Raw genomic sequence first — 57,671 nt, 5'->3', positions numbered from 1 at the left:
ACTTCACCCCGACCTGGTACCAGGTGTTCCCCGGCGTGGACATGAACCTGCCGATGTCGGTCAACGTCGGTCTCGACGGTGTTTCGCCGGTCTCCGGCGGCGGTGCCAAGGACACCGGTAACTATGCCGTCGGCGTCGGCGCCATCGTTTACAACAAGTACTTCGTCGACCTCAAGTACGTCGATTCCTTCGGCAAGGCTGACAAGTGCAACGTCAGCGGCAACAGCACCGGCGCAGCGAACGCCGGAAGCGGCGACGGCTCCACGCCGAACGCCTTCAGCGGTAACGAAAACTATGCGTGCTTCGCCGGTGGCTACTCAGCCTTCTCGGGCGGCGGTGCGACCACCGAAGACCGTGGCGCGCTGTACCTGACGCTGAAAACCACCTTTTGATTCATCCAATACCCAGCCACCAGGCAGGAGTAGAAACCATGAAATTCGTGAAAACCTTGTTGGCCGCATCACTGGCCATGACCCTCGCGGCCCATGCGCAGGCCGCCGTATCGACTCAAGAAGCCGGCAAGCTCGGCAGCAGCCTGACTCTGGTGGGCGCCGAAAAAGCCGCCAGTGCCGATGGCTCCATTCCGGCCTATGCCGGTGGCCTGACCACCGCCCCGGCCAGTTTCAAGGCCGGCGACAGCATGCGCCCGGACCCCTTTGCCAGCGAAAAACCGGTGCTGGTGATCGATGGCAAAAACGTCGATCAATACAAAGCCCTGCTCTCGGCCACCACCGTTGAGCTGGCCAAGCGCTTCCCGAGCTTTCGCGTCGATGTTTACCCGACCCACCGCACCGTGGCACTGCCGCAGACCGTGCTGGACAACAGCGTGAAAAACGCCACCGGCGCCAAGTCTCTGGAAGGCGGCCTGGCCATCGACAACGTCTTGCCCGGCGTGCCGTTCCCGATTCCGCAATCGGGCAGCGAGGCGATGTGGAACTTCCTGCTGCGTTACCAGGGGGTCAACATCAATTCCAAGTACGACTCCTGGAACGTCGACTCGGCCGGCGTGCCCAGTCTCGCCACTACCGGGCAGGCGTTCATCACCTATCCGATCTACGAGAACATGTCGCAGCCGATCACCAGCTCCGACGTGTACTACCAGATGAAGTTGTACTACACCGGCCCCGCGCGCCGCGCCGGTGAGTCGATCATGCTCAAGGACGCCGCGAACCCGCTGGAACAACCACGCCGCGCCTGGCAATACCTGCCGGGTCAGCGTCGGGTCAAACTGGCACCGAACCTGGCTTACGACACACCTAACCCGGGTACTGCGGGCGCCGGTACCTACGACGATGTGTTCGTGTTCAACGGCGCGCTGGATCGCTACGACTGGAAACTGGTCGGCAAGCAGGAAATGATCGTGCCGTACAACACCTACAAGTTGACCTACGTCCAGGACCCGAAAAGCATTACCACCGCCAATCACATCGCGCCGGATTTCGTGCGCTGGGAAAAACACCGCGTGTGGGTGGTAGAGGGCAACCTCAAGGCCGGCGCGCGCCACGTTTACCAGAAGCGTCGCTTCTACCTGGATGAAGACAGCTGGGCCGCTCTGGCGTCCGACCAGTACGACGCACGTGGTCAGCTCTATCGCGGTTCCTTCGCGTTCCTCAGCCAGAGCTACGACAAGCAGGTGCCGGACTCCACGCCGTTCATGATCTACGACCTGGTCGGCGGCTCCTACAACATCAACGGTGTGGTAGGCCCGTACGGCGGCATCCGCTACATCGACTCGCTGTCCAAGGCGCAGTGGTCGCCGGAGTCCCTGGCGGGCGCCGGTATTCGCTGAGTCGGGTTTCAACGCCGGGTCGCCTGCGGGCACCCGGCGCAGTTTTCTCATGAGGACGCCGTATGTATTCGTTCAAGAAGTGCGTGCCGCTGCTGATGGGCGCCGCGCTGGCTCTGTTGCAAGGATTCGCTCAGGCTGCCGCCTACGTCGACGTGCTTGATCTGCCCGCCAAGCCCAGTGCCCTGGCCGTGCGCAGCCCCTTGCTGGACGCGACCCGTGCCGGTGACCGTTTGGTTGCCGTGGGCCAGCGAGGCCACATTCTTTTTTCCGATGACGCCGGCCAGCAATGGCGCCAGGCCACCGTGCCGGTCAGTGCCGACCTCAATGCCGTGTACTTTCCCTCGCCGAGGAACGGCTGGGCCGTCGGCGGCGATGGTGTGGTGCTGCACAGCAGCGATGGCGGCGAGACCTGGAACAAACAACTCGATGGGCGCCAGATCGGTGACTTGCTGGTCAAGCATTACTCGGCATTGGCCCAGGCCGAGCCGGGCAACGAGCAATGGCCAGTATTGGCCGCCGAAGGTCAGCGACTGGTCGAGGAGGGTGCTGACAAGCCCCTGCTGGACGTCTGGTTCGCCGACGACAACATCGGCTACGTGGTCGGTGTCTTCAACCTGATCCTGCGCACCGAAGACGGTGGCAAGCACTGGACGCCATTCCAGGACCGTACCGAAAACCCCCAGGGCTTTCACCTCAATGCCATTGCCTCCACCGGTGATGGGCTCTACATCGCCGGCGAACAAGGCCTGCTGCTGAAATGGGATGACGCCGGGCAGCGCTTCGTGGCCTTGCAGACCCCCTACCAGGGCAGTTTTTTCGGGGTGATCGGTAAACCAGGCGAAGTGTTGGTCTACGGGTTGCGCGGGCATGTGTTGCGCAGCACCGATGGCGGTGCCAACTGGACGCTTCTGGAGACCGGCCTGCAAGTCAGCGTCACTGCCGCGGCGCAGGGCGATGACGGCCGCTTCCGGCTGTTCACCCAGGCCGGGCACGAATTGCTCAGCCAGTCTGCCGAGACTCGACTGCAACTGATCGCCCAGCAAAACCAGTCACCCGTCGCGGGTGCCGTGCAGGCAGCCGATGGCTCGCTGATCGTGGTGGGCAGTCGCGGTGCGCGGTCGCTTTCCAAAGAATAAGAACCGATAAAATCAGAGCGGGTACCGTCCTATGGGCAATATTCAGCAAGACACCATGCCGGTGATTGGCGACTTGCGCGACTTCGATCACCGTTCCGGCAATCGCCTGGAACGGTGGGTGTTCAACCACCGTCCGCTGTTCATGCTGCTGATGGCGATGATCACCCTGTTACTGGGCTACATGATGGCAACCCGCCTGGAGTTGCGCCCGAGTTTCGAGAAGATGATCCCGCAGAGTCAGCCGTACATTAAGAACTTCCTCGAGAACCGCCAATCGCTGCGCGGCCTGGGGAGTTCGGTACGGGTCGTGGTGGAGAACACCCAGGGTGATATTTTCGACCCCGAGTATCTGAACGTACTCAAGCAGGTCAATGATGAGTTGTTCCTCGCCGAAGGCGTCGACCGCGCCTGGATGAAGTCGCTGTGGAGCCCGGCGGTCCGCTGGACTGAAGCCACTGAAGAGGGTTTCCAGGGCGGCCCGGTGATGCCCGATGCCTACACGGGCACCCCCAAAGACATCGAGCAGCTGCGGCAGAACATCAACCGCGCCGGTATTGTCGGCAGCCTGGTGGCCAGCGACTTCAAGTCAACCATGTTGATCGTGCCGCTGCTGGACAAGACCTCGGCCACCGGCCATGGCATCGACTATCACACGTTTTCGCGGATGCTCGAAGAGCGCCTGCGCGACAAGATCGAGTACGCAGGCTCCGGGCACAAGGCCGGGGAAGAGGGCAAGGGCCATTACAAGGTCCGGGTGATCGGCTTCGCCAAACTGGTGGGCGACCTGATCGACGGGCTGATCCAGGTCATGATGTTTTTCGGCCTGGCGGTGATCACCTCGCTGGTCATCATTTACCTCTATACCCGTTGTGTGCGCAGTACCTTGTTGGTGGTCGGCTGTTCATTGATCGCCGTGGTCTGGCAATTGGGCATCGTCGCCTGGCTGGGCTATGCCATCGATCCTTACTCGGTGCTGGTGCCATTCCTGATTTTCGCCATCGGCGTGTCCCACGCCGCGCAGAAAATGAACGGCATCATGCAGGACATCGCCCGTGGCACCCACAAGCTGGTGGCGGCGCGTTACACCTTCCGTCGCCTGTTCATCGCCGGCGTCACCGCGCTGTTGGCCGATGCCGTGGGCTTCGCGGTACTGATGCTGATCGACATTCCGGTGATCCAGGACCTGGCCATTACCGCCAGCATCGGTGTCGCAGTGCTGATCTTTACTTCGCTGTTGTTGATGCCGGTGGCACTGTCATACGTCGGCGTTGGCAGCAAGGCCGCTACCCGTGCGTTGAAAATCGACACCCGGGTGCCGAGCATCGCGGGTTCGGCAAACTGTGGGACATGCTCGACCGCTTCACCACACCCAAGTGGGCGATGGGCACTGTGTTGGCCGCCCTGGTGCTGGGCATTGCCGGCTTCACGGTCAGCCTGAACCTGCAGATCGGCGACCTCGACAGTGGTGCGCCGGAGCTTCGCGCCGACTCGCGCTACAACCGCGACAACGCCTACATCACCAGTCACTATGCGCTGTCCAGCGATCTGTTCGCGGTGATGATCAAGACGGCCCCCGAGGGTTGCCTGAACTATCAGACACTGGTCCAGGCCGACCGCCTGGCGTGGGAGTTGCAGCAGTTGCCGGGCGTGCAGGCCACGTCATCGCTGGTCAACGCGGTGCGCCAGATCACTGCCGGTACCTTCGAGGGCAACCCCAAGCTCAACAGCATTCAGCGCAACCAGAACGTATTGAACTACGCCGCGCAACAGGCCTCGGTCAACGCCCCGGAGTTGTTCAATACCGATTGCTCACTGATGCCGGTGATCGCCTTCCTCAAGGACCACAAGGCGCAAACCCTTGATGCCGTGGTGGCCGTTGCCGATCGATTCGCCAAGGAAAACAGCAGCGCCGATCGCCAGTTCCTGCTGGCCGCCGGCAGCGCCGGGATCGAAGCCGCCACCAACATCGTGGTGCGCGAAGCCAACCACACCATGTTGTTGTACGTGTACGCAGCGGTGACCCTGTTCTGCCTGATCACCTTCCGTAGCTGGCGTGCAACCGTTGTGGCGCTGCTGCCGCTGGTCCTGACGTCGATCCTGTGCGAAGCGCTGATGGTGGTCATGGGCATTGGCGTGAAAGTGGCGACGCTGCCGGTGATCGCGCTGGGGGTCGGAATTGGCGTGGATTACGCACTGTACCTGCTCAGCGTGCAACTGCAATACCAGCGCCAGGGCATGCCGTTGGCGCAGGCCTACCGCAACGCGGTGTCGTTCACCGGGCGGGTCGTGGGGCTGGTGGGCATTACCCTGGCCGCGGGCGTGGTGTGCTGGGCCTGGTCGCCCATCAAGTTCCAGGCCGACATGGGCATCCTGCTGACCTTCATGTTCCTGTGGAACATGCTCGGTGCACTGATCCTGATCCCGGCGCTGTCCTTTTTCCTGCTGCGAAAAGTCACACCGGCTGCAGCAAAATCCACCGAACCTGTGGTGGAGCGTGTTGGCGTCCACTCCTGAGGGTGGCACTTCCATTGACCAGGGCCTGTTCAAAGGCCCTGACATTGCCTGAGTCTTTCAAACATGTCTGATTACAAAGCGCCCCTGCGCGACATTCGATTCGTACTCAACGAAGTTTTCAACGTTTCCGAGCTGTGGGCCGCCATGCCGGCGCTGGCCGAGGTGGTGGATCAAGACACCGCCAATGCGATCCTCGAAGAGGCTGGCAAGATCTCCGCAGAACTGATTGCACCGCTCAATCGCAGTGGCGACGAGCAAGGTTGTTCGTGGCGCGACGGTGAAGTCACGACGCCAGCGGGCTTTGCCGATGCCTACCGTGCCTTTGCCGAGGGTGGTTGGGCCGGCGTGGGCGGTAATCCGGCGTACGGCGGCATGGGCATGCCCAAGGTCATCGGCGCCCAGGTCGAAGAGATGGTCAACGGCGCCAATCTTTCGTTCGGCCTGTACCCGATGCTGACCGCCGGCGCTTGCCTTGCGCTCAACGCCCATGCCAGTGAAGAACTGAAGGCGGCGTACCTGCCGAACATGTACGCCGGCACCTGGACGGGCTCCATGTGCCTGACCGAGCCACACGCCGGTACCGACCTGGGGATCATCCGCACCAAGGCCGAACCTCAGGCCGACGGTGCCTACAAGGTCAGCGGCACCAAGATCTTCATCACCGCTGGCGAGCACGACCTCACCGAAAACATCATTCACCTGGTGCTGGCCAAACTGCCGGACGCCCCGGAGGGGCCGAAAGGCATTTCGCTGTTCCTGGTGCCCAAGTTCCTGGTCAACGCCGACGGCAGCCTGGGTGCGCGCAACCCGGCGAACTGCGGTTCGATCGAACACAAGATGGGCATCCAGGCCTCCGCCACCTGTGTGATGAACTTCGACGAAGCCGTGGGTTACCTGGTCGGCGAGCCGAACAAGGGTCTGGCGGCGATGTTCACCATGATGAACTACGAGCGTCTGGGCGTCGGCATCCAGGGCCTGGCCACGGGCGAGCGCTCCTACCAGAACGCCGTCGAATACGCCCGTGACCGCCTGCAAAGCCGTTCGCCGACCGGCGCGCAGAACAAGGACAAAGTGGCCGACCCGATCATCGTCCACCCGGACGTGCGTCGCATGTTGCTGACCATGAAAGCCTCGAACGAAGGTGGCCGGGCGTTCTCGACGTACGTGGCAATGCAACTGGACACCGCCAAGTTCAGCGAAGACACCGCGACGCGCAAGCGCGCCGGAGACCTGGTGGCATTGCTGACTCCGGTGGCCAAGGCCTTCCTGACCGACCTCGGCCTGGAAACCACGATCCACGGCCAGCAGGTATTCGGCGGTCACGGCTACATCCGCGAATGGGGCCAGGAGCAACTGGTGCGCGACGTGCGCATCACCCAGATCTACGAAGGCACCAACGGCATTCAGGCGCTGGACCTGGTGGGGCGCAAGATCGTCGGCAGCGGCGGGGCGTTCTACAAGCTGTTCGCCGACGAGATTCGTCACTTCACCGCGACCGCCAGCGCTGACCTGGCGGAGTTCACCAAGCCGCTCAACGATGCCGTGGATAACCTCGACGAGTTGACGGCCTGGGTACTGGACCGTTGCAAGACCAACCCGCAGGAGATCGGCGCTGCGTCGGTCGAGTACCTGCAAACCTTCGGTTACGTGGCCTACGCCTACATGTGGGCGCTGATGGCCAAGGCGGCTTCGGGCAAGGAAGCGCAGGACGATTTCTACGCCAGCAAACTGGGCACGGCGCGGTTCTATTTCGCCCGCCTGTTGCCGCGAATTCACTCGCTGAGCGCGTCGGTCAAAGCCGGTAGCGACTCGCTGTTTCTGCTCGACGCAGCGCAGTTCTAACAACCAACAGCATCAGGAAGATCTCACTGTGGTGACCACAAAAATAATCGCGCCTGCGCAAGGCGCCTACAGCTATCCCTTGTTGATCAAGAGCCTGTTGCTTTCGGGCAAGCGCTACGCACCCGATCAGGAAATCGTCTACGCGGACAAGCTGCGCTATAGCTACCAAACGCTGAACGAGCGCATAAAACGCCTGGCCAATACGCTGACGAACGCTGGCGTCAAGGCAGGGGACACCGTGGCGCTGCTGGATTGGGACAGCCATCGTTATCTGGAGTGTTTTTTTGCCGTGCCGATGATCGGTGCCGTATTGCACACGGTGAACATTCGGCTCTCTGCGGAGCAGGTCTTGTACACCATGAACCACGCCGAGGATGACCTGGTGCTGGTGCATGACGATTTCCTGCCCCTGGTCGAGCAGATCAAGGATCAGTTGACCACCGTCAAAGGCTTCATCCAGCTCTGCGACGACGAAGAACCTTCGACCACGCTGCCGGTGCTGGGTGAGTACGAACACCTGCTGGCCAGCGCCGCGCCGCATTTCGACTTCCCGGACTTCGACGAGCAGTCAGTTGCCACCCTGTTCTATACCACAGGCACCACCGGCGACCCGAAGGGCGTTTACTTCACTCATCGCCAGTTGGTACTGCATACGCTGAATGCCGTGGGCACGCTCGGTGTGTATCAAGGTCGGCCGCTGCTGCGCTCCGACGATGTGTACATGCCCATCACCCCGATGTTTCACGTCCATGCCTGGGGCGTGCCCTATGTCGCAACCTTGATGGGCATCAAGCAGGTGTACCCCGGTCGTTATGAACCCAATGCCCTGGTCAGGTTGTTTCGCGAAGAGAAGGTGAGCTTCTCCCATTGCGTGCCAACGATTCTGCAAATGATCCTGGGCTGCGACGAAGCCTCTCGGACTGACTTCCAGGGCTGGAAAATGCTCCTGGGCGGCAGTGCCTTGACCCATGGTCTGGCTGACCTGGCGACCGAGCGGGGTATGCATGTGTACAGTGGATACGGGATGTCCGAAACCTGTCCGCTGTTGTGCCTGGCGCACTTGAGCGACGCCGAACTCGATGAGCCGGCCCACGAGCAGGTCGCCGCGCGGATCAAGACCGGCGTGGCGGTGCCGATGGTGGACTTGAGGATCATCGATGCCAGCGGCAACGAAGTGGTACACGATGGCGAGGCGATGGGCGAGATTGTGGTCCGTGCACCTTGGCTGACCCAAGGCTATCTGAAGGCGCCCGAGCAAGGCGCACAACTCTGGGAAAACGGCTGGATGCATACCGGTGACATCGCGTCGATCGATGCCATGGGTGTCGTGGAGATCAAGGACCGGATCAAGGACGTGATCAAGACCGGCGGGGAGTGGATCAGTTCGCTGGAACTGGAAAGCCTGATCAGCGAGCATCCCGCCGTCGCGTCGGTGGCGGTCGTCGGCATTCCTGACGCGCAATGGGGCGAGCGCCCCGTGGCCCTGGCCGTTTGCGTGCCCGGACAAAGCATCAACGCGCAAATGCTGGAGGCCCATCTGCATCAATATGTCGAGAATGGCCGCATCAACAAGTGGGCGATCCCGAGGCAGATCCGAATCGTGGCTGACATTCCCAAGACCAGTGTCGGGAAAATCAACAAGAAGCTGATTCGCGAGCAGTTGGAGAACTGCTGAATGATCCACCCGTAGGAGCAAAGCTTGCTCGCGATAGCGGTGTGTCATTCGACATCAATGTTGAATGTGCCGGCCTCATCGCGGGCAAGCCATGCTCCCACAGGATTGTGTGATGCCTACTCCAAGTGTTCGGGTTTTACCGGGTCGCCGGATTTCATGTTCAACTGCACCCGCACATCCTCGAACATCGCGTCGTAGTGCTTGTGGATCGAGCCGATACTGCTCTGCGCCTTTGGAATACCGTACTTTTCGGCGATTTTCGTCACATTGCTGGCAAAATTGTAGGCCTGATCCTTGGGCAGGAAGAACGGGTCATCAACCGTTTTGCCCTCAATCGTGCCATGCATCTTGAACAGCATGCCTTTGCCTTCCTTGGGATCCTGCACGACCTCGTAGTCAATATGAATGTTGTAGCTGACATCGTTCTTGTTCAGCGCATGCCGCTCGATGTGCAAATGACCGGGCTCGAACGTAGCCATTGTTGTCTCTCCTTTGAAGGCATTGGAGTAGGGCAGACTGTGGGTCTACCCCGGGAGTTTCTTTTCTGAATAACTTTTATATCCGTTAGTGCTTGGCCGTTACGCGATGACGCTGGCGCAGGGCTGATCCTGGATGAGCGATTCGATCATCGGAGGCGGGCCAATCACCGCATCTTTTCCAGTATGGCAGGCAAACTCGCGGAAGGCCTGAACCTTGGGCGGCAGTGCGAGCGTTTCAAACTACACTGAAGTGGGGCCGGGAAAAACCACCCCGTGAACCGGTTCGGCTCAGGGCCTTGAGCCCACCCCTGAAAACATTCCAAGGGCCAGGGATCTGCCAAGGTTGGACGCATGCAAAGCGTTGCAGAAAAAAAGCGGGCACCGGTGCTCGATCCGATCGACCGCGTCTCGGAAGTGATCTTCGGCTTGCTCATGGCGATGACCTTCACCGGAACAATCAGTGTCGTCACAACGGATCAGGAAGCCGAACGGGTCATGATGATCGCCGCGCTCGGCTGCAACCTTGCCTGGGGCCTCGCCGATGCGGCCATGTATCTGCTGCGGGTGCTGATCGAGCGCAGCCGCAACCGCACGCTGCTTACCAGCCTGCGCGGTGGTGTGGATGCGTCCACCGGCCAGGCGCTGGTTGCGGATGCGCTGCCTCCACGTATCGCGACAGCGGCCGGTACTGACGGACTGGAAATGCTGCGCCAGCGGTTGGCCGAAGCGCCCGCCGTTTCGGTGCCGCGCCTGGGCACAGATGATTTCAAAGGCGCCTTGGGCGTTTTCCTGCTGGTCGTACTCTCGACGTTCCCGCTCGTGGTGCCTTTCATGCTGTTGGACCAGACGATGCTGGCCGTGCGCGTATCCAACCTGGTGGGCGTCGGGATGTTATTCGTGGCCGGCTGGATTCTTTCGCGCTATGCCGGCGTAAAACCCTGGCTGGGCGGATTTACGCTGGCCATCGCCGGGTCACTGCTGATCGTCGCGATCATCGCGCTCGGCGGTTGAACAGTCTTCCTTCGTCAAGTACCTGTAACAACACCATAGAGTCGACCTGTCAGTTGTCAGTGACCTGCATCCGTGAGGTATTGAACATGGCAAAAGTTAAAAAGGACGCGCAGAAGAAACCGTCTGCACAAACCCCGAAATTGAAGAACAAGGACTACCTGGAGCAGTTACGCCGACTGCACGTCGAACTGGTCAAGTTGCAGGAGTGGGTCACACAAGAGGGCATCAAGGTCTGTGTGGTCTTCGAGGGCCGTGACGGGGCCGGCAAGGGCGGCACGATCAAGGCGCTGACCGAGCGCGTCAGCCCGCGGATCTTCCGCGTGGTGGCGTTGCCGGCGCCGTCCGAGCGCGAGAAGAGCCAGATGTACATGCAGCGCTACCTGCCGCACCTGCCCGCAGCCGGTGAAGTGGTGATCTTCGACCGCAGTTGGTACAACCGCGCGGGCGTCGAGCGCGTGATGGGCTTTTGCACCGACGAGCAATTGGACAAGTTCCTGAAATCTGTCCCGTTGGTGGAGCGCGCCATCGTCGAGTCTGGAGTGATCCTGCTCAAATACTGGCTGGAAGTCAGCGAGGAAGAACAGACCCGCCGGCTCGAGGCGCGCATCAAGGACGGGCGCAAGATCTGGAAACTGTCACCGATGGACCTGAAGTCCTACAGCCGCTGGTATGAATATTCTCGTGCCCGTGACGACATGTTCCAGGCGACCGACACCGATTATGGGCCATGGCTGGTGGCCGACTCGAACGACAAACGCCGGGCGCGCCTGAACATCATCAGCGACCTGCTCAGCCGCATTCCCTACAAAAATGTGCCGCGCGAGCAGGTGAAGTTGCCCAAGCGGCAGAAGCCGGGCAGCTATCGCGAACCGGATTATCCGTTCCGGCGCATCCCGGAAAAATTCTGAGCGGTCCGTTCAAGCGAATCTGCGCTTTACCAAGGGAGGGCTGAAGTGCCATGAGCCAAACAGATGCTGCGCCACCACTCCCGGAACCGGGCCGGATCGCGCGCAAGGAGGCGGGCGCCGATCAAGGCGGCTGGCTGCGCTGGTTGCCGGGGCTGAGAACCTTGCGCAGTTACAAAGTGGCGTGGTTGCCGCGCGATATCGTCGCCGGGCTGGTGCTGACCACCATGCTGGTACCGGTCGGCATCGCCTATGCCGTGGCCTCGGGCGTTCCCGGTATCTATGGGCTCTACGCGACCATCGTTCCATTGTTCGCCTATGCGCTGTTCGGCCCCAGCCGGATTCTGGTGCTGGGGCCGGATTCCTCGTTGGCGGCAGTCATCCTCGCCGTGATCCTGCCACTGTCCGGTGGCGACCCGCATCGCGCGGTCGCCCTGGCGGGCATGATGGCGATCGTTTCGGGGGTGGTGTGCATCCTGGCCGGGCTGGCGCGTCTGGGCTTCATCACCGAGCTGCTGTCCAAACCGATCCGTTATGGCTACATGAACGGGATCGCGCTGACGGTACTGATCAGCCAACTGCCCAAGCTGTTCGGCTTTTCCATCGAGTCCCACGGACCTCTTCGCAACCTGTGGGCCATCGCTTCGGCGGTGATGGCGGGCAAGACCAATTGGGTCACCTTTACCGTCGGCGTTGCGACCCTGGCGGTGATCCTGCTGCTCAAGGACAAAAAACGCGTGCCGGGCATCCTGATCGCCGTGGTGGCGGCCACCATCGCCGTGGGTGTGCTGGATCTCGCGGCAAAGGGGGTGGCGGTTCTGGGCGTGTTGCCACAAGGCTTGCCTGCGTTCGCCATCCCCTGGATCACCCAAGCCGATATCGTCCCGGTGTTGATCGGCGGTTGCGCCGTCGCCCTCGTCTCGTTTGCCGACACCAGTGTGCTGTCTCGCGTCTACGCGGCGCGCACCCGAACCTATGTCGACCCGAGCCAGGAAATGGTCGGGCTCGGCGTCGCCAATCTGGCCGGCGGCCTGTTCCAGGGCTTTCCGATCAGCAGCAGCTCGTCACGCACTCCCGTGGCCGAAGCGGCGGGCGCCCAGACCCAACTGGCCGGCGTCGTCGGTGCACTGGCGGTTGCCTTGCTGCTGATGGTGGCGCCTAACCTGTTGCAGAACCTGCCCACCAGCGCCCTGGCGGCAGTGGTGATCGCCTCGGCCATCGGCCTGATCGAAGTCAGCGACCTGCGGCGTATCTATCGCATACAGCGCTGGGAGTTCTGGCTGTCGATTGTCTGTACGGTGGGAGTGGCCGTCCTGGGGGCGATCGAGGGCATCGGCCTGGCGATTGTCATCGCGGTCATCGAGTTCCTGTGGGATGCCTGGCGTCCGTACTCGGCCGTGCTGGGGCGTGCCGAAGGCGTGCAGGGCTATCACGACCTCAAGCGCTATCCCGATGCACGCCTGATTCCCGGCCTGGTGTTGTTTCGCTGGGATGCGCCGTTGTTTTTCGCCAACGCCGAGCTGTTCCATGACCGGGTGCTGGACGCCGTGGCGGCATCGCCGACGCCCGTGCGCTGGCTGGTCGTCGCGGCGGAACCGGTCACCAGCGTCGACGTGACCGCCGCCGACATGCTGGCCGAGCTGGACGAAACCCTGCACGCAGCCGGCATCGAATTGTGCGTGGCCGAAATGAAAGACCCGGTCAAGGACAAACTGAAGCGCTTCGGGTTGTTCACGCGGTTTGGTGAAGAAGCGTTCTTTGCGACCTTGGGCGCGGCTGTCAGCCGCTATCTTGAAATCCATTCGGTGGAGTGGGAGCAAGAAGATCGCGAGTAGGCCACGCGCAATCTCCACCTGTAGGAGCGAGCTTGCTCGCGAAGGTCGTGAACGATAATGCGTAAAACCAGATGCCCAACGGCGCTTTCGGGTTTTTCGCGAGCAAGCTCGCTCCTACAGGGGGGCGGGTGTTTTTCTCGGGCTTGCACGCATTGCTTTTGTAGGAGCTGGCTTGCCAGCGAAAGCGGTTTGTCAGACGTCACTGATGTTGCTGCCCCGACACCGTCAGTTCGTCTGCCTTGGTTATCCAACCGCCGCCGGTGGCCTTGTACAAATCAATCATCGAAGTGAACACCGTGGCCCGGGTTCGGGTGTAGTTCAACTCGGCATCGAACAGACTGCGCTCGGCGTCCAGCACCTCGATGTAGCTGGTGTAACCGTTGTCGTAGCGCAGTCGCGCGTAGTGTGCATAGGTGCGCAGCGCCTCGACCTGCCGGTCCTGGTAGGCCATTTGCTCGCGAGACTTAGTCGAGGCGATCAACGCATTTTCCACGTCCCTGAAGGCTGATTGGATTGCCTGCTGGTACGTCAGCAAGGTTTGTTGCTGGAATGCTTCTGCCTGTTGCACCTGGCCGGCGATGCCGCCGGCAGTGAAGATCGGCATGCTGGCGGCGACGCCATAGGACCAGGTGGCGGCGGGGCCGGTGAACAGGTTCGACAGCTGGTTGCTGACCGAACCCAGCAGCCCGGTCAGGGAAATCGTCGGGAAATACTGGGCCTTGGCGGCGCCGATCTGGGCATTGGCCGAGATCAGGTTCAACTCGGCCTGGTGTAGATCGGGCCGTCTTTGCAGCAAGTCCGAAGGCAGGCCGGCAGGCACCGAGGGCAGCGCCAGTTGTCCCAAATCACGCCCTCGCAGGATCGGCCCCGGGTTGCGGCCAAGCAACACGGCCAGTGCGTTTTCCTGTTGCGCGACCAAGGGTTCGAATTGCGCGACCGACGCCAGGGTCCGCTCGTATTCGGACTGGTTCTGAGCCAGTTCCATTTCCGAGATGACGCCGGCACCAAAGCGCAGTTTGAATATCTCGTAGGAGTCGCCCCGCGCCTTGGCGGTGGTGCGGGAGATTTCCAGCTCGCGGTCAAGATCGCGCAGCGTCACGTAACTCGTCGCCACCGACGACACCAGGCTCAAAATGACGCTACGCCGACCTTCCTCCGAAGCCAGCAGATCGGCGCGGGCCGATTCGCTCAGGCGGCGCAAACGGCCCCAGACATCCAGCTCCCAGTTCACACTGAGAAGGGCCTGATAGTTGTTGAACACCGGGTCGACGGAGGGGTCCAGTGGCACCGGACCATTGTCCCGGGGCGAGCGGGACCTTTGACCTTGAGCATCGAGGCCGACTTGCGGAAACAACAGGGAGCGGGTTTCGCCGTAACGGCCCTGGAATTGCTCCACCCGTGCGGCGGCGATCTTGATGTCTTTGTTTTCCTGCAATGCCGTGCGGATCAGGTCATTGAGGACCGGGTCCTGGAACTGTTCCCACCACAGGGTATTGGACAGGTCCCGGGCTTCCTTGTCGGCATAGCGATACGCCGCGGGGGTGTCGATTTCCGGGTGCTGGTAGTCGGGTCCCACCATGCAGCCGAACAGGCCCAGGCACAACAACAGCGGGAGAGGGGGCTTGCGCATATCAATCCCCCTCATGCCGGTTTTGCGCAGCGCCGTCGGGGAGCTGCGCGGACGGCGTCTGTACGGACTGCTGCGGTTCATCCTTTTTCGCGAACATCCGCTCCACCAGGTAATAGAACAAGGGAATGAAGAAAATCGCGATGACGGTCGCCGCCAGCATCCCGCCGATCACCCCGGTACCGATGGAGTGGCGACTGTTCTCGGAGGCACCGACGGCAATGGCCAGCGGCACACAGCCGAGGATGAACGCCAGGGACGTCATCACGATCGGCCGCAGGCGTTCCCTCGCGGCCGTCATCGCCGCGTCGTAGGCCGACATGCCGTTTTCCCGGTTCAATACCGCGAACTCGAAAATCAGGATGGCGTTCTTGGCCGCCAGTGCCACCAGCATGGTCAGGCCGATCTGGAAATACACGTCATTGCTCAAGCCCCGCAGCAGCACCGCCAGCAGGGCACCGAACAACGCAAACGGCACCGCCATCAGCACGCCAACCGGCAGGGACCATTTTTCGTACTGCGCCGCGAGGATCAGGAACACCATCACCAGGCCGAAAATGAACACCTGCGAAGAAGCACCACCACTCTTTTTCTCCTCGAACGCTTCGCCGCTCAACGCCAGCGCATAGTCGTTGGTCATGATCTCGGCGCTGATTTCTTCCAGGGCCGCCAATGCCTGACCAGAGCTGTAGCCGGGCGCCGCGTTGGCGGTAAGTTTCACCGCCGGGAAGTTGTTGAAGCGTGTCAGCAAGTCGGGGCCGGTGACGTAGCGGGTGGTCAACACCGACTTGAGTGGCACCATCTCCCCATTCTTGCTGCGCACGTAGATCTGTTGCAGGTCCTCGGCCTTGAGCCGATACGACGGCTCTGCCTGCAGAATGACCTGCCACAGGCGACTGAACTTGTTGAATTGCGAGACGTACAGCGAGCCGAACATGGTCTGCATGGCGCTGTAGACATCTTCTACCGGCACGCCCAGGCTTTCGGCTTTTTCCCGGTCCACGTCGACCATCAGCTGCCTGGAATGCACGTTGAAGGTCGAGGTGATCGCGCCGAGTTCCGGGCGCTGCTTGGCTTTCGCCACCAGTTCGCCGACCATTTCCGCCAGTTGGTCGACGCCGGCGTCACCCTTGCTCTGCACCCAGACTTCCATGCCACCGGTGGTGCCCAGGCCGGGAATGGACGGCGGGTTGACCGGCAGAATGATCCCCTCCTGAATCGTGGAGAAAGCACGTGCGGCTTTCTGGATGACCGCAGGGGCGCTCTGTTCCTTGATAGTTTCCTTATCCTTGTAGCGTCCCTCGAAATCCTTGAATCCGACGAAGAGGGTACCGGCGTTGTTCTTGTTCTGGCCGTCCAGCAGGCTATAGCCGTTGACGATGGCCACGCCCTCCACCGACGCATCGTTCATGAAGAAGTCACTGGCGACCTTGCCGACCTCGCCGGTGCGATCAAGGCTCGCCGCATCGGGCATGATAATGGCCCCCAGCAAGTAACCCTGGTCTTCCGGCGGCAGAAAGGCGCTGGGAATGCGCTGGCCCATCAGCAGGATCAACACGATCATGCCGGCAAACAGCAACAGCGCCATTACAAAGCGCTTGATCATGAAGGCCACCGCGTTGGAGTAACCCTCGGTCATGCGCTCGAAGCTGCGTTCGAACCAGCGGAAAAAGGCGTTCTTGTCGCCGTGCTGAGGCTTGAGCAGTAGCGCCGCCAAGGCGGGCGACAGGGTCAGGGCGACCAGGCCGGAGATCACCACGGAAATGGCGATGGTGATCGCGAACTGTTTATACAGCTGGCCAGTGATGCCGCCCATGAATGCCACCGGGATGAACACCGCACACAACACCAGCACGATGGCCACCACGGGACCTGCCACTTCGTCCATCGCGCGCTTGGCCGCCTCCTTGGGTGGCATCTTGTGCACTTGCATGTTGCGCTCGACGTTTTCGATCACCACGATCGCGTCGTCCACCACGATACCGATGGCCAGCACCATGCCGAACAGTGTCAGCATGTTCACCGAAAACCCGAGGGCAGACATACCGATAAAGGTACCGACAATCGACACCGGTACCGCCAGCACGGGGATCAGCGTGGCACGCAGGCTCTGCAGGAAGATGTAAACCACCACGACCACCAGCACCAGGGCTTCGAAGAAGGTGTGGATCACCTCGGAAATCGACGCGCGGGTAAAGGCCGTGGTGTCCATCACGATCTTGTATTCGATGCCCTCGGGAAAGGTCGCCTTCATGTCTGCCAGGGTCTTGGTGACCGCCGCCGAGACGTCGAGGGCGTTGGCGCCGGGTTGTTGATACACGGCAATCAGCGTCGCCGGCTTACCCTGATAGGTGCTGCGCAACGAGTAGTCTTTCTGCCCGAGTTCGGCACGCCCTACATCCTTGAGGCGCACGATGGCGGCGCCGTTGTTGCTGGCACGCAAGATGATGTTCTCGAACTCCGCAGGCTCGGTCAGGCGGCCCTTGGTGGTCACGGCGAACGATTGCTCCACAGCTTGCCCCGTGGGGGATTGCCCGACGCGACCTACCGCAAACTGCTGGTTCTGGTTGGCCACCGCTCTTTGCACGTCGGCGGCAGTGATACCCAGCTGGGCCATGCGGTCAGGCTTGAGCCAGATGCGCATGGCATAGTCCGGCGTGCCGAAAATGGCGGCCTGGTTGGCACCCGGAATGCGTTTGATCGCATCCAGAATATAGAGGTTGGCGTAGTTGGCGACGTAGGTGCTGTCATAGCGGTCGCCGGCGGAGTACACGGAAAGGATCATCATGAACGCCGACGATTTTTTCTGCACCTGAATGCCCTGGCTCTGCACGGCGGAGGGCAGTTGCGGCAGGGCCAGGTTGACCCGGTTCTGCACGTCCACCTGGGCGAGGGACGGGTCGGTGCCGATTTCGAAGAACACGTTAAGGGTCATGTTGCCCGTCGCGGAGCTCGACGAGTTCATGTAGATCATGTTGTCGGCGCCGTTGACCTGCTGCTCGATGGGCGCTGCCACGTTATTGGCCACCACCTGCGCATCGGCGCCGGGGTAGGTGGCTGCCACGGTGATTTGCGGTGGTGTGATATCCGGGTATTGGGCGACGGGCAGTGCAAGCATGGCCACCGCGCCGGCCAGGGTGATGATGATGGAGATCACCGAAGCAAAAATCGGCCGGTCGATGCAATAGTGGGAAATGCTCATGGTGTTTTCCCGCCGGTTGCACCGGTCGTCCCCGCTTTCACTGTTTCACCTGCCTCCGCGGGGGCCGGCGTAGTGCCGGCGGCGTCGACAATGTTCAGCGGTCCCCCGGGTGTGACCCTGATCGCACCCTCGACCACGATGCGCTCACCGGCATGCAGCCCCTGGCTGATGAACCAGTTATCGCCTTGCCATTCACCCACTTCGACCACTCGTTGCTCGGGTTTGCCCTCCGCATTGAGCACCCAGACGAAATGGCTCTTGGCCCCCTCGAGCACGGCTTTCTGCGGCACCAGAATGGCATTGGGCCGGGTAGCGCCCTTGGCCAGTGCCTTGACGAACTGACCGGGCTTGAGCAGCCCTTTGGGGTTGGCCAGTACCGCCCGCACCAGGAAGGTGCCGGTTTCCGAGCTGAACGATGGTGCGAGGAAATTAACCTTGCCGCGGTCAGGTACCACGGTACCGTCGGCCATCACCACTTCGACGACAAAATCGCTGCTGGGCGGAATTTTGAGCCGTCCAGTGCTGATTTCGTCGCGGTATTTCAACGATTCGTTTTCCGAAAGGCTGAAATTGACGTACATCGGATCCATCTGCGAAACGGAGGTCAGCAGCCCCGACTCGCCCGGCGTGACGTAACTGCCGTCCTGTTTTTTTGCGTAGCTGGAAAGGCCGGTCAGGGGAGAGGTGATGGTGGTATAGCTCAGATTCAGCTGGGCGTTGCGCACAACCCCCTCGGCGGCCAGTACGGCGGCATGGGTCTCACGCTCCTGGCCGTTGGCATTGTCCAGGTCCATCTTGCTGACTGCATTCTGCGCGGCCAATGGGCGGACACGGGCCAACGTCGCCTTGGCCACTTCCCAGCGAGCCTGTTGCTGGGCCAGCTGTCCCTTGGCTGACAGCAGCGCGGCGTCGAAGGGCTTACTGTCCATCTGGAACAGCGTCTGCCCGGCTTTCACCAGATCGCCTTCGGTGTACAGCCGCTTTTCCAGAAAACCGGCGACACGGGCGCGGATTTCCACTTCGCGGGAACTCTGGGTCTGGGCGACGAATTCGAAGGTTACCGGGGTATCGCGGGCGGTGACCGTCATGACGGTCACATCAGGCGGTTTTCGCCCCGGAGCAACCGGTTCTTTGCCGCAACCGGCCAGCAGGAAGGCAATCCCCAGCAGGCAGGCAATTGACAGGCCGTTACCACTGGAAAGTTTTACGCCGCCCATACCCGTGCTCCATCAAGGTCGATGAAGCAAGCGTAGCTAGCATTGCTTCAGAAACCAGTGGTCGAACTCAGATCTGTTTCAAAAATGCGAAGACATCGCCAGTCAGAGCGGTCGGCAGGCATTCATGAATGCACGCGGGGCATTGGAACTGACTCGGTTCCCCCCTGTGTCAATCGCCCTTGGCACTCATTCTTCATTTGACGCGTCGCTGGCAGGCTTCGATCGCGTATCCCCGGCAGCCGCATCGTGGTGCCGAAGGGTCAGTTCGTCCTCGGCCTGTTTCTGATAGTGCCGGGTCCACGAATTGGCCTGCTCTTCGCTTTCGCCCAGCACCAGCAGGGCGCGCCGGGTTATCTCCAGGCTGGAATGAAAGGTTTCGCGTATCGGCCGTGCCCCCGCATCCATCAACTTCAGGGCCTCTTGTCGGTCGCGGGCCCGCGCGATCACTTTGACCCCAGGGTAGAGCCGCGCAAGGGTCCGGGCGGTTTCCAGGTTGATTTGCGGATCGTCGGTGGTGACGATCACCAGCTCAGCCGTGCCCACCTTGGCCGCGTGGAGAATGTCGGGGCGGGTCGGGTCACCGTAGTAGACGGGCAGGCGCCCGGGCGAACCTTGCTGGTCGAGTGCCTGTACCGAGGTGTCCAGGGCAACCAGGGGGATTCCCCGGGTTTGCAGCATGTGCGCGATGACACGGCCCATTCGCCCCGTGCCGGCAATCACCACTTTAGGTGTTTCGTTGACTTCAGGTGGCCCCTTGGGTGCGTCCGCCATGGCAGGGACGGCGCGCATGACGGGCGACAGGGCGAACATCACCAGGGGAATTATTGCCATGGACAGCGTGATGACGAGCACCAGCAAGTCGTGGACAGATTGATCGAGCAAGCGGTGGCCCAGCGCCAGTTTGAAGACCACGAAGGCGAACTCGCCACCGGAGGCGAGGACCACGCCAAGGCCGGTAGCATCCGCTCGATTCAATCCACCGGTCAGTCGCCCCAGGCCGTATAAAAGCGGCAGTTTGAGACCCACCAGCAACAGGGTCAGGCCCACTACCGCCCAAGGCGAGCCAAACAGCAGGCGCAAATCCGCGGTCATGCCCACGCCGACGAAAAACAGCCCGAGCAGCAGCCCCTTGAACGGTTCGATCTGCGATTCCAGCTCGTGGCGAAACGGCGACTCTGCCATCAGCAGTCCGGCGAGAAAGGCACCCAAGGCCATGGACACGCCGACATGCTCCATCAGCCACGCGGTGCCGAGCACGCACAGCAATGCAGTGGCAGTGGACAGCTCGCGCAGGCCCGGAATCACTGCCCAGCCGAACACCGGGCGCAACAAAAAGCGCCCGCCGACAATGATCGCGCCAATGCCGCCCAGGACTGCCATCAGTTCACGCAACTCGCCGCCTTGCGCCTGATCGGCGTCGACACCTCCCAGCAGCGGTATCACGGCAATCAGGGGAATGGCAGCAATGTCCTGAAACAGCAGAATGGCCACCGCCATGCGACCGTGGGGGCGGCCCAGTTCCTTGCGCTCGGCGAGGATCTGCAAACCAAAGGCGGTGGATGACAGGGCTAGCGCCAGTCCCAGGACGATGGCTGACCGCAGCGGCTGGGCGAACACGAAGAACGCAATCACCGCAAAAATTGCTCCGGTGAGCAGCACTTGAATCAGCCCGACACCGAACAGCAGGCGCCGCATCATCCAGAGTTTGCGTGGCGACAGCTCCAGGCCAATGATGAACAGCAGCAGTACCACGCCCATTTCCGAGAGCCGGCTGACATTTTCGGAGTTGTCGATCAAGCCCAGCACCGAAGGGCCGATCAGCACGCCCACCAGCAGGTAACCGGGAACAGCGCCCAGTTTGACGCGCTGGGCGAGCGGCACCAGCAGGACCACCGCCAAGAGGAAGATAACGGTTGCCTGAAGCAGGTTTCCATCGTGTGACATCTGCGCTCCTCCTTGCTGCCTGCGCCATCGCGGATAGTAGCGACAGATGGAACAATCGGACCGGGGCGCGAGCGCAGTATAGTCATTGGCGCATTTCACCGAATTTCCACCGACACAGGGCAAACGCCACCCGGTTGCTACACTTCGTGTCTACCCGGCACTTCGGACCCGTCGATCATGAGCGTGAGGTCATTGACCAGGATCGACCTGCGGCGCCTGATCCTGTTGTTTACGCTGCTTACTGCGTTGATCACGCTGGTGAGCAGCCTGTATGTCGTGTATCGGGTGCAGAAACGGGAGTTGATCGACTCGGCCCTGCAGTCCAACCGTGCCTACGCCACCAAAGTCGCTTCCAGCATCGGTGAGTTTCTGCGCAACAGCCATGAGCACCTGGCCTACAGTGCAGACCTCCTGGCCGGGCAACTGCAAAACCAAGGTTTTTTGAAGAACGAGGCGATTCGGCTTCAGGGCCAGGATTCGAGTTTCAACTCGGTTGCGATTTTCGATACCACCGGGAAAGTCCTGGAAGCCTCACCGCAAAACCTGCAAATCAAGGGGCGAATGTTCCACAGCGAAGGCATCGTCCAGGCTTTGCATGGACATCAACCGATGGTCAGCCCGGCATTCGTTTCCGAGATCGGCAATCTGGTGATCTTCGTTTCGCAGCCGATTGTCGACAAGGGCGGGCAATACCTGGGCGCCGTGGGTGGTTCCGTTTACCTGCAAAAGCAGAGCGTCCTGCACACGCTGATCAGCAATCACTTCAACGACGTCAATGTTCAGGTGTACGTGGTAGACAGCGGTCGGCGACTGTTGTATGACGCCGACCACGATCGCATTGGCCAGGTGCTGGGCCCGGATACAGCGGTCGACGCGGTCCTGGACGGGGGCAGGGGAGCCATGGAGAGTGTCGACGCCAAAGGTAGCGCGATGCTGTCCGGCTACGCCTATGTGCCCGACAGTCGCTGGGGCGTGATTTGCGCACAATCGCGTGCCGCAACCCTTGAATCACTCGATGCACTCATGGCAAAGACGGTCATGGCGATCTTTCCCGTTTGTCTGATCGGTTTCACGATCATCTGCTGGGTGACGCAGCTGATCACCCGGCCATTGCGGCAACTGGCGGCTGCGGCGAGTCAACTGGATGCCGCCGACAGCCCCGAACAAATCAATTCGGTGCGCGCCTGGTACATCGAGGCCGCGCACATCCGCCACGCCCTATCGGTGGGTGTGGCCCTGATGCAGGAAAAACTCGGCCGCCTCAACCGTCAGGCGCAAAGTGACCCGATGACCGGCCTGGCCAATCGCCGGGCGATGGACGAGGCGTTGCGCGTACTACAGCAAACGGGCACGCCGTTCTGCGTCATGGCGCTGGATATCGATCATTTCAAGAAGGTCAATGACACCTTTGGTCATGACGCCGGGGATGTCGCGCTTCAAGCCATCGCCGAGGTACTCAAGCGATGCTCGCGAGACGGCGACCTGGCCTGCCGTACTGGCGGGGAGGAATTCACGCTGTTACTGCCGAACATGCCAAAAGCCAGTGCGGTCGACGTTGCCGAGCGATTACGCGCCATGGTGGAAAACACCCGGATCGACCCGGTGGGAAGCGTCACGATATCCATTGGCGTGGCCAGGTGGATCGCGCAGGGGCCGCCTGTATCCGTGGTACTGAAGCATGCAGACGAGCTTCTTTATGAGGCCAAGCAAAAGGGGAGAAACCGGGTAGAGACTTGAGTTTGTCGATGGGCAACCCTTGTAAGTGCGCCAAAGCACAAGACTTCCGGCTGAAAAGCCGGATAATGGCGGCCAATTTGTTTAGCTCGCTATTCTGGTAATCCCGCATGGAAATCAAGGTCAATTTTCTCGACAACCTTCGACTTGAAGCCAAGTTCGACGACTTCACGGTGATCGCCGATCAACCCATCCGCTATAAGGGCGATGGCTCGGCACCGGGGCCGTTCGATTACTTCCTGGCTTCGTCGGCCTTGTGTGCGGCTTACTTTGTGAAGTTGTACTGCGAAACCCGCAACATTCCGACCGATAACATTCGTCTGTCGCAGAACAACATTGTCGATCCGGAAAACCGCTACAACCAGATTTTCAAGATTCAGGTCGAGTTGCCGGCGGACATCTCCGACAAGGACCGCCAGGGCATCTTGCGCTCCATCGACCGTTGCACGGTGAAAAAGGTGGTGCAAGCCGGTCCCGAGTTCGTGATCGAAGAGGTGGAAAACCTCGATGCCGATGCCCAGGCGTTGCTGATGCCGGGTGAGGCGGCAGACGCGAGCACCTATATCCTTGGCAAGGACCTGCCGCTGGAGCAAACCATCGCCAACATGTCGGGGATTTTGTCCGACCTGGGCATGAAGATTGAAATCGCGTCGTGGCGCAATATCGTGCCCAATGTCTGGTCGCTGCATATCCGCGATGCGCACTCGCCAATGTGCTTCACCAACGGCAAGGGCGCGACCAAGGAAAGCGCGTTGGCCTCGGCCCTGGGCGAGTTTATCGAACGGCTCAATTGCAACTTCTTCTACAACGATCAGTTCTGGGGCGAAGACATCGCCAACGCGCCATTCGTGCATTACCCGGACGAGCGCTGGTTCCAGCCTGGCCGTAAAGACGAGCTGCCGGCGGAAATTCTCGACGCCTACTGCCTGAAGATCTACAACCGCGATGGCGAGCTGCGTGGCTCGCATTTGTTCGACACCAACTCCGGCAATGAAGAGCGTGGCATTGTTTCGCTGCCGTTTGTGCGCCAGTCGGACGGCGAGGTGGTGTACTTCCCGTCCAACCTGATCGAAAACCTGTACCTCAGCAACGGCATGAGTGCCGGTAACACCCTGGCCGAAGCCCAGGTGCAGTGCCTGTCGGAAATCTTCGAGCGCGCGGTGAAACGCGAAATCATCGAAGGTGAGTTCGCATTGCCGGATGTGCCGGCTGAAGTGCTGGCGAAATACCCTGCGATTCTGGCGGGTATCCAGGGCCTGGAAGCACAGGGTTTCCCGGTGCTGGTCAAGGATGCGTCCCTGGGCGGTGAGTTCCCGGTGATGTGCGTGACCTTGATGAACCCGCGCACCGGCGGTGTATTTGCCTCGTTCGGCGCGCACCCGAGCCTTGAAGTGGCGCTGGAGCGCAGCCTCACCGAATTGCTGCAGGGTCGCAGTTTTGAAGGCCTGAACGATTTGCCCCAGCCGACCTTTGAAGGCCACGCGGTCACCGAGCCGAATAACTTCGTCGAGCACTTTATCGACTCCAGCGGTGTGGTGTCGTGGCGCTTCTTCAGCTCCAAATCGGATTACGAATTCGTTGAATGGGACTTCTCGGGCCAGGGTGAAAACTCCAATGCCGAAGAAGCCGCGACCCTGTTCGGCATTCTCGAAGGCATGGGCAAGGAAGTGTACATGGCGGTGTATGAACACATCGGCGCAACCGCTTGCCGCATCCTCGTGCCGGACTACTCCGAAATCTATCCGGTGGACGACCTGATCTGGGACAACACCAACAAGGCACTGTTCTTCCGCGAAGATATCCTGAACCTGCATCGCCTGGACGAAACCGGCCTGAAGGCGCTGGTCGAGCGTCTGGTAGAAAGTGAACTGGATGATTACACCGACATCACCACCTTGATCGGCATCGAATTCGATGACAACACGGCCTGGGGGCAATTGACCATCCTGGAGTTGAAGCTGCTGATCTGGCTCGCCTTGCAGCAATATGAAGAGGCGAAAGAGGCGGTGGAAATGTTCCTGCAGTACAACGACAACACAGTCGAGCGCGGGTTGTTTTACCAGGCGGTGAATGCGGTGCTGGAGATGGAGCTGGACGAGGATCTGGAACTGGCGGACTACGAAGCCAATTTCCGCCGGATGTTTGGCAACGAACGCATGGACGCGGCGATCGGTTCGGTGAACGGCAGCGTGCGTTTCTTCGGCTTGACGCCTACGAGCATGAAACTGGAAGGGCTCGACAGGCACCTGCGCCTGATCGACAGCTATAAAAAGCTGCACGCGGCACGGGCCCATGTGACGGGTTGATCCCCTGGACCTGTTGGAACCGACACACCGCTTTCGCCGGCAAGCCGGCTCCTACAGGGATCAGACCTCGGTAGTGGCGAGCACTTGGGGGTCGATTCCTGACAAACCGTGAAGATCTATGACGCCGACAATCGGGTGAGTTCCTGACACCTTTGAAGCGGCGCGGAGATCGACGATGGTTAGCAGTGTTCCTGATGTGTCTGACCGGCCACTGCCGCCGGTGCTGCGTATTGGTTTCTGGTTGATGGAAGCCTTCGATTTGTATGCCCTGGCCAACGCGCTGGAGCCATTGCGCCTGGCCAACCAGATGGCCGGGCGCAGTGTCTGCCAGTGGCAAATGCTCAGCCTGGACGGGCAGCCACTGAGCGCCAGCAACGGCATCGCAACCGCCACTGCGCGACTGGATCAGGCACAAACGTTCAATGTGCTGATCCTCTGTGGTGGCGACAATCTGCATCTACGTCCGGAACATCCAGACTTGCGTGCGCAGCTCAATCACTGGGCAATACAACCGATCTGCCTGGGCGCATTGGGCGAAGCAGGCTGGCTGCTGGCGCAGATTGGCGCCCTGGAGGGTGTGCGCTGCAGCTTGCCGGAGCCCGCCACAGCGCTGACGTCTGCTGCCTTGAGCGAGTTGACGCCGGTGGCTGCGCCATTCTGCGTCGACCGCCAACGCCTGACCTGCGTCGGCCCGCGGGCCGTTCAGGGATTGATGCACGAACTTCTCGCCCGGACCCATGGCCGTGGTCTGATCCTGCGTATGGAAAAACATGCAGCGCGCCAGGCCCGGCCGCTACTCCCCCTTAACGACGCTCCGGCAAAACTTCAAGCAACCCTGGCATTGATGAATGAGCATCTGCGCCGGACGCTGGGCATCGACGAGCTGGCCGAGTCCATGGGCATTTCACGCCGACATCTGGAGCGCCTGTTCAAACGCAGCCTGGGGTGTTCGCCATCCAGGCACTATCTGGACTTGCGGCTGCAACGGGCGCGTCAGTTGTTGCGGGCCGGCGGACAGTCGCTGTCGGATGTCGCGACGGCGTGCGGATTCGTCTCGCTGCAACATTTCTTTCGCTGCTATCGCCAGTACTTCGGCGAACACCCTCGCGAACATATGGGCGCGCAGGCACAGAGTCAGCGGGCATCCATGGTGAACGCACCTGCCTCATCGCGAGCAGGCTCACTCCCACACTGAATCCAGGTACACGCAAAGTACGAGGGCACTGAAAATCCCCTGTAGGAGCGAGCCTGCTCGCGATGAGGCCACCACAGCCAACAACAATACCGAGTTTTTTACCAATGCCTCCGCCAAGCCGGGGGCATTTTTGTTTCTGGCGGGGGCGTGGGGAGCACTTTTGCAAACAGCGGATATGACCAACTACAGGTCGGATTCGCACAAAAAACCACACTTTGCATCTGTTCGAATGATCTTCAGCGGCCCGCCAGATGGGCGCCATCTGTAGCTCAAACAATGACAAGGATAAATGACATGCAAATGCCGAAAACCATCCAGATCAAGAACGGCGAGAGAACCAACCCGACGTTCTCGGCCCAGGAATATGCCAACCGCCAGGCCAGGTTGCGGGCTTATCTGGCGCAGAACAATATCGACGCGGCCGTCTTCACGTCCTATCACAACATCAACTACTACAGCGATTTCCTGTACTGCTCTTTCGGGCGCCAGTACGCACTGGTTGTGACCCAGGACAGCGCCGTGACCATCAGCGCCAACATCGATGGCGGTCAGCCTTGGCGTCGTACGGTCGGCACGGAAAACATCGTCTACACAGACTGGCAGCGCGACAACTATTTCGTCGCGATCCAGCAGGCCTTGCCCAAGGCCGGACGTATCGGCATCGAGTTCGACCATCTGAATCTGCTCAATCGCGACAAGCTTGCCAGCCGCTATCCGCAGGCCGAGCTGGTGGATATCGCCGCACCGTGCATGCGCATGCGCATGATCAAGTCCGCCGAAGAGCACGCGATCATTCGCCAGGGTGCACGGATAGCGGACATCGGCGGCGCAGCCGTCGTCGAAGCCTTGCGTGATCAGGTGCCGGAATACGAAGTGGCCCTGCACGCCACCCAGGCCATGGTGCGCGAAATTGCCCGCACCTTCCCGGATTCCGAACTGATGGATACCTGGACCTGGTTCCAGTCCGGCATCAACACTGACGGTGCACATAACCCGGTGACCTCGCGCAAGGTCAACAAGGGTGACATCCTCAGCCTCAATTGCTTCCCGATGATCGCCGGTTACTACACCGCACTGGAACGTACGTTGTTCCTGGACCACTGCTCCGACGAACATCTGCGCCTGTGGGAAGTAAACGTCAAGGTGCACGAGGCCGGCCTGAAACTGATCAAGCCGGGCATGCGCTGCTGCGATATCGCGCTGCAGCTGAACGAGATCTTCCTGGAACACGATCTGCTGCAATACCGCACCTTCGGCTACGGCCACTCGTTCGGGACACTGAGCCATTACTACGGCCGCGAAGCCGGGCTGGAACTGCGCGAAGACATCGACACCGTGCTGGAACCGGGGATGGTGGTATCGATCGAACCGATGATCATGCTGCCCGAAGGCCTTCCGGGGGCGGGCGGGTATCGTGAGCACGACATCCTGATCGTCAACGAACAGGGCGGGGAAAACATCACGAAGTTCCCGTACGGCCCGGAACACAACATCATCAAAAAATAAGGCCCTGCGCCGCACAGTGAACCTGTGCGGCGTTTGTGGCGAGGGGATTTATCCCCGTTCGGCTGCGCAGCAGTCGTAAAATCGCATCGTTAATGGGGTGGCTGCGCCACCCAACGGGGATAAATCCCCTCGCCACAGTGCGCGCAGCATCTACTGAACCTTAACCCTGCCAAGTAAAACAATAGAGGGTTTTGTCATGTTCTACGTCCCGACTATTCATTTCGCCAACCGCACCTCTCACACCGGAGGTGCCCAATGAGCACCCAAAGCGCAAGCCTGACGCCGACCCTGGCGCAGAAACTTGAACAGACCGCCGAGCGCAAGGCCCTGCGGCGCGCAGCCAGTGCCAGCTTCATGGGCAACTTCGTCGAGTGGTTCGACTATGCAGCCTACGGCTACCTGGCCACCGTCATCGCGCTGACGTTCTTTCCGCAAACCGACAAGGCGACTGCGCTGCTGGCGACTTTTGCCGTGTTCGCGCTGTCGTTTATCGTCCGCCCGCTGGGAGGACTGGTCTGGGGGCACTTCGGTGACAAATACGGGCGGCGCAGTGCGCTGTCCTGGTCGATTCTGATTATGTCGATCTCGACCTTTTGCATCGGTGTCCTGCCGACCTACAACCATATCGGCCTGTGGGCACCCGCCTTGTTGCTGTTGATTCGCCTGTTCCAGGGCTTCTCTGCTTCAGGGGAGTACGCCGGCGCATCGGCCTTTCTCGCCGAGTATGCGCCCGAGGGCAAACGCGGTTTGTACACCAGCATTGTCCCGGCGAGCACGGCGGCAGGCTTGCTGTTCGGTGCGGTGTTTGTCGCCTGCTTGCACGCCTGGATGAGTGTCGAGGACCTGCACAGTTGGGGCTGGCGGTTACCCTTTCTGCTGGCGGCACCGTTCGGGCTGGTGGGGCGTTATATCCGCATGAGTCTGCAAGACACGCCCAAGTTCCTGGAGATGGAAAAACGCCTTGAAGCGAAGGAGTGCGCGAGCCACGCGCCGGTTCGCGAACTGCTGACCGTGCATCGACGCAGCGTGATGATCGGGATCGGCGCGACGTGCTTGAATGCCGTGGCGTTTTACCTGTTGCTCAGCTACATGCCGACCTACCTGTCCACCGAAATGGGCATGAACGAGCGTGATTCGTTCCTGGCGTCGACGGTGTCGCTGGCGACTTACATCGGGTTGATTTTCCTGATGGGCAAACTGTCGGACCGCTTCGGGCGCAAGACCATGCTGGTAATCGCTTCAGTCTTGTTCCTGGCGCTGACCTTTCCCTTGTTCGGGATGCTGGAGAACCAGCCGCTGATCGTGATTCTGATGATCCAGATCGCGTTCGGCGCCATCCTGGCGATGAACGACGGCACCTTGCCATGCTTCCTTGCCGAGATATTCCCCACCCGCGTGCGCTTCAGTGGCTTTGCCTTCAGCTTCAATATCGCCAACGCAGTGTTCGGCGGCACCGCACCGTTTATCGCCACTTGGCTGATTCAACTGACCGGCAACAAAATGGCCCCGGCCTGGTATCTGTTGGCGGCCGCGGCGGTGGCACTGGTTGCCATGCTGGCGAGTCGGGAGACGGCGCATAAGGCTTTGCAGGACTGACATTCATTCGGCGATCTCAGGGACGCCATCGCGGGCAAGCCCGCTCCCACAGGGATCTTTGGTGGATACACAATCTGTGTTCACTGAAAATCCTGTGGGAGCGGGCTTGCCCGCGATGAGGCCAGTCTGGCCAACATCAATATTGAATCAATGCACCGCAGCCACCTGCTTGCGCTCACCCATGGGCGATACACCGAAAAAGCGGCTGTAGCATTTGGAGAAGTGCGCCGGGGAAACGAAGCCGCAGGCGAGGGCGATATCACGCACCTGCGATTCGCTGCGCAGTAACAATTGTCGCGCCCGCGCAAGGCGCAACTCCAGGTAGTACTGACTCGGCGTGCGTTGCAGGTGCTTGTGAAACAGGCGCTCCAGTTGCCGCACCGACACCTCGTTCAACCGCGCGAGTTCCTCAAGGCCAACCGGCTCCTCGAGATTGGCCTCCATGATTGCCACCATCTGGCTGAGCTTGGGCTGCGAAGTGCCCAGCTTTTGCCGCAATGGCACACGCTGTTGCTCCTGCGCTCCCCGGATTCGATCACACAACAGCAACTCGGCCGTATGGGCGGCGATGTCCCGGCCACCGGGTTCGCGTGCGATCAACTGCAAGGTCATGTCCATGGACGCCACGCCACCGGAACAGGTGTAGCGATCACGGTCCAGCTCGAACAGCTGGTTGGAAATGATGATCCCCGGGAACCGTTCCTTCAGGGCCTCGATGTCTTCCCAGTGAATCGTGCAGCGATAGCCCTTGAGCAAATCGGCGCGGGCCAACAAGTGGCTGCCGGTGCAAATCCCGCCCAGCGGCACCTGATCGTGCGCCAGTTTGCGTAGCCAATTGAGCAAGGGTCGGGTGCTGTGGTTGGAGACGATCGGGTTTGAGCCGACAACGAACAGCATGTCGAGCTTGGGTGCATCGGTGATGCTGTGGTCGGGCAGGATGCGCATGCCGTTGCTGGCCGTGACCGGGTCCAGGCTGGCGGCAATGATGACCGTGCGAAATATCGGTTTGCGCGCGGCCAGGTTGGCCATGCGCAGCGTTTCCACCGCGGAGGCGAAACCGATGGTGGTGAAGTTGGGGATGACCAGGAAACCCACGGTTTTCACCGGCCGTTGTTCATTCGCCGAGCGTCCTGCGGCGGGTTTCGCCACCTGGAGTTTCGCCATGGTTACCGCTCCTCAACTGCATCAGTGACGTGCTCTGCGGCAAACTGCCGACAGGGACAACGCCATCTCGTTTTTATGATTGTCAGCCCTGTTCGGGAGGTTCTGGATTTTACACCCTGTGTCCAGGGAGGGATTAACAAAAAAACCGGCCAGCTGCGTGGTGCAGAGTGGCCGGAAAGAGGTGATCGTGGATGCCTGAACCTGTAGGAGCTGGCTTGCCAGCGAAAGCGGCGTGTCAGGCGACATCTTTATCGCCGGTGATGACGTCTTCGCTGGCAAGCCAGCTCCTACAAGGGCCTTTAAGCGTTTTCTGGTTGAGCCATTCCAACGGTTCGAGCCGTCGGCTTCCTGGCGTTGAAGAGGGCGCCGATACAGACGATGGACAGGGTCAGCGCCCCCGTCGCAATCACCTCCATGCGGTGCTGCGGCAAAATCAGCATGATCACCAGGATGCTCAGGATGCAGGCAATCACCAGGTAGCTCAGCCAGGGGAACAGCCACATCTTGAAGGCGATCGGTTGTCCCGAAGCATTCATCTTCTTGCGCAGTACCAGTTGCGAAACGGCAATCACCAGATAGACCAGCAGCGCGACGGCCCCGGAGCTGGCCAGCAGGAAGGAGAACACTTCGTTGGGCGCAAAGTAATTGAGTGCCGTGGTCAGGAAACCGACCGCTGTACTGGCCATCACCGCTACATAAGGCACCCCCGAAGACGAGGTTTTCTGAAGCAGTCGAGGGCCATCCCCGCGCTTGCTCAGGGAGTAGACCATGCGCGACGCCGTATAGATGGCCGAGTTGAGGCAACTGGCGACCGCAATCAGCACGACGATATCCACGATCATTTTGGCGTGCGGGATGTTCATCAACTCAAGCGCTCGCTGGTAGGAACCGACTTCCATGAGCATGGGGTCGTTCCAGGGCACGATGGAGATGATGAGGAACACCGAGACGATATAGAAAATGCCCATCCGCCAGACCACGGAGTTGGTCGCACGGGTGATCTGCCTGGACGGATTCTGCGATTCGGCTGCGGCGATGGTGACGATCTCCGTGCCCATGAAGCTGAACACCGTGGTGAGCATCGCGCCGATGACGGCACTCATGCCGTTGGGCATGAAGCCACCGAACTCATGGCTCAATTGCACGACACCGCTCACCGTCGTCTGCGGCAGTGCGCCCGCCAGTGCCAGCGCACCCAGGGCGATGAACCCCAGTACCGCGATGACCTTGAGCATGGCGAACCAGAATTCGAACTCGCCGTAGCGGGCGACACTGAACAGGTTGGTCAATGTCAGCAGGCCGGTGACCGCGATTGCAAATTCCCAGGTTTGAATGGCGGGAAACCAGGCGTGCAGGATGGCGGCAGCGGCGATGGCTTCAATGGGAATGACCAGCACCCAGAACCACCAGTACAGCCAGCCGATGGTAAAACCGGCGCTGCGCCCCATCGCCCGCTCGGCGTAGGTCGAAAAGGATCCTGTGTCCGGCGATGCGACGGCCATCTCTCCCAGCATGCGCATGACCAGCACCACCAACGTGCCGGAAAAAATATACGCCAGGATGGCGGCGGGTCCCGCCGAAGCGATGGCGTGGCCTGAACCGATGAACAGGCCGGCGCCAATGGCACCGGCAATGGACAACATGGTGACGTGACGCTGCTTGAGGCCTGGGGCCAATTTTGAGCTGCTGGACATGAGACTTACCCTTATTATTTTACTTGGGAGGGTTACGGCGGGTCATGCACGTTGTAGGAGCGAGCTCGCTCGCGATGGACTGATGGACGACACGGGCTGTCTGATTCCCCGCGTTATCGTTGACGTCCATCGCGAGCAGGCTCGCTCCCACAGGGACTCAATCAAAAGCCTCGCGCACGGCGGCGCTGATGCCCGAGACACACACTTCGAGAATCAGCTCGCCTTTCTCGCGACTGGAGCCTTTGGGCGATGACAGTGTTCCGCAGGCCGGTGTGCGCTCCGGGATGATCGGGAAGACGTCATACGGCGGGAAAGTGGCGGGAGGGTGGTCAACGGCACGACTCAGATCGACCTTGTCGGGGTGCAGGGCCAACATCAGTGACGTTTCGAAAATACCGCCGTGTTCGATGTCCCAGCCGAGGAAACCGTCGGGGTACAGCTTTGCAATGACGGCCGGATCGTTGACGAAGTCCCAATAAGACAGCACGACCACCTTGAAGTCAGTGATGCCACCGTAGCGAAGCTCCCGAAGGGCAAGGTCGATGCCCTCGACAATGAACATCGAGTTTTCAAAGTGACCGTTCATCATCACCAGTTTGCGGGCGCCATGGCGCGCCAGTTCCCGGATGATGTCCTGCACGGTGCTGGTCAGCGTGGCGCCATCGAGGCTGGTGGTGCCAGGAAAGTGATTGCCGCCACCTGATTTCTGCTGCGACTTGTAGCCATAGGCCAGGGCAGGCAATACCAGGCCGCTGACCTGTTGCGCGACCGCCTTGCAGATCGCGGTAGGCAGCAGGACATCGACTTCCATGCACATGTGATGGCCGTGCTGCTCCAGTGCGCCAACCGGCAGAAAGATAGGGCAGCCGGTGGCGACCTTCTCGGCGTATTCCGGCCAGGTGAGTTCTCCAATTACGACGCTGTTGTTCATCTACAGACCCTTGGAAAGTGATTGATCGCTTGGTGGTTTTGGCCGACCCCCTGGATTGCAGGAATCAAAGGCGCCGCATGAAGCAATTCGATCAGAGGGGCAGGGCTCCAACTTGTCTAAATCCGACCCGTAAATGACAAATCACCCTCTGTTTTGTCATTTATGTCCGATTATCGGATATACGTATGCCGCTTTTGATGGGGAAGAGGGTCGGTTCTGACAAAGTCCAGGTCGGGCGCGCACAAAAACGGGTGATGGCGAACTGCTGCAATGCATTCAGCCAGCGAATGACGCGTGTGGTTGGCAGCCACAGCAGGCAGGGGACACCTTCATCACCCAGAGCGAGACAATAATGAAAAATCGCATCGACCTTTCACGCCGCACCTTCCTCAAGACCACCGGCATCCTGGCTGGCACCGCAGCACTTTCAGGCTTGCTGCCTTCGAGAAGCTTTGCCGCCGCGGAAAAGGAACTGGTTATCCTCGCCTGGGCCGGTCACGCAGAACCGGACATCGTCGCCGATTTCGAGCGCCAGTACGGGGTCAAGGTCCGGGCCAAGTACTACACCGGTGGCGACAACATGCTGGGGCTGATCTCGCAGTCGCCGCCCGGCACCTTCGACCTGATCCTGTCCGACGCCGAGTATGTGCAGCAACTCAATGCCGCCGAATACATCGAGCCACTCGACCCCGCGGACTATCCCTTCGATGACTTCTACCCGGAGTTCCAGCATTTTCCCGGCCACTGGCAGGGCGACACGCTCTATTCGGTGCTGATCCGCTTTGGCTTCCTCGGCATTGCCTACAACACCCAACTGGTTCCCGAAACCAAGGTGCAAAGCTATGACGTGTTCTGGGACGAGAGCCTCAAGGGCAAGGTCGGACACTTCGACTGGCACCTGCCGAACCTCGGGCAGATCAGTTTGATGAACGGCAATGCGCGCCCCTACGACATCGATGCCGCGCACTGGCAAAGGGTGCAACAGAAGATGATGAGCCTGCGCCCGCAGATCGGCGGTTTCTTCGATTACGGCGGCACCTTTTCTTCGCTCAAGAACGGTCAGATCCATGCCATGTGCGGCATCGGTGACTGGATCACCGGTGTCTTGCAACGCGCCGGCGCACCGGTGAAAACCGTGTTGCCGAAGGAGGGCGGGTTGCAATGGACAGAGTCTTACTGCATCGCCCGAAAAGCACACAGCCCGGAGCTGGCGAAGAAGTTCATCCAATACATCACTTCGCCGGAGGGCCAGGTCAAGTCGGCGAAGATGGCTGCGTATCCAGCGCTCATTCCCAACAAGAAAGGCTGGGAACTGCTCAACCGCACCGACCCCGCCGAAGCCCGGCGCCAAGGCATGGTGCTCGGTGAGCGCAACGTAATGGATGACATCCGCGATGGCCGGATCAAGTACCGCGAACTGCCGGTCCGCCAGAGCCTGGATGAGTGGAACGACTTCTGGTCGCAATACAAGGGCGCCTGACGGGACGAGCGGAGGTGGTCACCATGATTTCAGACAAGTTGAAGACTTCACCGTCGGTACTTTCCAATAACGCCGGTGCCAAAACGCCGCGCGGTATCCGGAGGGGATGGCGCTTGCCCGGGTTTGGCCTCTGTGTCTCGATGCCGATCCTGGCCTGGCAGTTGATTTTCTTCGTATTGCCACTGGTGTTTCTGGTGGCCATCAGCTTCTGGCTGGTACGCAACTTCCGGATGGTGCCGGCGTTGGAGTGGCAGAACTGGAGCTACATGTTCAGCCGGGGCTTCTTTTGGGATGCCTACGTCCATACCCTGGCCATGGCAGCGGGGGCCACGGTGCTGGTCAGCCTCGTGGCCTTTCCCTGCGCTTATACGATCGCCTTCAAGTTCCGTGACTCGACCAGGCAGTTGCTGGTGTTGCTGCTGGTCACACCGTTCTTCACCAGCTACCTGGTGCGCACCTATTCATGGCAGGTTTTCCTCAGCGATAACGGCATTTTCAATGCTGCTCTGGGCCTGGTCGGACTGGAACCGTTTGCCATGTTGAACACGGCGTTCGGCACCTATGTCGGCTACTTCACGCTGTGCCTGCCCTTGGTGGTGTTGCTGCAATTGTTCAGCCTGATGTACATCGATCGCTCGTTGATCGAGGCCGCGCACAACCTTGGCTGTGGTCGGCTGCGAACGGTATTTCGGGTGGTGGTGCCGTCGGCGCGGATCGGCATCGTGGTGGCGGCGCTGTTCTGCTTCATCCTGACGTTCGGCGACTTTGTCAGCCCGCTTTACCTGGGCGGTGGCCAGCCGCCGACCTTGAGTACGTTGATCACGGACACCACCAAATCCGGCCAGCAATGGCCACGGGCGGCGGTGATCGCCACGATGATGATTGTGACGTTGCTCATCGGTGCCTTTGGCGCGGTGCGCTTCGCTTACCGGAGGCGCGCATGAACGAGCATCGGTTGATCAATTTTCTGCTGCGCAGCTTTGTGGTTCTGGTGTTCATCTTTATTTTCATGCCCATTGCCGGCAGCTTCGTGTTCTCGTTCAACATCGACCGTTTCCCATCCTTGCCCCTGGGCGGTTTCAGCCTGCACTGGTACAAGACGATTGCCGCCGACCCGGCGGTCTCGCAGGCCTTCCGCAACAGCCTCACGGTGGGCGTGGTCGTGTCGCTGGTCTCAACGCTGCTCGGGTTTACTGCCGCCTACACGGACTTCCGATATCAGTTCTTCGGCAAGTCGATCTACATGGCGCTCGCGCTACTGCCGCCCACCATTCCCGTGGTGATCATGGGGCTGGCCATGCTGGCTTTCCTGTCGCGGGTCGGGCTTTCCGGCGAGATTTATGCCGTGATGATCAGCCACATCGTGATGTGCGCACCGTTCGCCATGGCGGTCATCCGGATGCGCCTGGCGCAGATGGACCCGAACATCGAGGCCGCCGCCTGGAACCTGGGGGCTGATCAATGGAAGGCCATGCGTCATGTGATCCTGCCCTTTACGGCCCCCAGCATTTTCGCCGCGCTGTTAGTGACCATGGCTGTGTCCTTCGATGAATTCGCCGTCGCCTGGTTCGTGTCGGGACTGAACGAGACGGTGCCCGTGCGCATCCTCAATACCTTGCAAGGGCAGGTGAGCCCGACCATCAACGCCATCGGCACAATCGTGTTCATCACCACCATGACCCTGGTGATCCTGGCGCAACTGCTGCTGATGCGGCGGCGTAAACCCGCAAACGCCTGATACCACCCTGACCATCACCCAGACACGAAGGATTCAGCCATGACCCAACCGCTGGTGGTATTCGATAACGTAGTCAAGCATTTCGGCAGCTACCAGGCCGTCGAGCGTATGAACCTGGAGATCTACAAAGGCGAGTTCGTCGCGATCATGGGATCGAGCGGCTGCGGCAAAACCACGACGCTGCGCATGCTCGCGGGGCTGGATAAACCCAGCGAAGGGGAAATTCGTCTTAACGGAGAGCGCATCAATGACCTGCGTTCCTGGGAACGGGAGACGCCGCTGGTCTGGCAGAACCTGGCACTGTTCCCGTTTTTGAATGTACTGGAAAACGTCGAATTCGGCCTGCGCATGAGGGGGATGGCCAAGGCCGAGCGTCGCAAGAAGGCGCTTGAGTGGCTTGAGCGACTGGGGCTGGAGGAATTCGCCACACGCGATATCAGCCTGCTCTCCGGCGGTCAGCGCCAACGCGTGGCGCTGGCGCGCTCGTTGGTCACCGAACCGCCGATCCTGTTGCTCGATGAGCCATTGAGCGCGCTCGATGCGCATCTGAGCGTACGCATGCAAGGCGTGCTGACCGGGCTGCAAAAAGACCTGGGCATCACCTTCGTCTACGTCACCCACAGTCAATCCGAAGCCTTTGCCATGGCTGATCGTGTGGTGATCATGAGCCGAGGCCGGGTCGAGCAGATCGGCTCGCCGCAAGCGGTATTCCTCGAACCACACAACCGCTTCGTCGCGGAGTTCGTGGGCGGCAAGAACATCCTGTACGGCACGGTCGTCGGCTTTGACGATGGAGGACTGGTTCGCATCGACTCGCCGCATGGTGGATTCCTGGCGCGACTGCCGGAAGGTAAAACGGTGGTCCCCGCCGAGCGAGTGACGGTCTGCATCAGCGCCGAGCATATCGAACTGACCGCGCAGCCTGTGCGACGCAACCGGTTGGGCTGCACGGTCGTGGGTGAAGAGTTCATCGGTTCGATGGTCAACCTCTATCTCGAAACCAAAGACGGGCTCGAACTGCAGGTGCAGAAACTGCAGGCCGACTACCAGTCGCTTGGCGTGCACTGCGGGCAACAGATCTTCGCCGAGTGGGACGGTGCGCATGCGCTGATTCTGCGCGGGGACTGACCTTGTCGAATCGACTTCCGTTGATCAGTCACTCCAATACCGACTGACCGCGCCATGCAAACCCTGGACGGGGTCATGCTCGGGAAACGGCAGCTTGAGAATACTCGCCAGTTGCTCCGGACTGGGTGCCGTGCGGCAGATGTCGGGGTGCTGGCCCGGCGGGTAAGCACCCACCACCAGAAAGTCATCGCTGGACTCAACATTGCAGTGGCCCGTACCCGCGGGTAACAGCAAGACGTCGCCAGCGCTGACTTCCAACACCCGGCCATCCGGGCCACCGAGCATCACACGAGCGAAGCCGCTGGCCACGCCCAGCACTTCATGACCCTGGGTGTGATAGTGGTGGTAGTCGTAAACCCCGTAACGCCATTGCGGCGGCCAGCCATTGTCGGTGAAGGTTTTCTCGATCAGGTCCGCCGGGTCGTTCTGGTGAACGGCAATGGCCTTGATGTAAATGAGCACCGGTAAGCGCGGGTTATTTGGCACCCATTCGTTGCGTTCGAGCAGCAGGGTTTGCACGGGAGCATCCACAGCTTGCGACCTGACCATGAAAAATCCTCCGTTATCGAGCATCGCCTTGAAGGCAGCTTTATGAAAGCGTCACCCAGAGTGGACATTCGATGTCGCTCAGTCGTTCAGGAGAATGTCCGTTACTTTTCCGGGTGGCTTGAGGTCAATCAGGAGTGCCACGTTTTTACACGTTTGTGAATTTACTACCCAGTTTCCTGGCCGAAAACGGTGCGATTTTGAGTGAGTGATTTATTGGAATCCAAATTGGCGCCAATATTGATTGGGTTTTTGTGAAATTGGTCTGATCCTTGCTCTGTGTCTTGCTCAAACTATTTGAGGGCAGGGCATGAGTCAGCATTTCCCGTGTATCGAACTGAGTGGCGGGCCATTTGCCCGAGGCGTGCAATACGGCAAAGCCTGCCCACAGATCATTGCTCGCAGCATTGAAATCTACGGCCAGCAATTGCTGGACATGGGTTATGACTGGGCCGGTATCAAGCGATTGGTCAATCAATTCATGCCCAATATCGAAGCGTTCGAGCCACAGTACCTGGAAGAGATGCGGGGTATCGCCGAAGGCTCCGGTCACGACTTCGAGGCCATTGTGATGATCAATGCCCGTACCGAGATCATTCACCTGGGGCGGCGCTCGATGCAGGACAAACCGGAACTGGATGGCTGCACCGGCGCCATCGTCCTCCCAGGCGCCACCGCGAACAATGAAGTCCTGCACGGCCAGAACTGGGACTGGCGCATGGAGTGCGCGGAGACGGGCGTGGTCCTGCACATCCGTCGTGATGACGGCCCGGATGTGCTGACGTTCACCGAAGCCGGTGGGCTGGCCCGCGCAGGCATGAACTCCATCGGCACGGCGATCACGGGTAACAACCTGGAATCGGATCGCGACTATCAAACGCTTGGCGTGCCATTGCCGCTTATCCGCCGCAAGGCGCTGGACGCCAACCATTTTGCCTTGTCGATGAAAGCGGTGGCCGTGACGCCAAAGTCGGGTTCGAACAACATGATGCTCAGCCATGCCGCCGGGTTTGGCATCAACTACGAATGTGCACCTGATGAAGTGTTTCCGCTGTTCGAAGTCGACGATTTACTGGTGCACGCCAACCATTGGCGCAGCGAAGTGGCGCAGATCAAATTGAAGAACACCGGCATCGGTGGCGCACCCGAAAGCTTTTATCGCGATGTCCGTGTCGAGAAGTTGCTCAAGTCATTTCATGGCAGCCTGACGCTGGAACACCTCAAAAGCGCGTTCTTCGATGATTTCGGCAAGCCATTTGCCGTCTGCCGGCCACCCCGTCCGAGCTCGAGTGGCGAGGACAATCTGTCCGCTACGGTGGCGATGATTTTGATGCGCCCGGCCAGTGGCTTCATGGAAGTTGCCTCCTTGCCGGCGATCAACCGTACATTTGGGCAGTACCGTCTCGAGATGGAATCCGATTACGCGCGGTATGCCACCTGGTAAACACTACCCCGTTGTCAGCCTGAGCCCTGCTCGATTGAGGGCCGTATCAACATCGAGGAACCCACATGTTTCGTTTGATCATTCAGCGTCTGGCCATGGCGGTCCCGACGTTATTGCTGATATCCATTGCGGTCTTCGCAATGATCCGGTTGATACCCGGTGACCCGGCGCTCCTGATGCTGGGCGACATGGCTGACCCCGCCAGTCTGGTCAAGATGCGGCAGTCCCTCGGGCTGGATCAACCGGTGATCGCGCAATACCTGATCTGGCTCAAGGCAGTGTTCCAGGGTGATCTGGGCTTTTCGATCACCAGTCATGAAGCCGTTTTACCACTGGTGCTTGAAAGGTTCAGCGTCAGTGTGACCATCGTTCTGACGGCGGTCGCGCTGGCGGCGGTGATTGCTGTTCCTCTTGGCATGCTGGCGGCGTGGAAACAGGACACGCTGATTGATTTGGGACTGGTGACGACCGCGACGTTGTTACTGTCGGTCCCCGGTTTCTGGATGGGCCTGTTGCTGTTGTATGTGTTTGGCCTGGAGCTGGGCTGGTTGCCGGTGGTGGGGTATGTACCGTTTTCGGCGGATTTTGGCAAAGCGCTGGCCTACATCATCTTGCCCGTGGCAACGCTGGTGTTGCATGAAAGCGGCGTGATTATCCGGATGCAGAGGGCCAGCTCGATCGAAGTCCTGCGCCTGGACTACATCGCGCATGCGCGGGCCAAAGGGTTGTCGGAGCGCGCGGTGCTTTGGCGCCATACATTGCGCAACGCCTTTGCCCCCACCTGGACACTGATCGGCCTGATCCTCGGCAACCTGCTGGGCGGGATCGCTGTCATCGAAACGGTGTTCACCATTCCCGGCATCGGGCGCCTGATGGTCGACTCCATTTATGCCCGTGATTACCCCGTACTGCAGGGCTGCCTGTTGCTCATTACATTCGTCTACGTGTTGGTCAACCTGCTCGTAGATCTGATGTATCCGTTGTTCGATCCTCGGGTGAAAGCATGAAGACATTAAGCGAAATTGCCGCGCCGCCAGGCGCTGTGCCGAAGGCTACCAGGCACAAACGTCCGCTTGCGTTCAACGCGCTGATCGGTGGCAGCCTGCTGGGGGTGCTGGTGCTGCTCGCGGTGGCCGGTATCGTCTGGACGCCCTATGACCCGTTGCGGTTGGACCTGGCCAACCGATTCATGGCGCCGTCCTGGCCACACCTTCTGGGCACTGATGAGTTCGGCCGCGATGTCTTCAGCCGCATCATCATCGGTGCACGCACCAGCCTGTGGATCAGCCTGCTGACGGTGATCCTGGCCATCAGCATCGGCACGTTGTTCGGTCTGCTCGCCGGTTACCTGCGTGGCTGGACGGACCGCCTGTTGATGATGGTGAACGATGCGTTGCTGGCATTCCCCGGGATGTTGCTGGCCCTGGGGTTGCTCGCCATTGTGGGTGCCAGTCAGTACGGCATCGTGCTGGCGCTGGGCCTGGCCTATATCCCCACCGTGGTTCGGGTGGTGCGCAGCACGGTGTTGTCGTTACGTGAACGAGAGTTCATCGAAGCCTCCAGGGTGATTGGCAATGGTGAGCTGTACACGATGTGGCGGCATATCGCGCCTAACTGCGTGGCACCGTTGATTGTCCTCGCCACCAGCATGTTCGGCTGGGCGATTCTGTCGGAGAGCGCCTTGAGCTTTCTCGGGTTAGGCGTTCCTCCGCCAGCCGCCACCTGGGGAAACATGCTGGCCTCCAGCCGGCCGCATCTGGTCACGGCACCCTGGCTGGGTTTCTTCCCTGGCCTGATGATTTCCATTGCCCTGATCGGCATCAATCTTTTCGGTGACGCCCTGCGTGATCGCCTTGACCCCCGGATGAGTCGCTAATGGATACCGTCAAGCCTTTGCTTCGCGTCAGTAATCTTTGCATTCAAGTGGGAACCGAGGGTTCGCTTGCGGTTGACCACCTCAGCTTCGACATGGCACCCGGCGAGATCGTAGCGCTGGTGGGTGAGTCCGGCAGCGGAAAGACGATGGCGGCACGTGCTGTCATCGGGCTGTTGCCGCCGCCGATGCGCGTCGCGTCCGGTCGTATCGAGTTTGCCGATACCGACCTGTGCACCTTGCCTTACGAGCAGTTGCGTGATGTTCGCGGCGCGAAGATCGGGATGGTGTTTCAGGAGCCGATGGTCTCGCTCAACCCGACTTTGACCATTGGCCAGCAGATGGCGGAAGGGTTGCGCCTGCACACCGACCTGGATGAAAAAACCATCCTGGCCCGTTCGTTGGAGATGCTGCGCCGAATCGGCATGGATGATCCGCAACGTTGTTTGAACGCTTTTCCTCACGAATTCTCCGGTGGCATGCGACAACGCATCATGCTGGCTTCGGTCATGTTGTTGCGCCCGGCGCTGTTGATCGCCGATGAGCCGACCACGGCCCTCGACACCCTGGCCCAGGCTGACGTCATCGAACTGATGCTCGAACTGACGAGAGAGGAGGGCACGGCGATCCTGTTCATCAGTCATGACTTGTCGCTGGTGGTGCGCCATGCCCACACAGTCGTGGTGATGCGCAGCGGCAAGGCGATCGAAAGCGGTCCGACCGAACAGATCCTGCTGGGCCCCAAGGCTGAATACACCCGCCAACTGCTCGACGCCCTGCCTACCCGAGGCAACCTGGACAGCGCATCACTGGCTGCGCCGTTGGTCGACATGCGTAACATCACCATCGAGCACCCGGGGCGCCAGGGGTTCCTGTGGCGTGGTAAAGCCAAACGTGCGGTAGATGGGGTCAGTCTGCAAATCGCTGCGGGTGAAACCCTGGCGCTGGTCGGCGGCAGCGGTTCGGGTAAAACCACCCTTGGCCGTTCGGTTGTCGGGTTGGTCAATCCGATTGCCGGCGAGATCTTTTTCGATGGCGTCGACATCCTCAAGAGCACCAATCGCGAGCATCGATTGCAATGCCAGATGATTTTTCAGGACCCGGTATCGTCCCTCGATCCGCGTGCCCGGATTTCGGAAATCCTCGCTGAACCGCTGCGTCATGTGCCGGGGCTCAGTCGGGAGCAGCGTGCCGAGCGGGTGCGCACCATTTTGCAGGATGTCGGGCTGGACCCGCTCTTCGCCGACCGCTTCCCCCATCAGCTTTCCGGTGGTCAACGGCAACGGGTGGCGATTGGCCGGGCGCTGATTCGTCACCCCAAGCTGGTCATCGCCGACGAACCGATTTCCGCCCTCGACATGACCATTCAAAAGCAAATCCTGGCGTTGTTCGAGCGGCTGCAAAAGCAGTACGGCTTTGCCTGCCTGTTCATCTCCCATGACCTGGCGGCGGTGGAGCGCATTGCCCATCGCGTGGCCGTCATGCAGCAAGGTCGAGTGGTCGAGATTGGCACCACCGCACAAGTGTTCGACAACCCGCAACACGCCTTCACTCATCGACTGCTGGCTGCCGCCAACCCGTTGGTGCGGCTGGCCGATGGGCGTTATCAATTACGCAGCAGTGCTGCGCTGTGAAGGATTTTTTAAAGCCGTCACACCGGTGGCGGTATCAACCCGTTGCAGCTCTATCAAGGACTCGCCTATGAATCGCTTTTTAGTAAACGCTTTGACGCTGAGCATGATGACCATGGTCGGTTGCGGTATCGCCCAGGCGCAAACCCTGCGTCTGGCGATGAACTCCGATATTCGCAGCCTGGACCCGGGAGTCAATCGTGACGACCGTTCCGATGCGGTGGTGCTGCACATGACCGAAGGGTTGGTGGCCTATGGGGAGAAGGGCGAAGTCAAACCATTGCTGGCACAGAAGATCGATGTTTCTGCGGATGGCCTGACCTACACCTTCACCTTGCGCCAAGGTGTGAAGTTCCATAACGGTGAGCTAATGACCGCCGCCGACGTGCTCTGGAGCTGGAACCGGGACATGGACCCCAAGACACAGTGGCGTTGCCTTCCGGAGTTTGATGGCAGCGGCTTGACCAAGGTGACCAGGGTAACGGCACCGGATGACCACACCGTGGTGATGGAACTGGAAAAGCCCAGCGGCATGTTCCTCGCCACGCTGGCGCGGACCGATTGTGGCGGCACCGCGGTACTGAACAAAGCCTCGGTCAATGCCCAGGGTGAGTTCCTGGCACCGATCGGCACGGGTCCTTATCAGTTGAGCGAGTGGAAGCGTGGGCAGTACGTCACGTTGAGCAAATTCACGGATTATCAATCCTTGCCCGGCCCGCGCGACGGCTATACGGGAGGCAAGAATGCGCTGACCCATGAAGTACGGTTTGTGATTATTCCCGATCAGGCGACGGTCAAGGCGGCGCTCTTTTCGGGCGACCTGGACCTGGCTGAAGTCACCGAAACCGACCTGCCCGAAATCAAGACCCACGCATCGCTCAAGGTTTCGACAGATCCCAGCGCGACCATGAATGTGCTGATGTTCCAAACCCGGGATCCGTTGCTCAAGGACAAGCGAATCCGTCAGGCCATTGCCGCTGCCATCGATGTCAAGCAACTGGTCGCGACGACGAGCAACGGCTTTGGTGTGCCCAATAACTCGATCATCAGCGTGGCCTCCAACTATTACGGCCCAAGCGAACAACGCGGCTTCACCTACGACCCGCAGAAGGCAACGCGACTGCTCCAGGAGGCCGGCTATCGCGGTCAACCCCTGACGATCGTCGCCAACAAGCGCTCGATGGTTCCCAGCTATGACCTGGCAATCATTGCCCAGGCGATGCTGCAAGCGGTCGGTATCAACGCGCAGGTCGAGGTCATGGAGTGGGGGACCCAGCTTGAGCGTTACCAGGCCGGACGTTATCAAGCGATGTCCTTTACCTATTCCGCACGCTTCGATCCGGCGCTGAGTTTTGAGCAGGTGACGGGTAACAAGGACAAGGAGTCGCGCAAGGTCTGGGAGGATCCTGTGGCGATGGAGCTGCTGGCCCAGGCACAGAAGGAAGGTGACGTCGCCAAGCGCCAGTCAATCTTCGATCAACTGCATGAGCGCTTCATCGACCAAGTGCCGATGATCGTCATGTACAACGGCCTGGACATCGTTGCGCTGAATCAGAACGTAGAGGGCTACGACGCCTGGATCGGGCAGAAGCCACGTCTGTGGGGCGTCAGCATCAAGCCTTGAAACTTATGGCTCCAACGGGGTTTGACGGATGTGCGCCGCGATCAGTCGCTTGAGTTGTTCGCGGTCACCGTTACGCAGGAGCTCAAGGATCTGGAAATGTTCGCGGCTCGACTGCTCTGCGCGCAGATGCGTACGCCAGGTGCCACCGGGAGACGATGGGGGACGGCTGCGAATTTCTTCGATGAACTCGATCATGACCCGGTTGGTGCACATGTCATAGATCCCGCGATGAAACTCGAGATTGGCGCTGTAGCACTCTTGCATCGTGCCTTCGTTGACCAGGCGGCTGAAGCGTTGAGCGATGACGTCCAGCGCCTGCAGACGTTCTTCGGTGACGACCATTTGATCGACCGCTGCACATTCGAGTGCGATGCGAACTTCGCGGGTATCCGACACCTGGGTCAAGTCAGGCGTGTGGACGTAATAACCCCGATTGGGGATGTGTTCGACCATGTTTTTCAGGACCAATTGGTCCAGCGCACGACGGATGTCCAGTCGGGTACAGCCGTAGCGGTGTTCGAGATCGATCTGCTTGAGCCAGCTGCCGGTCGGAAGAATACCGGCATTGATGTCATTTGAAATCAGCAGCACCAATTGGCTGCGATCAGTCGTTTTTTTGTTCAAGGGTGACTTCCACAAAACCTGGAAAGTGGGTGTTCGAGTCGCGACCGTGCATGACCCTGGCCCGCTGTATCTACCAATAATGGCACAATTATCAACGAGGTTTCACAATGTTGAGCAACCCTCAGGACACCCCCGAAGCGCGGCGTCGCCAGATGTACTACCGAGGTAGCACGACCATATTTTCGTGCCGCAGGGATCCGCGTTTTGCCTATTGTCTTTATGTTCCGCAAACCTTTGATCAATCGCCTGAAGGCCATCGTTTGCTGGTCGCGGTCCATGGCACCGGGCGCACGATGGTCGAGTATCGGGACGCGTTTGCCGAGTTCGGCCGCTTCAACCGCTACATCATTCTCGCGCCGCTGTTTCCGGTAGGTCCACTGGGTGATGGCAACCCGCATGGTTTCAAGTACCTCAAGGAAGGGGACATTCGGTATGACGAAGTCCTGCTGGCCATGGTGGATGAAGTATCCGAGGCACTCAACACGTCGTTCCAGCGGTTTTCATTGTTTGGTTATTCGGGTGGTGGCCACTTTGCCAACCGATTTTACTACCTGCACCCCGAACGTCTACGCTCCGTGTCTATCGGTGCACCGGGGTCGGTGACCTTGATCGATGAGGGGCGCGATTGGTGGGTGGGTACCGGAGGCGTCGAGGCGATTTTCGGTAAACGCCTGAATCTCGATGCGCTGCGTGAAGTCGATGTTCAGCTGTTAGTGGGGGCCGCCGACCTGGAAACCTGGGAGATCCACTACGAGCCCGGTTCAGTGCAATACAAGGAAGGCATCAATGACGCCGGCCGCACCCGGGTGGAGCGCAATACCACACTGGCGCGTAACCTTGAGGCCTATGACATACGTGTTCAGCAAGACATTGTGCCCAACACCGCCCACGCCGGAATATCGGTTGTGCCCTACGTCCAGGACTTCCTGTTGCAACTGGGCGATTGAATCAAGGCGCCGTCGAGGCCACTTCGACGGCGTCTTGTCTGCATTCATAGACCAGCGAGTATTGGTTTCGCGAAGGATAAGCTCATGACCACGGATTACCAGCAAACCTATTATGAAACCACGGCCGACATCACAACCTATCCTGCCCAATCGGGTCGTGTGGATACTCAAGTGTGTATTCTCGGCGGTGGCCTGGCGGGGCTGTCGACTGCACTCGGGTTGGCCGAGCGAGGCATCAATGACGTCGTTGTTCTAGAGTCCCATCGCATCGGTCATGGTGCTTCGGGTCGTAATGGCGGCTTCGTTTTCGGCGGCTACAGCCTGGGAAACGCTGACCTTCTCGCCACCCTTGGCGCTCAAGAGGCGCAACGCCTTTACCGGCTGACGCTGGATGCCGTTGAGTTAATTCGCAATCGGGTCAAACAGTACGGGATCGATTGTGACCTGGTTGACAAGGGGGTGATTCTCGCCAATTGGTTCAACGACCCGTCAAGACTTGAAGCGCCGCGAAAACTCATGAGTGAGGTCTACGGAGTTGATTGGGAATACATGCCGCCAGGCCAGTTGAAAGAGCTACTCAAGACTGAGCGCTATTTCGGCGGCCTGCTGGAGTGCAACGCCTTCCACTTTCATCCTCTCAAGTATGTGTATGGCATTGCTCGTGCTGTGGCTGGATTGGGGGTGCGTATCCACGAGCAATCATCTGCCCTGATCATCGAGAAGCGTGGACAGAAATATGTCGTGAAAACCGACGGCGGGGAAGTGCATGCCGAGCATGTCATCTTTTCCTGTGGCGGATACGCGCGCGGTGTCTATCGTCCTGTCGAACGTGCCGTGTTGCCCATTGCCACCTATGTGGTTGCAACCGAACCTCTCGGGGCTCGCCTGAAAGAGGCTATTGATTGTGAATCCGCCATCTATGACACGCGGTTCGCTTTTGATTACTACCGCCCGCTTCGCGACAGCCGGATTCTGTGGGGAGGGCGGATTTCGGTGCTCAATCGCAGCCCGGATGCGATCGCAAGCCTGCTCAAGGCAGATCTTTTAAACGTATTTCCCCAGCTCGACGGTGTAGACATTCAATATTCCTGGGGCGGGTTGATGAGTTATGGCCGGCATCAAATGGCCCAGATCGGCCAGGATGAAGCGGGCGTCTGGCACGCCGTTGGTTTTGGTGGTCATGGCATGGCGCCCACGACGGTGGCGGGCGAGGTTCTGGCTGACGCTATCGCCAAGTCCATTCCGATTCCCGACGGTTTCCGCCAGTTCGGGTTGACCCGCACTTTTGGCCTGGCCGGTCTGGTCGCCGCGCAAATGACCTATACCGCCTGCCAGGCGCGAGATGCTTTCGACGCGCTGCGCCTTAACAAGTAAGGGCAACGAGAGGGCGTTTGTCAGTGTGCTTTCTTCAGGCCCTTCAAACGCACATTCGCCCTTTGCACAGCGGCCATTTTTTCAGGCCGCTTCATGCGTTTCCACTTCTTGATGTCTTCCTTGCTGCGTCCGCAGCTCACACACAGATCGCCGCTCAACTGGCAAACCGAAATGCATGGGTTTTCGATTTCCTTGGCCATCTTCAAAAACCCTTGGTCACGGGTGATTGCGCAAGACGCCTCTGCCAATCGCCACCATGGGTGCGCAGGCACTCCTCTTCAGAGTCGAATCGGACAGTGAGATCCGAAGGCTTCACATCGATGTTTGCCTCGATCAGCGCGATAGCCGTCAGCTCGAAAATTCGCGCTTTCGCGCTAGCCTGCGCGAGCTTTTTGTCGGTCAAGGTTTCGAATACCCAAGTCACCTTCAGCGTTTGCGCCAGGGCGTTCAAGTCAGCCGTGTGGGTGAGCCAGGCAAAGCCTTTGATTTCACCTTTTGCTGTCTCGCAGGCCTCGGTAAGCGTTGTAACCAAACGGCGCTCGATCCGCGCAAGTTCACGTTTGCCCAGGGGCATGGCCGGCTCCTTTGGAAAAAAAGAGAGGTACTTTGCACCGTCTGCAGGGAGAAAGCAGCAAAAGCCGTCAACGAGCGACCTGAAATCACCAATGCTCGGGGTGTTTGCGTGGCGGCGGACACTCAATGCTCATGGGCATGTGAATGGATCGTCAGGGCCCCCGGTACCTTGGTGCGTTCAAGCCCCCCACGGTCCAGCCACCGGAGGGTCTGTTCATAAGCACGCTGCAGCAAAGATTCAGTCTGGTCAAAGTTGAACACCGAGACATCTACAGGGCACAAGGGCGGGACGATGTGCAGGCTGGTGAGCGTGCGGAAGTGTTCGATGTCGCTCACCAGTTGGCGCATGCTCATCAGGTTGACGGTATGCAGGGCCAGGGCGATCAGGCCGCGGGGCGGTTGTGATAGGGCGCAACTCATTCCAGTGGGGACGACCACGACGTTGGTGGCGCCCAGGGCCACGGCAGTTGAAATGGGTGTATTGCTTGCCACACCACCGTCAATCAGGAACTGATCGGCAATTTGTACGCTGGGGAATACCAACGGGATGGCTGCGCTGGCCAGTAGCGCCTGCCCAAGCTCACCACTGGACAAAACGGTCTCGGCACCACTGAGCAAGTCGGTGGTGACGATGTACAGCGGCAGCACCGCATCCTCGATGCGATGAATGGGCAGTGCCCGACCCAGCAATCGGTTCAAGGCCGCCGGCTGCAGCAGAAAGCCACGCCGCTTGATCAGTCCTCTACAGGTATCGAGCCAGGACAGGGGGAAAATGTCAGTTTTACTCAGCCCACGCCAGAACCCGGCGAGCGCCTCGACGCCATCGGCATCGGGCCTTGCGGCAAAGTAGGCACCGTTGATAGCGCCTACCGAAGCGCCAACCACCATATCGAACCGCACATTGGCCTCGACCAGGGCCCGCAACATGCCCACCTGGACAGCACCCAAACTGCCGCCGCCTGCGAATACGATTGCAGTTTTGGTCACCATGCTCGAAGTCTCTGTGCGGCCATGCGTCGCCTCAGTGTAGTTGACGGATTAACGTCATTTACGAGGGCTCTTGCGCACAAATTCCGGGCGTTTCTGATGGTTCCTGGCGCCACAACTCAATTCTTCAAAACCCTCAACGCATCGTTCAATGGCAGAATCGCCTCAATTTGATCGTTTTGGAGAACACCATGCTTCGTGCGTTTGAACGAAGGCTCGACCCCTTTCCTCCCGACGAGGGACCACCGCCACCCAACGGCCTGGCTCGATTCCTGTGGGCCTGCACGCGGGGCGCCCGCGGTTACATCCTTGCTTTTGCGCTGCTCAGTGCCAGTGTGTCGATTTACGAAGCCTGGCTGTTTTCCTTCCTCGGCCAGGTCGTGGACCTGCTCTCGACCTGGCAGGCCGGCGGTGAAGCGGCCGCGCAGGAAAGTCGCGTGTTGTGGGGCATGGGCATCATCATGGTGACCAGCGTCGGTCTGGTGGCGTTGCGCACCATGGTGCAGCACCAGATATTGGCGATTAACTTGCCGTTGCGCCTGCGTTGGGACTTCCATCGCCTGATGCTGCGGCAAAGCCTTTCGTTTTTTTCCGATGAGTTTTCCGGTCGGGTCACTACCAAGGTGATGCAGACGGCGCTGGCGGTGCGCGACCTGCTATTCACCCTCATCGAGATCGCACCCGGTATCGGAGTGTATTTCATTGCGATCATCGCACTGGCCGGCGGCTTCGCCTTGAAACTGATGCTGCCTTTCGTTGCCTGGGTCGTTTTGTTCGGACTGGCCATGTGGTACTTCGTGCCCCGCCTGGGGAAAGTCGGGCAGGAACAGGCCAATGCGCGGTCGATGATGACCGGACGTATCTCGGACGCCTACACCAACATCACGACGGTGAAGCTGTTCTCCCACTCCAATCGTGAAGCGCACTTCGCGCGTGCAGCGATGGAGGACTTCAAGCAAACCGGCTTTCGCCAGATGCGCCTGGTCAGCCAGTTCGAGATCGTGAACCAGACGTTGGTGGTGGCGTTGATCATGGCAGCCGGGGGCTATGCCCTGTGGCTATGGCACCAGGGTGAGGTCGGCGCAGGTGCAGTGGCGGCCATCACCGCCATGGCGCTGCGTATCAATGGCATGTCGCACTGGATCATGTGGCAAATGACCTCGCTGTTCGAGAGCATCGGCACCGTACAGGATGGCATGGCAACGCTTACCCGCGGCCCAAAGGTGCAGGACGCGCCGGGCGCGGGCGTCCTGGTGACCACCGGCGGCGCAGTCACCTTCGATAAGGTGAGCTTCAACTACAATGGCGAACGCCAGGTGCTCGATGGCCTGAGCCTGAGCATTCGCCCGGGCGAAAAAATCGGCCTGGTTGGTCGCTCCGGCGCCGGCAAATCCACGCTGATCAACTTGCTGCTGCGTTTTTATGACGTCGACAGCGGGGAGATTCGCATCGACGGCCAAAACATCGCACACGTGACGCAAGACAGCCTGCGCGGCGCCATCGGCATGGTCACGCAGGATACCTCCCTGCTGCACCGTTCCATTCGCGACAACATCGCCTACGGCCGTCCCGATGCGACCGACGCGCAAATCCGCAGCGCCGCGGCCAATGCCCAGGCCGACGGGTTCATCAGTCTACTGAGCGACCGGCAAGGCCATACCGGCTACGACACCCTGGTGGGCGAGCGCGGTATCAAGCTGTCGGGCGGCCAGCGCCAGCGCGTCGCGATTGCCCGGGTGATGCTCAAGAACGCCCCGATCCTGTTGCTTGACGAGGCCACCAGCGCGCTGGACTCGGAAGTCGAAGTGGCCATTCAGGAAAGCCTCGATGAAATGATGCAGGGCAAAACCGTGATTGCCATCGCCCATCGGCTGTCCACGATTGCGGCGATGGACAGGCTCATCGTCATGGATGACGGACGCATCATCGAACAGGGTACCCACGCCGAATTGCTCGCGAAGAACGGCATCTATGCGCGGCTTTGGCACCATCAGAGTGGCGGGTTCCTGGGTGAGGATCAGGGCGTGGTCGAGGCCATGGATCAAGTGTGAGCGAGAAGGGTGTGCAGGAGGGGGCAGTGGCAGTCACCACAGAGAAGCTGACATCCAGCCAAGCGATCGCGCAGCTTATCGGTGAGTTACGGCGTGAGATGCCCCTTCAGGCCCATAAGAGAATGCATTGGGTGCTCAATAGTCTTTTGGCCTCATCTCGGGGAGGGAGGCAGGTGCCATAGTCGCCTCGCCAGACGCAGCCCAATCAGATCGCCCCTGAACGGTTGATGAGGTGAATGCCATCTGCTCCAACCCGGGGAGCGTCTCTGGCTCGTTGGAGGGGATAGGGAACTGCTCATTGATCAAGGAGAGATGATCCAACGCTTCACGAAACAGGGCTTGCGCCTTTCCTCGAAGTTGTAAGTAGTGAAGGAACATTTCGCTGTCCAGATCGGGTCGATCCAGCAAGTCGATGGCTGATCGATTGAGGGCATTCGCTTCTTCGAACAGTTTTTCATTCTGCTCCATCGCCAAACGGCGACAAGCCATGAGGTGGGTATTGGTGTGATGGGAGTACATGGTCACCTCCGAATGCAATCGAACAACCTTGCCGAGCCTGGGGTGAGGTAGGCAGCCGGAGATTGTTGATCTCGTGTTAGAGGTAGGACCGCCCGAGCGCTGAGGCATATCAAAGAATTTTTGTTCAAAAAATCGATTGTTTGTGAGGGGGTGCAAGCCCAAAAAATCCATTTTTTTGAACTGTTTGTTTCATTTTCAAACGATTAAAAAGCAAGGGCAGAGCGCCGACATGGCTGTCGGCGCCCTGCGTATTACACCTTACGCTTGAACCACCGGGATGTTGGCGTTCGCCGCCGCTTCACGGAACTCGGCGATCTGGTCGAAAGACAGGTAGCGGTAGACATCGGCCGCCATGCTGTCGATCTTGCCAGCGTATTCCATGTACTCCTCGACGGTCGGCAGGCGACCCAGGATAGAGGCCACGGACGCCAGCTCGGCCGAGGCCAGGTAGACATTGGTCGCGTCGCCCAGACGGTTCGGGAAGTTACGGGTCGACGTCGAGACCACGGTCGAACCGGTCTGCACACGTGCCTGGTTACCCATGCACAGCGAGCAGCCCGGCATTTCCATGCGCGCACCGGCCTTGTCGTAGATGCCGTAGTAGCCTTCTTCGGTCAGCTGGTGAGCGTCCATCTTGGTTGGCGGGGCCAGCCACAGACGGGTTGGCAGCTCACCCTTGACCTGATCCAGCAACTTGCCCGCAGCGCGGAAGTGACCGATGTTGGTCATGCACGAACCGATGAACACTTCGTCGATGCTCTGGCCTTGAACGGTCGACAGCAGGCGGGCGTCGTCCGGGTCGTTCGGCGCGCAGAGCACAGGCTCCTTGATCTCGGCCAGGTCGATCTCGATGACTTCGGCGTATTCGGCGTCCTTGTCCGCTTCCAGCAGTTCAGGGTTGGCCAGCCAGGCTTCCATCGCTTGCGCGCGACGTTCCAGAGTGCGGGCATCGCCGTAGCCTTCGCTGATCATCCAGCGCAGCAGGGTGATGTTCGAGCGCAAGTATTCGGCAATGGCCTTTTCCGGCAGCTTGATGGTGCAGCCCGCTGCGGAGCGTTCGGCCGAGGCGTCGGACAGTTCGAAGGCTTGTTCGACGGTCAGTTCGTCCAGGCCTTCGATTTCCAGGATGCGCCCGGAGAAGGCGTTGATCTTGCCTTTCTTTTCGACGGTCAGCAGACCTTGCTGGATCGCGTAGTAAGGGATGGCATGCACCAGGTCGCGCAGGGTGATACCCGGTTGCAGCTTACCCTTGAAGCGCACCAGCACCGATTCCGGCATGTCCAGCGGCATGACACCGGTGGCGGCGGCGAACGCGACCAGGCCGGAACCAGCCGGGAACGAGATACCAATCGGGAAACGGGTGTGAGAGTCACCACCGGTACCGACGGTGTCCGGCAACAGCATGCGGTTGAGCCACGAGTGGATGATGCCGTCGCCAACCTTCAACGAAACGCCGCCGCGGTTGCGCATGAAGTCCGGCAGGGTGTGATGGGTTTTTACATCCACGGGTTTCGGATAGGCCGCGGTGTGGCAGAAGGACTGCATCACCAATTCGGCAGAGAAACCCAGGCACGCCAGATCCTTGAGTTCGTCACGGGTCATCGGCCCGGTGGTGTCCTGGGAGCCGACGGTGGTCATCTTCGGTTCGCAGTAGGTGCCAGGACGCACACCGGCTACGCCGCAAGCCTTGCCGACCATTTTTTGCGCCAGGGTGTAGCCCTTGGTGCTTTCAGCCGGAGCTTCAGGCTTCTTGAACAGGTCCGAAGGCGCCAGACCCAGTTCGGCACGAGCCTTCTCGGTCAGGCCACGGCCAATGATCAGCGGAATACGGCCGCCAGCACGCACTTCGTCCAACAGGACCGGGGTCTTCATTTCGAAGGTGGTCAGGACTTCGTCGGTGCCGTGCTTGCAGACTTTGCCGGCATGCGGATAGACGTCGATCACGTCGCCCATGTGCAGGTTCGAGACGTCGAACTCGATGGGCAGTGCGCCGGCATCTTCCATGGTGTTGTAGAAGATCGGGGCGATCTTGTTGCCGAAGCAGAAACCGCCGGCGCGTTTGTTCGGTACGTACGGGATGTCGTCGCCGAAGAACCACAGCACCGAGTTGGTCGCCGATTTACGCGACGAACCGGTACCGACCACATCACCGACGTAGGCCACCGGGAAGCCTTGGGCTTTGACTTTTTCGATCTGCTTGAGCGGGCCAATGGCGCCAGGTTGCTCAGGCAGGATGCCGTCCCGGGCCATTTTCAGCATGGCCAGGGCGTGCAGCGGGATGTCCGGGCGCGACCAGGCATCGGGAGCAGGGGACAGGTCGTCGGTGTTGGTTTCGCCTGGCACCTTGAACACGCTCAGGCTGTACTTTTCTTCGATAGCCGGGCGGGCGGTGAACCACTCGCCGTCAGCCCAGGATTGCAGTACGCCTTGGGCATGAACGTTGCCGTTCCTGGCTTTTTCAGCCACGTCGTGGAAGGCATCGAACATCAGCAGGGTGTGTTTGAGTTGTTCGGCGGCAACGGCGGCCAGTCCGGCGTCGTCCAGCAGCTCAACCAGGGTGGCGATGTTATAGCCGCCTTGCATGGTGCCCAACAGCTCTACAGCGCGCTGCTTGTTGATCAAGGGGGATTTGGCTTCACCTTTGGCGATGGCAGACAGGAAGCCGGCCTTGACATAGGCCGCTTCGTCCACGCCTGGCGGAACGCGATGGGTAATCAGGTCGACGAGAAGTGCTTCTTCGCCAGCCGGGGGATTTTTCAGCAGCTCGACCAGGCCTGCGGTTTGTTCGGCGTTCAGCGCGAGGGGCGGCAGGCCTTCCTCGGCGCGCTCGTGGACGTGTTGGGCATAGGCTTGGAGCACGGCGATCTCCTGCGGGTAGTGCGCTGGGTAACAGGCACGCGAATTGAGGTAGCGGGACAGTTCGTTGCCAGGAAAAAGCAGGAGCAGGGTTTCGGTGTCCGAGGGTGACCACCCGTGGTCTCACCGAAAAGAACCTGCTCCTGCAAACCTGTAAGAATCTTTTATTGTTGACACATTGTTGTTTCGAGGCGAAATCTAAAAGGATAAATCGCTTAATGCAACAAGATTGTCGACACATCGTTGTTTTTTGTTCATTGAAATGCTGAGGAGCACCTGACGGGCTCCCCTCGAGAAGGTATTGATGATGGCGAGATAGACGTGTGGATCGGTTCCCTGTAGGAGCAAAGCTTGCTCGCGATGGCGCCAGGTCAGTCAATCATGGACTGCCTGATACGCCGCCATCGCGAGCAAGCTTTGCTCCTACAGGGTGATCCTCAGTCCAGCAACCCCAGGGTCCGGGCGATTGCGACCGCTTCGGTACGGCCACCGGCACCGAGTTTGGTATTGATCTTGCGCAGGTGTGATTTCACGGTGAGCTGGGAGAGAAACATCTTCTCGGCGATTTCGCTGTTGCGGTAACCCAATGCCAGTAAGCGCATTACCTGGAGTTCACGAGCGGAAAGGCAGGTCTGCGTTTCAACTTCGTTCTTGGGTTCAGCTTTGCTGCTGCGCTCGCCTTGCAGCAAACGGGCGACGAACCCTGTGCGTATCCCCAGCGCATCTTCCTGTCCATGGAAGGTGACCGACCAGCGCTCCAGCACGGCTGCCATGGGCTTGCCTTCATCGAGAAAGGTGCGGATGAAGCCGACATGGCTGGCGAAACGCAGGGCGACGGTCAATTGCTCCAGCGCCTCCTTGTCCCGTTTCATGCCGTCGAGCGCCAGCGTCAGCAACAGGCGCAGCTTCAGGGCACGTCGATGCTGGTGGCGTTGCAGCGCCTCGTCGATGGCCTGATTCAAAGGGCCGACGCTGTTGTAGTCACCTTTGGCGATCTGCAGACGCTGACGAGCGATGAAGGGCGTGTCCACATCATTGGCGCTGAGTATCACGCCCGGTTGTACCCAGTCGGACAGTTGTTCTGCCGCGCGCATCGCATGATCGGCAGTGTCCAGCCGGTTCTCCAGCGTGGCCACGCGCGCCCGCTCCAGCCAGGCGGAGCAGAGGATGCGAGAGGAGCCGGCCACTTGACCCAACTGGTCGAGTTCGGCCAGACACTGCATCCATGCCGAACGGTCACCGCGCAGATAGGCGACGCGTGCCTGCAAGACATGCGTGGAGATCAGCGCGTCCAGCGCGGCATGTTCGCGGGCATAGGGCAATAATTCATCCAGTCGTTGCCGGACCTCTTCCACCGCGTCGATTTCGTATAGCACCAGGCAATGGGTGGTCTGCAGCATCGGGAAGCCCACCGGCGGCGTGCTGGCAAAATGTTCACGACTGCGGCGTACGGCCGTGGATACCCGGGCCAGGGCGCTGTCCAGTTGCCCTTGGGTCAAATCCAGCATTGCCTCCAGCGCATCGGTGACATCACGCAGGTATGACGACTCGAGCTGCGCCTGGCGCAGTTCCGCGCTGCCGAGCAATTGCCGGGCTTCATCGTAGCGCCCCATGTAAAACAGACAGGTCGCTTTTACAAACGCCGTGACCCGAAATCCGGTTTTGTCTTGTGGCGTGAGCTGCTGCAACGATTCGGTGCTGGCGGCCAGTGCTTGCTCGACCCGATCGCCGATCAACAGCAACAGCAGGTGAACATAGTGGTGTTCACCGACCGGTACCGGAGTTTCCAGTGCGCGCAGTGCGTCCTGATAGCGACGCGCATGGAGCAGTGCCCAGGCGTAGGCGATCCCCAGCCCTGGGTGTACGTCACGAACCTCGCCTGGGATCCGCGAGAGCCAGCGCATCAACAAGCTGGCATGACCGTTTTCCACCAGTGTATCGACGTGCAGCTCCAGTTGGGTCGCGGCTTCATCCAACGCGTGGGCGCTAAACAAGTGCTCCAGGGCATCGACCGGGCGACCATTGGCGAAGTACCAGCGCGCCGCCTCCCGATTCAGCTGTTCGAACGTGTCGGGGGATTGATGCTTGAGCGTTTGCACAAGGAAGTCGGCGAACAAGTGATGGTAGCGAAACCATTGACGCTCGCTGTCCGTTGCCAGAACGAACAGGTTGGCTCGCTCCAGCGATTCGATCATTGATTTACTGTCGTTGCGGCCAGTGATGGCATCGCACAGGGCTGGACAGAACGGCCCCAGGACGCTGGTCTGGAAAAGGAACTGTCGACATTGTTCTGTCTGCCTGGCCAATACGTCTTCGCTGAAGTATTCGGCCAACGCAGCGTTGGCGCCGTCGAACGATGCGATGAAGGCGGCCGGATCGCTGTGCCGTTGCAGGGACAACGTCGCCAGGTAGATACCGGTGATCCAGCCTTCGGTGCGCCGTTGCAGGTTTTCGATTTCAGTGATGGCAAGCGGCAGTTGCCGTTTTTCCTGAAGGTAAAGAGCGGTCTCTTCGGTGCTCAGGCGCAGGTCGTTGGTGCCAATCTCCAGCAGTTCCCCCTGGGCTCGCAGTCGCCCCAGATTGATATCCGGTGCTGTGCGCGTGGCGATTGCCAGTGTCGCGCGAGCGGGCAGTATCTTGATCAGATGCTGGATAAATTCCAGCGCCAGCGGCTTGTGCAGCGCTTCGAATTCATCCAGCAGAATCGTCAATGCCTCGTTGCTCTCGGCGATGCGCTCAAGCAGCCATTGTTCCCGATGTTCAGGACTGCTGTCCCTGGCAGGATCCTCGTCGATCAGACCGAGGTCGCGCAGGCCCATGAGCAGCACGCTGGTCAGGCGTTCCCGGTCGTTGTCGGCGGTATCGATGTTGCACCACAGCACGCGCTCGCCGTTATTGAGGCACTGTTCACGGTATTGCTGCATCAAGGTGGTCTTGCCGTACCCGGCGCTTGCGCTGATCAAGACCAGGCGCA

The 57,671-nt window shown here is 60.0% G+C and carries 41 protein-coding genes and 1 pseudogene (1 of these 42 only partly in view); 26 read left to right on the top strand and 16 right to left on the bottom strand.

All coding sequences use genetic code 11. From position 1 onward, the window contains the following. The 6 genes and pseudogenes from GPL81_RS06035 to GPL81_RS06010 all read left to right on the top strand — a co-directional run. Window positions 1–392, top strand: partial view of a DUF1302 domain-containing protein gene (locus GPL81_RS06035; RefSeq protein ID WP_160105805.1) — the end only. The gene continues 1,624 nt to the left of window position 1, outside the view; the window shows 392 of its 2,016 coding nt (coding positions 1,625–2,016); its start codon lies off the left edge, out of view; its stop codon occupies window positions 390–392. A gap of 38 nt (window positions 393–430) precedes the next feature. Then, window positions 431–1,789: a DUF1329 domain-containing protein gene (locus GPL81_RS06030; protein WP_096511418.1), complete on the top strand. Its 1,359-nt coding sequence runs from the start codon at window positions 431–433 to the stop codon at window positions 1,787–1,789. A 62-nt stretch (window positions 1,790–1,851) separates the two neighbouring features. Beyond that, window positions 1,852–2,925, top strand: coding sequence for a WD40/YVTN/BNR-like repeat-containing protein (locus GPL81_RS06025; RefSeq protein ID WP_160105803.1), 1,074 nt, complete (start codon window positions 1,852–1,854; stop codon window positions 2,923–2,925). Between the two features lie 31 nt (window positions 2,926–2,956). Continuing rightward, a pseudogene (locus GPL81_RS06020) lies at window positions 2,957–5,439 on the top strand (efflux RND transporter permease subunit). A 63-nt stretch (window positions 5,440–5,502) separates the two neighbouring features. Then, the gene (locus GPL81_RS06015; RefSeq protein WP_160105801.1) at window positions 5,503–7,281 is read left to right on the top strand and encodes an acyl-CoA dehydrogenase C-terminal domain-containing protein; all 1,779 of its coding nucleotides are present in this window, start codon (window positions 5,503–5,505) and stop codon (window positions 7,279–7,281) included. A gap of 28 nt (window positions 7,282–7,309) precedes the next feature. Further along, window positions 7,310–8,956: a fatty acid--CoA ligase gene (locus GPL81_RS06010; protein WP_160105799.1), complete on the top strand. Its 1,647-nt coding sequence runs from the start codon at window positions 7,310–7,312 to the stop codon at window positions 8,954–8,956. A 116-nt stretch (window positions 8,957–9,072) separates the two neighbouring features. Here GPL81_RS06010 and GPL81_RS06005 read toward each other — a convergent pair whose 3' ends face one another. Further along, complete coding sequence (locus GPL81_RS06005; protein ID WP_096511426.1) at window positions 9,073–9,435, bottom strand: DUF5064 family protein; 363 nt, start codon at window positions 9,433–9,435, stop codon at window positions 9,073–9,075. 351 nt (window positions 9,436–9,786) lie between these two features. Between GPL81_RS06005 and GPL81_RS06000 the strand changes: the two genes are divergently transcribed. The 3 genes from GPL81_RS06000 (at window position 9,787) to GPL81_RS05990 (ending at window position 13,186) form a co-directional block, all read left to right on the top strand. Continuing rightward, a complete protein-coding gene (locus GPL81_RS06000; protein WP_160105797.1) occupies window positions 9,787–10,446 on the top strand; it encodes a hypothetical protein in 660 nt (219 codons plus the stop codon). 86 nt (window positions 10,447–10,532) lie between these two features. After that, window positions 10,533–11,354 carry a polyphosphate kinase 2 gene (gene ppk2 / locus GPL81_RS05995; RefSeq protein ID WP_160105795.1) on the top strand — a complete coding sequence of 274 codons (822 nt, stop codon included), beginning with the start codon at window positions 10,533–10,535 and terminating at the stop codon, window positions 11,352–11,354. Between the two features lie 50 nt (window positions 11,355–11,404). Then, window positions 11,405–13,186 (top strand): SulP family inorganic anion transporter, encoded by a 1,782-nt coding sequence (locus GPL81_RS05990; protein ID WP_160105793.1) that lies wholly within the window; start codon window positions 11,405–11,407, stop codon window positions 13,184–13,186. Window positions 13,187–13,385: 199 nt separating this feature from the next. Here the strand turns inward: GPL81_RS05990 and GPL81_RS05985 are convergent, their stop codons facing one another. The 4 genes from GPL81_RS05985 to GPL81_RS05970 form a co-directional block, all read right to left on the bottom strand. Continuing rightward, window positions 13,386–14,816: an efflux transporter outer membrane subunit gene (locus tag GPL81_RS05985; RefSeq protein ID WP_160105791.1), complete on the bottom strand. Its 1,431-nt coding sequence runs from the start codon at window positions 14,814–14,816 to the stop codon at window positions 13,386–13,388. Window position 14,817: 1 nt separating this feature from the next. Beyond that, window positions 14,818–18,015 carry an efflux RND transporter permease subunit gene (locus tag GPL81_RS05980; protein WP_160105789.1) on the bottom strand — a complete coding sequence of 1,066 codons (3,198 nt, stop codon included), beginning with the start codon at window positions 18,013–18,015 and terminating at the stop codon, window positions 14,818–14,820. Beyond that, window positions 18,012–19,232, bottom strand: a complete 1,221-nt coding sequence (locus GPL81_RS05975) for an efflux RND transporter periplasmic adaptor subunit (RefSeq protein WP_160105787.1) — start codon at window positions 19,230–19,232, stop codon at window positions 18,012–18,014. The genes GPL81_RS05980 and GPL81_RS05975 overlap by 4 nt, the downstream gene beginning before the upstream one ends. 186 nt (window positions 19,233–19,418) lie before the next feature. After that, window positions 19,419–21,176 (bottom strand): monovalent cation:proton antiporter-2 (CPA2) family protein, encoded by a 1,758-nt coding sequence (locus tag GPL81_RS05970; protein ID WP_160105785.1) that lies wholly within the window; start codon window positions 21,174–21,176, stop codon window positions 19,419–19,421. Window positions 21,177–21,353: 177 nt separating this feature from the next. On the opposite strand from GPL81_RS05970, the gene GPL81_RS05965 reads away from it, so the two are divergent. The 5 genes from GPL81_RS05965 (at window position 21,354) to GPL81_RS05945 (ending at window position 29,513) form a co-directional block, all read left to right on the top strand. Further along, window positions 21,354–22,913 carry a sensor domain-containing diguanylate cyclase gene (locus tag GPL81_RS05965; protein WP_160105783.1) on the top strand — a complete coding sequence of 520 codons (1,560 nt, stop codon included), beginning with the start codon at window positions 21,354–21,356 and terminating at the stop codon, window positions 22,911–22,913. Between the two features lie 107 nt (window positions 22,914–23,020). Further along, entirely contained in the window at window positions 23,021–25,216 is a 2,196-nt protein-coding gene (locus tag GPL81_RS05960; RefSeq protein WP_160105781.1) for an OsmC domain/YcaO domain-containing protein, read from the top strand. A gap of 175 nt (window positions 25,217–25,391) precedes the next feature. Continuing rightward, window positions 25,392–26,411, top strand: a complete 1,020-nt coding sequence (locus GPL81_RS05955) for a GlxA family transcriptional regulator (RefSeq protein WP_160105779.1) — start codon at window positions 25,392–25,394, stop codon at window positions 26,409–26,411. A 294-nt stretch (window positions 26,412–26,705) separates the two neighbouring features. Beyond that, entirely contained in the window at window positions 26,706–27,917 is a 1,212-nt protein-coding gene (locus GPL81_RS05950; RefSeq protein WP_160105777.1) for a M24 family metallopeptidase, read from the top strand. A gap of 255 nt (window positions 27,918–28,172) precedes the next feature. Further along, window positions 28,173–29,513 (top strand): MFS transporter, encoded by a 1,341-nt coding sequence (locus GPL81_RS05945; RefSeq protein ID WP_160105775.1) that lies wholly within the window; start codon window positions 28,173–28,175, stop codon window positions 29,511–29,513. A gap of 147 nt (window positions 29,514–29,660) precedes the next feature. Here the strand turns inward: GPL81_RS05945 and GPL81_RS05940 are convergent, their stop codons facing one another. From GPL81_RS05940 to GPL81_RS05930, 3 genes are all read right to left on the bottom strand, one after another. After that, the gene (locus tag GPL81_RS05940) at window positions 29,661–30,677 is read right to left on the bottom strand and encodes a GlxA family transcriptional regulator (RefSeq protein WP_160105774.1); all 1,017 of its coding nucleotides are present in this window, start codon (window positions 30,675–30,677) and stop codon (window positions 29,661–29,663) included. Between the two features lie 299 nt (window positions 30,678–30,976). Beyond that, a complete protein-coding gene (gene gabP, locus GPL81_RS05935; RefSeq protein ID WP_160105773.1) occupies window positions 30,977–32,371 on the bottom strand; it encodes a GABA permease in 1,395 nt (464 codons plus the stop codon). 157 nt (window positions 32,372–32,528) lie between these two features. Continuing rightward, window positions 32,529–33,302: a creatininase gene (locus GPL81_RS05930; protein ID WP_160105771.1), complete on the bottom strand. Its 774-nt coding sequence runs from the start codon at window positions 33,300–33,302 to the stop codon at window positions 32,529–32,531. A gap of 352 nt (window positions 33,303–33,654) precedes the next feature. On the opposite strand from GPL81_RS05930, the gene GPL81_RS05925 reads away from it, so the two are divergent. From GPL81_RS05925 to GPL81_RS05910, 4 genes are read left to right on the top strand one after another with little or no spacing between them, the layout of a single operon-like run. Next, window positions 33,655–34,782 carry an extracellular solute-binding protein gene (locus tag GPL81_RS05925; RefSeq protein WP_160105769.1) on the top strand — a complete coding sequence of 376 codons (1,128 nt, stop codon included), beginning with the start codon at window positions 33,655–33,657 and terminating at the stop codon, window positions 34,780–34,782. Between the two features lie 23 nt (window positions 34,783–34,805). Beyond that, window positions 34,806–35,726 carry an ABC transporter permease gene (locus tag GPL81_RS05920; RefSeq protein ID WP_178122569.1) on the top strand — a complete coding sequence of 307 codons (921 nt, stop codon included), beginning with the start codon at window positions 34,806–34,808 and terminating at the stop codon, window positions 35,724–35,726. Then, a complete protein-coding gene (locus GPL81_RS05915) occupies window positions 35,723–36,520 on the top strand; it encodes an ABC transporter permease (protein WP_160105767.1) in 798 nt (265 codons plus the stop codon). Before GPL81_RS05920 ends, GPL81_RS05915 begins: the two co-directional genes overlap by 4 nt. Window positions 36,521–36,559: 39 nt before the next feature. Continuing rightward, entirely contained in the window at window positions 36,560–37,648 is a 1,089-nt protein-coding gene (locus GPL81_RS05910; protein ID WP_160105765.1) for an ABC transporter ATP-binding protein, read from the top strand. Window positions 37,649–37,672: 24 nt separating this feature from the next. Here the strand turns inward: GPL81_RS05910 and GPL81_RS05905 are convergent, their stop codons facing one another. After that, complete coding sequence (locus tag GPL81_RS05905) at window positions 37,673–38,197, bottom strand: cupin (RefSeq protein ID WP_160105763.1); 525 nt, start codon at window positions 38,195–38,197, stop codon at window positions 37,673–37,675. A gap of 307 nt (window positions 38,198–38,504) precedes the next feature. Between GPL81_RS05905 and GPL81_RS05900 the strand changes: the two genes are divergently transcribed. The 5 genes from GPL81_RS05900 to GPL81_RS05880 all read left to right on the top strand — a co-directional run bounded on the left by GPL81_RS05900 (window position 38,505) and on the right by GPL81_RS05880 (window position 44,766). Beyond that, on the top strand, window positions 38,505–39,638 hold the full coding sequence (locus tag GPL81_RS05900) for a C45 family autoproteolytic acyltransferase/hydrolase (RefSeq protein WP_160105761.1): 1,134 nt from the start codon (window positions 38,505–38,507) through the stop codon (window positions 39,636–39,638). Window positions 39,639–39,703: 65 nt separating this feature from the next. Next, complete coding sequence (locus GPL81_RS05895; RefSeq protein WP_160105759.1) at window positions 39,704–40,645, top strand: ABC transporter permease; 942 nt, start codon at window positions 39,704–39,706, stop codon at window positions 40,643–40,645. Then, window positions 40,642–41,514, top strand: coding sequence for an ABC transporter permease (locus tag GPL81_RS05890; protein WP_160105757.1), 873 nt, complete (start codon window positions 40,642–40,644; stop codon window positions 41,512–41,514). Before GPL81_RS05895 ends, GPL81_RS05890 begins: the two co-directional genes overlap by 4 nt. Further along, entirely contained in the window at window positions 41,514–43,145 is a 1,632-nt protein-coding gene (locus GPL81_RS05885; protein ID WP_160105755.1) for a dipeptide ABC transporter ATP-binding protein, read from the top strand. Before GPL81_RS05890 ends, GPL81_RS05885 begins: the two co-directional genes overlap by 1 nt. Before the next feature lie 67 nt (window positions 43,146–43,212). Next, window positions 43,213–44,766, top strand: coding sequence for an ABC transporter substrate-binding protein (locus GPL81_RS05880; RefSeq protein WP_096511475.1), 1,554 nt, complete (start codon window positions 43,213–43,215; stop codon window positions 44,764–44,766). 3 nt (window positions 44,767–44,769) lie between these two features. Here GPL81_RS05880 and GPL81_RS05875 read toward each other — a convergent pair whose 3' ends face one another. Next, entirely contained in the window at window positions 44,770–45,390 is a 621-nt protein-coding gene (locus tag GPL81_RS05875; protein ID WP_246218899.1) for a GntR family transcriptional regulator, read from the bottom strand. A gap of 107 nt (window positions 45,391–45,497) precedes the next feature. Between GPL81_RS05875 and GPL81_RS05870 the strand changes: the two genes are divergently transcribed. Both GPL81_RS05870 and GPL81_RS05865 read left to right on the top strand, forming a co-directional pair. Next, window positions 45,498–46,337 carry an alpha/beta hydrolase family protein gene (locus GPL81_RS05870; protein ID WP_160105753.1) on the top strand — a complete coding sequence of 280 codons (840 nt, stop codon included), beginning with the start codon at window positions 45,498–45,500 and terminating at the stop codon, window positions 46,335–46,337. Window positions 46,338–46,421: 84 nt separating this feature from the next. After that, window positions 46,422–47,711: an NAD(P)/FAD-dependent oxidoreductase gene (locus GPL81_RS05865; protein WP_160105751.1), complete on the top strand. Its 1,290-nt coding sequence runs from the start codon at window positions 46,422–46,424 to the stop codon at window positions 47,709–47,711. Window positions 47,712–47,731: 20 nt separating this feature from the next. On the opposite strand, the gene GPL81_RS05860 is transcribed toward GPL81_RS05865, so the two are convergent. The 3 genes from GPL81_RS05860 to GPL81_RS05850 all read right to left on the bottom strand — a co-directional run bounded on the left by GPL81_RS05860 (window position 47,732) and on the right by GPL81_RS05850 (window position 49,274). Then, on the bottom strand, window positions 47,732–47,911 hold the full coding sequence (locus GPL81_RS05860) for a DUF1289 domain-containing protein (RefSeq protein ID WP_160105749.1): 180 nt from the start codon (window positions 47,909–47,911) through the stop codon (window positions 47,732–47,734). Between the two features lie 2 nt (window positions 47,912–47,913). Next, window positions 47,914–48,285, bottom strand: coding sequence for a hypothetical protein (locus GPL81_RS05855; protein ID WP_160105747.1), 372 nt, complete (start codon window positions 48,283–48,285; stop codon window positions 47,914–47,916). Window positions 48,286–48,407: 122 nt separating this feature from the next. Beyond that, a complete protein-coding gene (locus tag GPL81_RS05850) occupies window positions 48,408–49,274 on the bottom strand; it encodes a patatin-like phospholipase family protein (protein WP_160105745.1) in 867 nt (288 codons plus the stop codon). 188 nt (window positions 49,275–49,462) lie between these two features. On the opposite strand from GPL81_RS05850, the gene GPL81_RS05845 reads away from it, so the two are divergent. Further along, window positions 49,463–51,322, top strand: a complete 1,860-nt coding sequence (locus GPL81_RS05845) for an ABC transporter ATP-binding protein (RefSeq protein ID WP_160105743.1) — start codon at window positions 49,463–49,465, stop codon at window positions 51,320–51,322. A gap of 135 nt (window positions 51,323–51,457) precedes the next feature. On the opposite strand, the gene GPL81_RS31055 is transcribed toward GPL81_RS05845, so the two are convergent. The 3 genes from GPL81_RS31055 to GPL81_RS05830 all read right to left on the bottom strand — a co-directional run bounded on the left by GPL81_RS31055 (window position 51,458) and on the right by GPL81_RS05830 (window position 57,660). Continuing rightward, on the bottom strand, window positions 51,458–51,841 hold the full coding sequence (locus GPL81_RS31055) for a hypothetical protein (RefSeq protein ID WP_178122568.1): 384 nt from the start codon (window positions 51,839–51,841) through the stop codon (window positions 51,458–51,460). Between the two features lie 258 nt (window positions 51,842–52,099). Next, window positions 52,100–54,700, bottom strand: coding sequence for a bifunctional aconitate hydratase 2/2-methylisocitrate dehydratase (acnB, locus tag GPL81_RS05835; protein ID WP_160105741.1), 2,601 nt, complete (start codon window positions 54,698–54,700; stop codon window positions 52,100–52,102). 434 nt (window positions 54,701–55,134) lie between these two features. Beyond that, window positions 55,135–57,660, bottom strand: coding sequence for a winged helix-turn-helix domain-containing protein (locus GPL81_RS05830; protein ID WP_160105739.1), 2,526 nt, complete (start codon window positions 57,658–57,660; stop codon window positions 55,135–55,137). Window positions 57,661–57,671 lie beyond the last annotated feature (11 nt).

It is taken from the genome of Pseudomonas izuensis (assembly GCF_009861505.1).
Lineage (GTDB): Bacteria > Pseudomonadota > Gammaproteobacteria > Pseudomonadales > Pseudomonadaceae > Aquipseudomonas > Aquipseudomonas izuensis.
Note: the sequence above shows the minus strand (reverse complement) of the source record. Positions and strands in the feature narration are given on the sequence as shown.

Bases quoted from the DNA above. Each gene is read 5' to 3' on its own strand.
- GPL81_RS06030 (WP_096511418.1), top strand. From the start codon at position 431: ATGAAATTCGTGAAAACCTTGTTGGCCGCATCACTGGCCATGACCCTC.
- GPL81_RS06025 (WP_160105803.1), top strand. From the start codon at position 1,852: ATGTATTCGTTCAAGAAGTGCGTGCCGCTGCTGATGGGCGCCGCGCTG.
- GPL81_RS06015 (WP_160105801.1), top strand. From the start codon at position 5,503: ATGTCTGATTACAAAGCGCCCCTGCGCGACATTCGATTCGTACTCAAC.
- GPL81_RS06005 (WP_096511426.1), bottom strand. From the start codon at position 9,435: ATGGCTACGTTCGAGCCCGGTCATTTGCACATCGAGCGGCATGCGCTG.
- GPL81_RS06000 (WP_160105797.1), top strand. From the start codon at position 9,787: ATGCAAAGCGTTGCAGAAAAAAAGCGGGCACCGGTGCTCGATCCGATC.
- ppk2 (WP_160105795.1), top strand. From the start codon at position 10,533: ATGGCAAAAGTTAAAAAGGACGCGCAGAAGAAACCGTCTGCACAAACC.
- GPL81_RS05990 (WP_160105793.1), top strand. From the start codon at position 11,405: ATGAGCCAAACAGATGCTGCGCCACCACTCCCGGAACCGGGCCGGATC.
- GPL81_RS05985 (WP_160105791.1), bottom strand. From the start codon at position 14,816: ATGCGCAAGCCCCCTCTCCCGCTGTTGTTGTGCCTGGGCCTGTTCGGC.
- GPL81_RS05980 (WP_160105789.1), bottom strand. From the start codon at position 18,015: ATGAGCATTTCCCACTATTGCATCGACCGGCCGATTTTTGCTTCGGTG.
- GPL81_RS05975 (WP_160105787.1), bottom strand. From the start codon at position 19,232: ATGGGCGGCGTAAAACTTTCCAGTGGTAACGGCCTGTCAATTGCCTGC.
- GPL81_RS05970 (WP_160105785.1), bottom strand. From the start codon at position 21,176: ATGTCACACGATGGAAACCTGCTTCAGGCAACCGTTATCTTCCTCTTG.
- GPL81_RS05965 (WP_160105783.1), top strand. From the start codon at position 21,354: ATGAGCGTGAGGTCATTGACCAGGATCGACCTGCGGCGCCTGATCCTG.
- GPL81_RS05960 (WP_160105781.1), top strand. From the start codon at position 23,021: ATGGAAATCAAGGTCAATTTTCTCGACAACCTTCGACTTGAAGCCAAG.
- GPL81_RS05955 (WP_160105779.1), top strand. From the start codon at position 25,392: ATGGTTAGCAGTGTTCCTGATGTGTCTGACCGGCCACTGCCGCCGGTG.
- GPL81_RS05950 (WP_160105777.1), top strand. From the start codon at position 26,706: ATGCAAATGCCGAAAACCATCCAGATCAAGAACGGCGAGAGAACCAAC.
- GPL81_RS05945 (WP_160105775.1), top strand. From the start codon at position 28,173: ATGAGCACCCAAAGCGCAAGCCTGACGCCGACCCTGGCGCAGAAACTT.
- GPL81_RS05940 (WP_160105774.1), bottom strand. From the start codon at position 30,677: ATGGCGAAACTCCAGGTGGCGAAACCCGCCGCAGGACGCTCGGCGAAT.
- gabP (WP_160105773.1), bottom strand. From the start codon at position 32,371: ATGTCCAGCAGCTCAAAATTGGCCCCAGGCCTCAAGCAGCGTCACGTC.
- GPL81_RS05930 (WP_160105771.1), bottom strand. From the start codon at position 33,302: ATGAACAACAGCGTCGTAATTGGAGAACTCACCTGGCCGGAATACGCC.
- GPL81_RS05925 (WP_160105769.1), top strand. From the start codon at position 33,655: ATGAAAAATCGCATCGACCTTTCACGCCGCACCTTCCTCAAGACCACC.
- GPL81_RS05920 (WP_178122569.1), top strand. From the start codon at position 34,806: ATGATTTCAGACAAGTTGAAGACTTCACCGTCGGTACTTTCCAATAAC.
- GPL81_RS05915 (WP_160105767.1), top strand. From the start codon at position 35,723: ATGAACGAGCATCGGTTGATCAATTTTCTGCTGCGCAGCTTTGTGGTT.
- GPL81_RS05910 (WP_160105765.1), top strand. From the start codon at position 36,560: ATGACCCAACCGCTGGTGGTATTCGATAACGTAGTCAAGCATTTCGGC.
- GPL81_RS05905 (WP_160105763.1), bottom strand. From the start codon at position 38,197: ATGGTCAGGTCGCAAGCTGTGGATGCTCCCGTGCAAACCCTGCTGCTC.
- GPL81_RS05900 (WP_160105761.1), top strand. From the start codon at position 38,505: ATGAGTCAGCATTTCCCGTGTATCGAACTGAGTGGCGGGCCATTTGCC.
- GPL81_RS05895 (WP_160105759.1), top strand. From the start codon at position 39,704: ATGTTTCGTTTGATCATTCAGCGTCTGGCCATGGCGGTCCCGACGTTA.
- GPL81_RS05890 (WP_160105757.1), top strand. From the start codon at position 40,642: ATGAAGACATTAAGCGAAATTGCCGCGCCGCCAGGCGCTGTGCCGAAG.
- GPL81_RS05885 (WP_160105755.1), top strand. From the start codon at position 41,514: ATGGATACCGTCAAGCCTTTGCTTCGCGTCAGTAATCTTTGCATTCAA.
- GPL81_RS05880 (WP_096511475.1), top strand. From the start codon at position 43,213: ATGAATCGCTTTTTAGTAAACGCTTTGACGCTGAGCATGATGACCATG.
- GPL81_RS05870 (WP_160105753.1), top strand. From the start codon at position 45,498: ATGTTGAGCAACCCTCAGGACACCCCCGAAGCGCGGCGTCGCCAGATG.
- GPL81_RS05865 (WP_160105751.1), top strand. From the start codon at position 46,422: ATGACCACGGATTACCAGCAAACCTATTATGAAACCACGGCCGACATC.
- GPL81_RS05860 (WP_160105749.1), bottom strand. From the start codon at position 47,911: ATGGCCAAGGAAATCGAAAACCCATGCATTTCGGTTTGCCAGTTGAGC.
- GPL81_RS05855 (WP_160105747.1), bottom strand. From the start codon at position 48,285: ATGCCCCTGGGCAAACGTGAACTTGCGCGGATCGAGCGCCGTTTGGTT.
- GPL81_RS05850 (WP_160105745.1), bottom strand. From the start codon at position 49,274: ATGGTGACCAAAACTGCAATCGTATTCGCAGGCGGCGGCAGTTTGGGT.
- GPL81_RS05845 (WP_160105743.1), top strand. From the start codon at position 49,463: ATGCTTCGTGCGTTTGAACGAAGGCTCGACCCCTTTCCTCCCGACGAG.
- GPL81_RS31055 (WP_178122568.1), bottom strand. From the start codon at position 51,841: ATGTACTCCCATCACACCAATACCCACCTCATGGCTTGTCGCCGTTTG.